At 68.3% G+C, this 56,858-nt stretch carries 55 protein-coding genes (1 of these 55 running past the window's edge); 38 read left to right on the top strand and 17 right to left on the bottom strand.

Features of this window, described 5'->3' with window-relative positions:
- Window positions 1–78 precede the first annotated feature (78 nt).
- From ABTY98_RS30690 to ABTY98_RS30705, 4 genes are all read right to left on the bottom strand, one after another.
- Complete coding sequence (locus ABTY98_RS30690; RefSeq protein ID WP_352224310.1) at window positions 79–426, bottom strand: hypothetical protein; 348 nt, start codon at window positions 424–426, stop codon at window positions 79–81.
- A 36-nt stretch (window positions 427–462) separates the two neighbouring features.
- Window positions 463–1,944: a DUF6571 family protein gene (locus tag ABTY98_RS30695; protein WP_352224311.1), complete on the bottom strand. Its 1,482-nt coding sequence runs from the start codon at window positions 1,942–1,944 to the stop codon at window positions 463–465.
- Between the two features lie 695 nt (window positions 1,945–2,639).
- Window positions 2,640–2,852, bottom strand: coding sequence for a hypothetical protein (locus tag ABTY98_RS30700; RefSeq protein ID WP_352224312.1), 213 nt, complete (start codon window positions 2,850–2,852; stop codon window positions 2,640–2,642).
- 361 nt (window positions 2,853–3,213) lie between these two features.
- Window positions 3,214–3,960 carry a hypothetical protein gene (locus ABTY98_RS30705; protein WP_352224313.1) on the bottom strand — a complete coding sequence of 249 codons (747 nt, stop codon included), beginning with the start codon at window positions 3,958–3,960 and terminating at the stop codon, window positions 3,214–3,216.
- 274 nt (window positions 3,961–4,234) lie between these two features.
- On the opposite strand from ABTY98_RS30705, the gene ABTY98_RS30710 reads away from it, so the two are divergent.
- The 4 genes from ABTY98_RS30710 to ABTY98_RS30725 all read left to right on the top strand — a co-directional run bounded on the left by ABTY98_RS30710 (window position 4,235) and on the right by ABTY98_RS30725 (window position 7,589).
- Window positions 4,235–4,897, top strand: coding sequence for a hypothetical protein (locus ABTY98_RS30710; RefSeq protein ID WP_352224314.1), 663 nt, complete (start codon window positions 4,235–4,237; stop codon window positions 4,895–4,897).
- An 8-nt stretch (window positions 4,898–4,905) separates the two neighbouring features.
- Window positions 4,906–5,925 (top strand): hypothetical protein, encoded by a 1,020-nt coding sequence (locus tag ABTY98_RS30715; RefSeq protein WP_352224315.1) that lies wholly within the window; start codon window positions 4,906–4,908, stop codon window positions 5,923–5,925.
- Window positions 5,926–6,285: 360 nt separating this feature from the next.
- The gene (locus tag ABTY98_RS30720) at window positions 6,286–6,513 is read left to right on the top strand and encodes a GntR family transcriptional regulator (protein WP_352224316.1); all 228 of its coding nucleotides are present in this window, start codon (window positions 6,286–6,288) and stop codon (window positions 6,511–6,513) included.
- Between the two features lie 425 nt (window positions 6,514–6,938).
- Complete coding sequence (locus ABTY98_RS30725; RefSeq protein WP_352224317.1) at window positions 6,939–7,589, top strand: flagellar basal body-associated FliL family protein; 651 nt, start codon at window positions 6,939–6,941, stop codon at window positions 7,587–7,589.
- Window positions 7,590–7,592: 3 nt separating this feature from the next.
- Here the strand turns inward: ABTY98_RS30725 and ABTY98_RS30730 are convergent, their stop codons facing one another.
- From ABTY98_RS30730 to ABTY98_RS30755, 6 genes are all read right to left on the bottom strand, one after another.
- Window positions 7,593–9,704 carry a hypothetical protein gene (locus ABTY98_RS30730; RefSeq protein ID WP_352224318.1) on the bottom strand — a complete coding sequence of 704 codons (2,112 nt, stop codon included), beginning with the start codon at window positions 9,702–9,704 and terminating at the stop codon, window positions 7,593–7,595.
- A 48-nt stretch (window positions 9,705–9,752) separates the two neighbouring features.
- Window positions 9,753–10,043: a hypothetical protein gene (locus ABTY98_RS30735; RefSeq protein ID WP_352224319.1), complete on the bottom strand. Its 291-nt coding sequence runs from the start codon at window positions 10,041–10,043 to the stop codon at window positions 9,753–9,755.
- 437 nt (window positions 10,044–10,480) lie between these two features.
- Window positions 10,481–10,861, bottom strand: coding sequence for a hypothetical protein (locus tag ABTY98_RS30740; RefSeq protein WP_352224320.1), 381 nt, complete (start codon window positions 10,859–10,861; stop codon window positions 10,481–10,483).
- Window positions 10,862–10,960: 99 nt separating this feature from the next.
- Window positions 10,961–12,046, bottom strand: a complete 1,086-nt coding sequence (locus ABTY98_RS30745) for a hypothetical protein (protein ID WP_352224321.1) — start codon at window positions 12,044–12,046, stop codon at window positions 10,961–10,963.
- Window positions 11,992–12,642, bottom strand: coding sequence for a hypothetical protein (locus ABTY98_RS30750; RefSeq protein ID WP_352224322.1), 651 nt, complete (start codon window positions 12,640–12,642; stop codon window positions 11,992–11,994). The genes ABTY98_RS30745 and ABTY98_RS30750 overlap by 55 nt, the downstream gene beginning before the upstream one ends.
- A gap of 241 nt (window positions 12,643–12,883) precedes the next feature.
- Window positions 12,884–13,543: a hypothetical protein gene (locus tag ABTY98_RS30755; RefSeq protein WP_352224323.1), complete on the bottom strand. Its 660-nt coding sequence runs from the start codon at window positions 13,541–13,543 to the stop codon at window positions 12,884–12,886.
- A gap of 536 nt (window positions 13,544–14,079) precedes the next feature.
- Between ABTY98_RS30755 and ABTY98_RS30760 the strand changes: the two genes are divergently transcribed.
- The 9 genes from ABTY98_RS30760 to ABTY98_RS30800 are packed head-to-tail and all read left to right on the top strand — an operon-like array spanning window position 14,080 to window position 20,563.
- Complete coding sequence (locus ABTY98_RS30760) at window positions 14,080–14,799, top strand: hypothetical protein (protein WP_352224324.1); 720 nt, start codon at window positions 14,080–14,082, stop codon at window positions 14,797–14,799.
- A 17-nt stretch (window positions 14,800–14,816) separates the two neighbouring features.
- Window positions 14,817–15,656, top strand: a complete 840-nt coding sequence (locus ABTY98_RS30765; protein WP_352224325.1) for a hypothetical protein — start codon at window positions 14,817–14,819, stop codon at window positions 15,654–15,656.
- Window positions 15,653–16,960, top strand: a complete 1,308-nt coding sequence (locus tag ABTY98_RS30770) for a TadA family conjugal transfer-associated ATPase (RefSeq protein ID WP_352224326.1) — start codon at window positions 15,653–15,655, stop codon at window positions 16,958–16,960. Before ABTY98_RS30765 ends, ABTY98_RS30770 begins: the two co-directional genes overlap by 4 nt.
- A 6-nt stretch (window positions 16,961–16,966) precedes the next feature.
- Entirely contained in the window at window positions 16,967–17,974 is a 1,008-nt protein-coding gene (locus ABTY98_RS30775; RefSeq protein ID WP_352224327.1) for a type II secretion system F family protein, read from the top strand.
- On the top strand, window positions 17,971–18,891 hold the full coding sequence (locus ABTY98_RS30780; protein WP_352224328.1) for a type II secretion system F family protein: 921 nt from the start codon (window positions 17,971–17,973) through the stop codon (window positions 18,889–18,891). The genes ABTY98_RS30775 and ABTY98_RS30780 overlap by 4 nt, the downstream gene beginning before the upstream one ends.
- A 43-nt stretch (window positions 18,892–18,934) precedes the next feature.
- Window positions 18,935–19,186: a hypothetical protein gene (locus tag ABTY98_RS30785; protein WP_352224329.1), complete on the top strand. Its 252-nt coding sequence runs from the start codon at window positions 18,935–18,937 to the stop codon at window positions 19,184–19,186.
- Between the two features lie 40 nt (window positions 19,187–19,226).
- On the top strand, window positions 19,227–19,676 hold the full coding sequence (locus ABTY98_RS30790) for a TadE family protein (protein ID WP_352224330.1): 450 nt from the start codon (window positions 19,227–19,229) through the stop codon (window positions 19,674–19,676).
- A complete protein-coding gene (locus ABTY98_RS30795; protein WP_502994399.1) occupies window positions 19,677–20,105 on the top strand; it encodes a TadE/TadG family type IV pilus assembly protein in 429 nt (142 codons plus the stop codon).
- Window positions 20,102–20,563: a TadE/TadG family type IV pilus assembly protein gene (locus ABTY98_RS30800; protein ID WP_352224332.1), complete on the top strand. Its 462-nt coding sequence runs from the start codon at window positions 20,102–20,104 to the stop codon at window positions 20,561–20,563. Before ABTY98_RS30795 ends, ABTY98_RS30800 begins: the two co-directional genes overlap by 4 nt.
- Before the next feature lie 3 nt (window positions 20,564–20,566).
- On the opposite strand, the gene ABTY98_RS30805 is transcribed toward ABTY98_RS30800, so the two are convergent.
- Complete coding sequence (locus ABTY98_RS30805) at window positions 20,567–22,072, bottom strand: sigma-70 family RNA polymerase sigma factor (RefSeq protein ID WP_352224333.1); 1,506 nt, start codon at window positions 22,070–22,072, stop codon at window positions 20,567–20,569.
- Window positions 22,073–22,266: 194 nt separating this feature from the next.
- On the opposite strand from ABTY98_RS30805, the gene ABTY98_RS30810 reads away from it, so the two are divergent.
- The 5 genes from ABTY98_RS30810 (at window position 22,267) to ABTY98_RS30830 (ending at window position 28,464) form a co-directional block, all read left to right on the top strand.
- On the top strand, window positions 22,267–22,617 hold the full coding sequence (locus ABTY98_RS30810; protein ID WP_352224334.1) for an SsgA family sporulation/cell division regulator: 351 nt from the start codon (window positions 22,267–22,269) through the stop codon (window positions 22,615–22,617).
- Window positions 22,618–22,857: 240 nt separating this feature from the next.
- Window positions 22,858–25,842, top strand: coding sequence for a BTAD domain-containing putative transcriptional regulator (locus ABTY98_RS30815; RefSeq protein WP_352224335.1), 2,985 nt, complete (start codon window positions 22,858–22,860; stop codon window positions 25,840–25,842).
- Window positions 25,839–26,738, top strand: a complete 900-nt coding sequence (locus tag ABTY98_RS30820; RefSeq protein WP_352224336.1) for a prepilin peptidase — start codon at window positions 25,839–25,841, stop codon at window positions 26,736–26,738. The genes ABTY98_RS30815 and ABTY98_RS30820 overlap by 4 nt, the downstream gene beginning before the upstream one ends.
- 72 nt (window positions 26,739–26,810) lie before the next feature.
- Window positions 26,811–28,010: a cyclic dehypoxanthinyl futalosine synthase gene (gene mqnC / locus ABTY98_RS30825; RefSeq protein ID WP_352224337.1), complete on the top strand. Its 1,200-nt coding sequence runs from the start codon at window positions 26,811–26,813 to the stop codon at window positions 28,008–28,010.
- A gap of 7 nt (window positions 28,011–28,017) precedes the next feature.
- A complete protein-coding gene (locus ABTY98_RS30830) occupies window positions 28,018–28,464 on the top strand; it encodes an imidazolonepropionase-like domain-containing protein (protein ID WP_352224338.1) in 447 nt (148 codons plus the stop codon).
- 19 nt (window positions 28,465–28,483) lie between these two features.
- Here the strand turns inward: ABTY98_RS30830 and ABTY98_RS30835 are convergent, their stop codons facing one another.
- Window positions 28,484–29,521, bottom strand: coding sequence for a chitinase (locus ABTY98_RS30835; RefSeq protein ID WP_352224339.1), 1,038 nt, complete (start codon window positions 29,519–29,521; stop codon window positions 28,484–28,486).
- Between the two features lie 390 nt (window positions 29,522–29,911).
- Between ABTY98_RS30835 and ABTY98_RS30840 the strand changes: the two genes are divergently transcribed.
- The 4 genes from ABTY98_RS30840 to ABTY98_RS30855 are packed head-to-tail and all read left to right on the top strand — an operon-like array spanning window position 29,912 to window position 34,743.
- A complete protein-coding gene (locus ABTY98_RS30840) occupies window positions 29,912–30,253 on the top strand; it encodes a hypothetical protein (protein ID WP_352224340.1) in 342 nt (113 codons plus the stop codon).
- A gap of 22 nt (window positions 30,254–30,275) precedes the next feature.
- Window positions 30,276–32,717 carry a bifunctional polysaccharide deacetylase/glycosyltransferase family 2 protein gene (locus ABTY98_RS30845; RefSeq protein ID WP_352224341.1) on the top strand — a complete coding sequence of 814 codons (2,442 nt, stop codon included), beginning with the start codon at window positions 30,276–30,278 and terminating at the stop codon, window positions 32,715–32,717.
- Window positions 32,717–34,024: an acyltransferase family protein gene (locus ABTY98_RS30850; protein WP_352224342.1), complete on the top strand. Its 1,308-nt coding sequence runs from the start codon at window positions 32,717–32,719 to the stop codon at window positions 34,022–34,024. Before ABTY98_RS30845 ends, ABTY98_RS30850 begins: the two co-directional genes overlap by 1 nt.
- A 23-nt stretch (window positions 34,025–34,047) precedes the next feature.
- Window positions 34,048–34,743 carry a demethylmenaquinone methyltransferase gene (locus ABTY98_RS30855; RefSeq protein WP_352224343.1) on the top strand — a complete coding sequence of 232 codons (696 nt, stop codon included), beginning with the start codon at window positions 34,048–34,050 and terminating at the stop codon, window positions 34,741–34,743.
- 15 nt (window positions 34,744–34,758) lie between these two features.
- Here ABTY98_RS30855 and ABTY98_RS30860 read toward each other — a convergent pair whose 3' ends face one another.
- On the bottom strand, window positions 34,759–35,067 hold the full coding sequence (locus ABTY98_RS30860; RefSeq protein ID WP_352224344.1) for a PASTA domain-containing protein: 309 nt from the start codon (window positions 35,065–35,067) through the stop codon (window positions 34,759–34,761).
- Between the two features lie 110 nt (window positions 35,068–35,177).
- Window positions 35,178–35,714 (bottom strand): GNAT family N-acetyltransferase, encoded by a 537-nt coding sequence (locus tag ABTY98_RS30865; RefSeq protein WP_352224345.1) that lies wholly within the window; start codon window positions 35,712–35,714, stop codon window positions 35,178–35,180.
- Window positions 35,715–35,762: 48 nt separating this feature from the next.
- On the opposite strand from ABTY98_RS30865, the gene ABTY98_RS30870 reads away from it, so the two are divergent.
- Complete coding sequence (locus ABTY98_RS30870) at window positions 35,763–37,097, top strand: geranylgeranyl reductase family protein (RefSeq protein ID WP_352224346.1); 1,335 nt, start codon at window positions 35,763–35,765, stop codon at window positions 37,095–37,097.
- A 6-nt stretch (window positions 37,098–37,103) separates the two neighbouring features.
- On the opposite strand, the gene def is transcribed toward ABTY98_RS30870, so the two are convergent.
- Together def and ABTY98_RS30880 are read right to left on the bottom strand one after the other, a co-directional pair.
- Window positions 37,104–37,730 carry a peptide deformylase gene (gene def, locus ABTY98_RS30875; protein WP_352224347.1) on the bottom strand — a complete coding sequence of 209 codons (627 nt, stop codon included), beginning with the start codon at window positions 37,728–37,730 and terminating at the stop codon, window positions 37,104–37,106.
- 214 nt (window positions 37,731–37,944) lie between these two features.
- Window positions 37,945–38,751, bottom strand: coding sequence for a C40 family peptidase (locus ABTY98_RS30880; protein ID WP_352224348.1), 807 nt, complete (start codon window positions 38,749–38,751; stop codon window positions 37,945–37,947).
- Between the two features lie 755 nt (window positions 38,752–39,506).
- On the opposite strand from ABTY98_RS30880, the gene ABTY98_RS30885 reads away from it, so the two are divergent.
- The 14 genes from ABTY98_RS30885 to nuoN are packed head-to-tail and all read left to right on the top strand — an operon-like array spanning window position 39,507 to window position 55,530.
- Window positions 39,507–39,866 (top strand): NADH-quinone oxidoreductase subunit A, encoded by a 360-nt coding sequence (locus tag ABTY98_RS30885; protein ID WP_007383963.1) that lies wholly within the window; start codon window positions 39,507–39,509, stop codon window positions 39,864–39,866.
- A gap of 14 nt (window positions 39,867–39,880) precedes the next feature.
- Window positions 39,881–40,435 carry a NuoB/complex I 20 kDa subunit family protein gene (locus tag ABTY98_RS30890; RefSeq protein ID WP_351740869.1) on the top strand — a complete coding sequence of 185 codons (555 nt, stop codon included), beginning with the start codon at window positions 39,881–39,883 and terminating at the stop codon, window positions 40,433–40,435.
- Window positions 40,432–41,175 carry an NADH-quinone oxidoreductase subunit C gene (locus tag ABTY98_RS30895; RefSeq protein ID WP_352224349.1) on the top strand — a complete coding sequence of 248 codons (744 nt, stop codon included), beginning with the start codon at window positions 40,432–40,434 and terminating at the stop codon, window positions 41,173–41,175. Before ABTY98_RS30890 ends, ABTY98_RS30895 begins: the two co-directional genes overlap by 4 nt.
- Window positions 41,172–42,512 carry an NADH-quinone oxidoreductase subunit D gene (locus ABTY98_RS30900; RefSeq protein ID WP_352224350.1) on the top strand — a complete coding sequence of 447 codons (1,341 nt, stop codon included), beginning with the start codon at window positions 41,172–41,174 and terminating at the stop codon, window positions 42,510–42,512. Before ABTY98_RS30895 ends, ABTY98_RS30900 begins: the two co-directional genes overlap by 4 nt.
- Window positions 42,509–43,378, top strand: coding sequence for an NADH-quinone oxidoreductase subunit NuoE (gene nuoE, locus ABTY98_RS30905; protein ID WP_352224351.1), 870 nt, complete (start codon window positions 42,509–42,511; stop codon window positions 43,376–43,378). The genes ABTY98_RS30900 and nuoE overlap by 4 nt, the downstream gene beginning before the upstream one ends.
- Window positions 43,378–44,724, top strand: a complete 1,347-nt coding sequence (gene nuoF / locus ABTY98_RS30910; RefSeq protein ID WP_471501116.1) for an NADH-quinone oxidoreductase subunit NuoF — start codon at window positions 43,378–43,380, stop codon at window positions 44,722–44,724. The genes nuoE and nuoF overlap by 1 nt, the downstream gene beginning before the upstream one ends.
- Window positions 44,721–47,222 (top strand): NADH-quinone oxidoreductase subunit G, encoded by a 2,502-nt coding sequence (locus ABTY98_RS30915; RefSeq protein ID WP_352224353.1) that lies wholly within the window; start codon window positions 44,721–44,723, stop codon window positions 47,220–47,222. Before nuoF ends, ABTY98_RS30915 begins: the two co-directional genes overlap by 4 nt.
- On the top strand, window positions 47,219–48,586 hold the full coding sequence (gene nuoH, locus ABTY98_RS30920) for an NADH-quinone oxidoreductase subunit NuoH (RefSeq protein WP_352224354.1): 1,368 nt from the start codon (window positions 47,219–47,221) through the stop codon (window positions 48,584–48,586). The genes ABTY98_RS30915 and nuoH overlap by 4 nt, the downstream gene beginning before the upstream one ends.
- The gene (gene nuoI, locus ABTY98_RS30925; protein ID WP_352224355.1) at window positions 48,579–49,208 is read left to right on the top strand and encodes an NADH-quinone oxidoreductase subunit NuoI; all 630 of its coding nucleotides are present in this window, start codon (window positions 48,579–48,581) and stop codon (window positions 49,206–49,208) included. The genes nuoH and nuoI overlap by 8 nt, the downstream gene beginning before the upstream one ends.
- Window positions 49,208–50,050, top strand: coding sequence for an NADH-quinone oxidoreductase subunit J (locus tag ABTY98_RS30930; RefSeq protein WP_352224427.1), 843 nt, complete (start codon window positions 49,208–49,210; stop codon window positions 50,048–50,050). The genes nuoI and ABTY98_RS30930 overlap by 1 nt, the downstream gene beginning before the upstream one ends.
- Entirely contained in the window at window positions 50,047–50,346 is a 300-nt protein-coding gene (nuoK, locus tag ABTY98_RS30935) for an NADH-quinone oxidoreductase subunit NuoK (RefSeq protein ID WP_046726439.1), read from the top strand. Before ABTY98_RS30930 ends, nuoK begins: the two co-directional genes overlap by 4 nt.
- A gap of 14 nt (window positions 50,347–50,360) precedes the next feature.
- Window positions 50,361–52,307 carry an NADH-quinone oxidoreductase subunit L gene (nuoL, locus tag ABTY98_RS30940; RefSeq protein WP_352224356.1) on the top strand — a complete coding sequence of 649 codons (1,947 nt, stop codon included), beginning with the start codon at window positions 50,361–50,363 and terminating at the stop codon, window positions 52,305–52,307.
- Window positions 52,308–52,312: 5 nt separating this feature from the next.
- Window positions 52,313–53,884, top strand: coding sequence for an NADH-quinone oxidoreductase subunit M (locus tag ABTY98_RS30945; protein WP_352224357.1), 1,572 nt, complete (start codon window positions 52,313–52,315; stop codon window positions 53,882–53,884).
- The gene (gene nuoN / locus ABTY98_RS30950; protein ID WP_352224358.1) at window positions 53,881–55,530 is read left to right on the top strand and encodes an NADH-quinone oxidoreductase subunit NuoN; all 1,650 of its coding nucleotides are present in this window, start codon (window positions 53,881–53,883) and stop codon (window positions 55,528–55,530) included. Before ABTY98_RS30945 ends, nuoN begins: the two co-directional genes overlap by 4 nt.
- 115 nt (window positions 55,531–55,645) lie before the next feature.
- On the opposite strand, the gene ABTY98_RS30955 is transcribed toward nuoN, so the two are convergent.
- Window positions 55,646–56,167, bottom strand: coding sequence for a hypothetical protein (locus ABTY98_RS30955; protein WP_352224359.1), 522 nt, complete (start codon window positions 56,165–56,167; stop codon window positions 55,646–55,648).
- A gap of 339 nt (window positions 56,168–56,506) precedes the next feature.
- Between ABTY98_RS30955 and recQ the strand changes: the two genes are divergently transcribed.
- Window positions 56,507–56,858 carry the 5' portion of a DNA helicase RecQ gene (recQ, locus tag ABTY98_RS30960; protein WP_502994403.1) on the top strand. Its footprint extends 1,691 nt past the window's final position, so 352 of the gene's 2,043 nt are visible here — the first part of the coding sequence; the start codon lies at window positions 56,507–56,509; its stop codon lies beyond the right edge, outside the window.

Consider the following 56,858-nt stretch of genomic DNA (forward strand, 5'->3'; position numbering starts at 1 on the left):
CTGCACTGCGTCCGCCCCGCCCGAACCGGGATGTCCCCTCCAAGGACGGGCCAGCACGGCACTCCGGACGAAACGCGATCATGCAACGGCCCCTGGTCTGGCGGAGCCCATGGTGGCCTGAAGATAGAAGAGCGCCTTGTCGCCATTTCCTTTTACTGCGCACACACTTCTGAACTCCCAGGCTTGATTTGGCCTCCACGTCTCGGTGAAGTGATATTCAGAAGCATCGGGCAGTATCGAGTTGAAGATCTTAGCGGTCTCCTGCCGGTTGGGAACATGCAGACAGACGTCGTCGGCCTGGATGCTTCCGCGTTTTTCGAAGGCCCCGAGAAGGTGGGCCACGAGCACAGACCCGGCTGCAGCGACGATAGCCGCGCCGTAGATGTACGGGTTTCGTAGAAGTCTGCGTTTATTCGGTTCCGTCAAGGTCGATCCTTCAGTCGCTGTTTAGCGGGGCGGGGGCTACATGTCGGCGTTGCTGTTGTCGATCAGCGCATCGGCATCACTGAACCCCAGACCTGCCTTGTCGCCGGACCTGGATGCGGCCGCGTCGTCACCGATGGTGGCTTTCACGGACTTCTCCGTCGTCAGAGATGCTGAGTTCTGAAGTTGATCCATGCGTCGTACGTTGTGGTAGACCTGCTCCTTTTCCTGCGACCCGTCGCCGTCGAATCCGTCGAGAATGCCATTGAAGATCTCGCCCGCAGCTGTGTTGGCCAAGCCTCCTGCATAGACCCCCGCTGTGCCTGTGAACAGTGCCGTCGCAACGGACACGGTGCTGCCGACCAAAGAACCCCCCCATAGGGTCGCCTTATCCTTCCATGCGCTGTCTCGTGCATTGGCGTCAGTGTTGTCCTTGTCGGCCTGGAACTTCTGGCCGTTGGCGATGACGCCCTGAAACAGGCCGGTCTGGTAGGCGAGTTTGTCGATGGTGGCATCTGTCGACTGCGGATAGGTACCGGGGTTTTTCGCCTGTGATTCCATCAGTGCGGCAGCGTATACGTGCTGGGAGACGTTGAGCCGGTCGTAGCCTTCCTTGTTACGAGACACCGCGTAGAGGAACCGCGTTGCGTCGTACATCCGGATATGGGCCGCCACCCCAGAAGTCGGATAGAGCTTGTCCTTGTACATAGGATCTGAATCCAGGCTGCGTTGCAGATCTGGCATGTACTCGGCCGAGATGTTCGCGAAGCTGTCCGACAGAAACGCATGGTCGAGGAGGCGGTCCCGGTCTTCCGATACCGACTTCAACAAGGCGCTGAACAACTCAGCCTGTTTGTCGGAGTGCTTGATGTCCTCGGCCGTGGCCGGTTCGCCGGGGCGATGGCCGGTGGTGGCTGCCTCCAGGGCCTGGCCCATCGAATTGAGGCCGGTCACCCTTTCCTTGGCCGGCTTGCTGTCGTCCGGCCACTTGCGGTCCTCGAAGAGGTACTTGAAGTTCGTCTCCGTCTTGCCGTCGTCGCCCTTCTGCTGCGCCGTGAAGAACTCGGTAGCCGCGGCAGGGCTGTTGGCGAGCGCCTTCAGGTAGCCGGTGAGCGGGTCGTTGCCCTCGTCGTTGCCGAGGTGGTTGACCGTGCTCGTGGTGCCCCAGCCGGATGCGTAGGGCTGGTCGGCGCCGTCCAGGATCCGCTTGTCCTCTTTGACGAGTGCCGCTCCGTAGTTCACGAGGAACTTGTCGTCGTAGTCGCCGTACCGCATGAGGTTGCTCATGACGATGAAGCCCTCGGGCCCGCCTGAGTCGCCGTGCGGGGCGGGGCCAGGGTCCCGGATCGGTTTGTCACCGATCGCGACCATGTCCTTCTTCCGCTTCTGCATCGCCGGCGAATCGGAGTTGGTGGCCGCCGCCACGGTGAGACTCAGGTTCTTCTGCATCTTGTCAAGGTCGCCGGCACGCGCGAAGTCGGAGGTCTCGCCGTATCCGGCAGGCCTGTCGAGGTTGCTCATCTCGTCCCAGAGCTGCAGCGTCTTCCGCGCTCCGAGAGCCCCTACGACCTTCTCCGCGAAGGGGTATTCGTCGTAGTTCTGGGCGAAGAGTCGACGAGGCCCAGGTGAGCCGCGCCGCCAACGCCGCGGCGGCCAAGGCCGCCAAGCGCGCCACGGAGCTGGCGAAGAAGGACCCCGAGACCGCCAGGGCGAGGTCCACCGCATCGGCTTCTCCGGTCACCACGCCGAAGCTGCTCGTTCCCTTGCTGGCGATGTTCTTCCCGCGGGTGATGGACACCAGGACTCCAGGGCGGGCCAGAGTCCCACCTTTTTCGAGTCTGGCTGCAATGTATTCGTACGACCGTTCCAGGTGGGTGATCCGCAGAGCACGTGCCGAGTTTCGGATCCCTTTGCTGTTGAAGTCGAGTTGGACGGATTGCCCGTCGACGGTGAGACGCGCGTTTCGGAGGGTGGGGCGACCTGGACCGACCGTTTGATAATGAACCTCGGGCATGTGGTCGCCGTAGACTCGCACTTCGAGCTGCCTGCTTCCCGCCTTCACGCGTGACTTTTTGGTGCTTGCCGCGACGACTACCTCGCCAAAGGCTCCGACCAGACCCTTGCGGCCGTACTGCTGGTTCTCGTAAAAGGGCCTCAACTCGAACTGATATTCGGTCATGATCTACCTTCGTGGGGGTTTGTGCCGTTCATGTCGTTCAAAACCAGTTCATTGGGTTGGCTGCCTTCGCGACGGCTCGTGCGTCCTTCGTAAGCCCTTCTCCGACCTTCGTGGCCTTGTCGCCGGCCCACTCCGCCGCCTTGCCCGCGCCAGCCTTGATGTCGTCCCAGTGCTCGACGACCTTCGCTCCTCCGTAGACCAGTCCCGTTCCGATGGCCAGGCCCACGGTGACCGGGTTCGGAGCGACCATCGCTGCTGTCAAGGACGCGTTGAAGCCGAGTTCTGCGACGTCCGCGACGTATCCGGCGCCCTTCTTCTTGAACGCCTCCCGAGGGTTTCCTTGTGCCCAGACGTTGGCGGCACTGATGCCCGTGGCAATGAGACTCCCGCCGATACCCGCATAGCGGATGAACCCCCCTGCTCTGGCCGCTGTTCCGAGCCCTTTGAGGAAAGGAGAGACCGTCTTTCCCGCCGCGATGACAGCGGGCCTGGCATTATTGAGTTATTGGAGGTACGAGGCCGAGCGGAAGACCTTCAAGAGGCTCGCTTGTCCGGCCCGGCTCACCAGTGCTCCGGAGTGAGTGGCCCCGCCGTAGCGGACGGCCAGCGCATCAGACCCCACAAAGAAGTCGATGCCTTTGGCCACAAGGGGGGAGCGCAGTACCGGCAGTTCGCGGAATCCGTCCCAGGCCTGGCCGAGCAGCGCCGCCCGTCGCGTTGCGTTGCGCCGCTGTGAATGGGATCCGACTGGCGTTCTGGTACAGAGTGCTACGGGCGAAGACGTTGGCCAGTTGACTCGGGAGCCAACTGCCCGGCGCGCTGAGGGAGCGCAGTTCACCGGCAGGGATCCGACGAAGACCGGCAGCGGCCCAACTGCGGGCACCACCTCCACGCTCCCACCAGGTGGAACCCACGGCCTCCCGAAGCAGCCCGATGTACCAGGAGTTCTTGAACAGCACATGGCTCATGCCGGTGCCCACTATCGCGGTGGTACCGGCGACCTTGACAAGGCCTGTGACGTCACTGACGTCGTTGAGGAACTCTTCGATGTCGTTTTCGGGGATTTCGCTGAGACCAGGAACCTTGGCCAGATAATGCGCCTCGATACGCGCCAGCCAATCGCTGTATGTCTCCCGGTCGCCACGTTCGAAAAGCTGATCCTCTCGAGCCACTGCCGCTCGCTTGCGGAGATCCGGCGCGGTCTTGCCGGCCCACGTGCGCATTGGCTTGAGGCGGGTGACCTTGTCGGACACGTCGAGGGCGGCGGCCCGGCTGAAGGTCTCATCGAGCCTGTCCACCAACCCGCCCTTGCCGTCCAAGAGCCTGGCGAGTTGGTCGAGGTCGTCGGGGTTGAGCATCCGCACGTGGTTCCCCCCCAGTGTGGCAAGGACTGCGTCACGATCGTCGACGATAGCCGAGCGGCTGAGGGTGGCTGAGTGCGGAGGGGCTGCTGCCCAGCGCCCGACGTTTCCGAGACCGGCGACTGCTCATTCCGTCACTTCCGCAAGTGTGAAGGCGCCTTCACGGACTTCACGGAGTCGCCTCAGTCTCTGGAGGGGCTTGGCCCCGCATCCGCCCCTTGTGGGATCATCCCCAGGCAGGACGACTAACTACCTCTGAGGACAAGCATCCATGCTGACCACGCGACGGAAGGCCGCCGGGGCCGGCGTTCTTGCCGCCCTCGTCATCACTGTGACCGGTTGCAGCAGCGACTCCGGCGACAGCTCGGCGAACGACAAGATCAAGGGGGCAGACAGCAGCAAGTCGGCTTCCGCGTCGCCGTCTGCTTCCGCGTCGGCCGACAAGAACGCGCCGAGCTTTGACTTCCCGTCGGATATCACCGTGGCCGTCGACCGGGAGTCGACAGGGAATGGCACCAAGGACGCGATTCTGCGGGACGTGGCGTACTCGACCCAGGCCAATATCGAGGCCTTTGGCAAGGGCGACGGCAAGACCGCCAATATGAGCCGCTACTTCGGCGGGGCAGCCTTCACCTATTGGTCTCAGCGCGTCGCAACTCTCAAGAAGGACGGACTCACGCTCACAGGCCACTACCGGTACTACGACTTCGAGGTTACCGACGTCGCGAACGGCAAGACGGCGGCCGCCCGCTACTGCGAGGACCAGAGCAAGGCGTACGGCAAGGAGATCAAGACGAACAAGGTCCTGCGCACCAAGGCGAGCGACAAGGACTTCGTCCTGTACACCCTTCAAGCCGCGCGGGACTCGGCCGGTGACTGGCAGGTCACGCAGCAGAACTGGAAGAAGGGGGACGCGGCGTGCGTCCAAGGCTAGGGTCCAGCGTGGTTCGGGCCGGCGTCCGGATGGCCGTGGCCGCGGGCCTCGTTGTGGCGCTGGGGACAGGATTCCCGGCCTACGCCAGTGACCCCAAGACGGGCGATGACACGGGTACCGGCGGGCAGCCTCCCGCCGATTCAGGCACCGACTCCGGTGGCAGCTCCGGAACCGGAACCATCGGCGCCCACATCCAGGTCCACCAGAGCAAGGCCGGGAGCTCCGGCAGCTCCACCTCGAAGGCCACGTCCTCGAACGCCAACTGGAAGCCCCCGGTCTGCTGGTACGAGCCCATGTACACGCCCGAGGAGTACGAGGAGTTCATCAAGTCCGCGTACAAGGGCGCGCAAGAACCCGCGGCGAGCTATGCCAAGAAGCGGGAGGAGGAGAACTACCACAAGGGCGACAAGGGTCTGTGGTGGCAGGTGCAGTTCCGTAACGACGCTTACAACGAGGCCTGCCCCGTCACACCCGACAACTGGGAGATCTGGGTCCCGCCGGCCCAGCCGAAGCAGGACCCGCATCAGCTGACCCCCGAGACGCTCTCGGAACTGGCCTACAACTCCACCAAGTTGCCCACTCCGCCCGTTGTGCTGAGCCCGAAGGGCGATCAGCTCGTCGTGAACCTCGGTACGCGGGTGAAGCTCGACAGTGACTTCGACCGCGTCTGGACGACCGCCGACATCAACTACAAGGGCGTCCAGATGGCCGCGACCACCGTCGCGACCCCCGTGGCGCTCAGGCTGGATGCCGGTACTTCGGACGCCGACCCGCAGACCTGTACGTACGACCTGGTCAAGGGAGACAAGGGGTACACGGTCGACAGTAAGGACGCGGGCTGCAACGTGACCTACCTCAGGTCGTCGGGAAGCGGTACCTATCCGTTGAAGGCGTCCATCACCTGGAAGGTGACCTGGACGGACTCCGCCGACCCCGACGGACCGGCGCAACTGCCGGGACTGCCGGACGGGTTGTCCACGTTCGAGGAGAACGTGGCGGTCCACGAGATCCAGTCGGTGAACCGGTAGCAGTCGGGAGTGGCTTTCTCGGGTGTGGCGTCCGCTGAATCGGGCTCACGGCGTGGCGGGCAGTGCTGGCGATACGGCGGCTCGGTCACGGTCTGGCACCCTTCGCGATCCTTCACGGTGGTGCACCCGTCACCCGGCCGGGTGATACTACTGAGAGCGATCCTCCAGCAACCGCCGCAGTACCGGCGACAGTTCCGTCCCTCGTCGTCTCGGCGGGCGTCCCCGGTGGCCATGCCCCGGGACGGTTGCCTCCGTCGCGGGGGTCTGTCGCGAGAACCGTAAGGGAATCTAGATACCTGTCTACTCATATGAGGTGAGAGGGGCCTCGAACCCATGCTGGTTCGTACATACAGTCCGCTCGTGTTCGAATTCGATCCGACCAGGCCCAAGTGGCAGCAGATCGCCGAGGTCGTCCGAGAGCGGATTGCCAGCGGCGAGTACCCCGTGCGTGGACTGATCTCGGAGGTGAAACTGGAGCAGGAGTTCGGCGTCGCACGAGAGACCGTCCGTAAGGCCACTGCTGCTCTGCGGCAGGAAGGACTCCTCATCACTACCCGAGGTATGGGCTCCTTCGTTGCCGAGCGCTGAAATCCGCCAAACCCTTAGGGGTGGGCAAGGAGTTGTCTCGTCGTCCGAGTTCGTGACTCGCCGCCGCGGGACTCGACTGGGGCTGCTCCGGGCGGAACTCGCGCGGCGGGTGGGTATGGCCTAGATCTCGAACATCGAGGGGGGCGATTCCGTCCCGACGTCGCCACCGCTGACCGAGGCCGGTGGAGGCACTCGCCGCGTCGCTGACGACCTGGAGAGCGACGGCTCGTCGTTCGAGCTTCGTATGGTTGGGCGGTTGTGCTTGCCGTGCGTGGACGGGGTTGGGTGGTGGGCTCTGTTAGGTCTGATTCGCACTGGTGTCGTTGCGGGAAGCGGCGCTGGTGCGCAGAAGGTTCGCTGTCGGGTTGCCCGGGGGCGTTATGGTCAACTCGCTGCGGCCTGCCCCTACCACCAGAGGAACTCTCATGACCGACTCCTCGTTCAGCGACGACGCCCAGGCGGCCTCTTCTCCTGCTCAATCAGTGTCGGATGCCGGTCATCAACCGAGTCGAAGGTGGCTGATCGTCGGGGGTGTGGTGATCGTCGCCGCCCTGCTCGTTGGTGGAGGGACGTGGTTGGCGACGAGGGGGAGTGGCGATGAGTCTGGGCAGGATGCTCCGACGGTGCCGTCCGCGTTCGCGGGGTATACGGAGGCGAAGCCTAGCGATACTGAATGGACTGAAATCGGCTCAGACTCGATTAATACTGACATCGCCAAGGGGCGGGTCAACCTGACTTATCGAGCACCGGGCGGGAAGGCGTTGATAATCCGCGCCCAATACTGGCCGAATGCCACCCTCAAACCGGTGACGCCTGGCGAAGAACTCCGCTCGATCTACAATTCGACGATCGATCAGCGGCGCGTGAAGACGTATTCGGCGGGTGCTGTGGGCGGAAAGATTCGATGCGCGGACATCACTATCGGCGCGGTCGAGTTCACCACGTGCGGCTGGCATAACAATACGACTGACGTCGCCTTGGCTCCTATGCTCAACCATCGCGAAATCGTATCTGCTGAAGCGCCCGCCTATCTCCGAACCTTCATCAACGCCCTGAAACTTGCTCCGTCGAAGTGAGTATCATTCTGGGATGTTCTGGAAATCCTGAGATGCCTGGAAGCCGTCGCGCTGCACTTTGGTGACCACGGCGTAGTCTTGAAGCCACCGTGAGTACGCGTTCAGTTGCTGCGGGCTCATCTTGTTCGGGTCCATCACTTGCCCCGTAGAGGTCAGGAAGTTGGCGGCAGGGCTCTTGATGTAGTTCTTCGGGTCGCCTGTGTACGTCGTGCGGTCCTTGCCGTGCGGTCCAACAGTGACCGGTTTGGTAAGGGTGGGGTCGAACCCGGGCTTCACACCGCTGCCCGGGTCCCCGGCAAGCTGATTGTTCGCGAGCCTCTGGTAAGCATCGCGCCACGACGTGTCCAACTCGGCTTCTGACAGGCTCTTGTACTTGTCCGCAAGCCCGCCCGGCGCCTCCTCGGGTTTGACGCTCCACTGTTCAGCCAGCCAGTCCGTGAGCAGGCCCTGCGCGGAGTCGCCGAGCCCAGTGAGCTGTCCCTTGCCCATGTCGGCGATGGCGGTGGTGCCGCCCGTCGCCGCTGCCTTCGCCCCGTCGGCCGCTGTCTCGATCAGCTTCTTTCGGAACTCGTTCACGCTGTCCGCCCACGCCTCGGCCTCGTCCTCCATAGACTTTTTCGCGTAGGTGAACGCGGTGCCGTACGCCTTCATCATCAGGCCGCGTTTCATGGCCAGGTACTCGATCGCGTGGTCGTTCGAACGGTCTGTGCGCACGCGCTGGAAGTCGATCTGCTTACGGTACGTGTCGAAGAGTGCACTCAACTCGCCCGCCGCCTTCGGGTCCCGAGCCGCCTCGTTCATCAGCGCCTGCCACATGGGTGTACCCGCCTCCAGGCCGAAGCGGGACGGGTCCTGGCTGTTGAGGAACGCCTTCTCGTCCCACTTGGATGCTTCTTCCGCGAAGCCGCCCGTGGTCGCATCGCCCATCCAGAATTTGTCGGCGACCGGGGAGGTGATTCCGTTCTCCAGGTCCTTCCAGTACGAAGTGACCAGTTGTGAGTAGAAGTAATCCACCCCCTCGATGGGGTGGAGGTCCTTCTCGTCGCCGTTCATGTGCTTGTAGTTGTCGAACATGAGGTGCGCGGTCAGCTTCTCCGCGAGGGCCTCATTCGTCGGGCGCAGGTCGATGGTCGCCGAGTGCAGCACCTTGACCAGGGCGGCCGAGCGGGACTTGTCCCATGAACCGGCAGGGTTGTAGAGCATGTTCTGGATGGTGTCGTAGTCATGGCTCATCCATTCGCCGGATGCCTCGGGGTTGGCGGCGATGGCGTTGAACAACTGGGCGTAGTGGTCGCCCTCCCAGGGGTTCTTCCCGCTGCCGTTCATCCACTCGTTCTCGAAGGTCTTCTGGTCCTTCGAGCAGACCCGGTCGCCGAGTGCAACCAGGAAGTCCTTGTCGTATGTCCCGCCGGCGAGAAGGGGCATCAGCCGGTCGGGGCGGAAGCCGCGCTGCGGGTCCATGGCGAACTTGTCGAACCACTTGCTCCAGGCGTCCTGCTTCTCCTTGGCGGTCTGGCCCTCAAAGGCCACCTGCGTGAAGGTGCCGAGCGTCCGGGCGACGAGATTCCGGTCGTGGGTCAGCGCGTCCGGGTGCTTGTCGTAGTAGTCGTCGTAGGGATCGTCGGCCATCTCGTTGGACAGCCAGACCAGCTTGTCCGGGCCGAGGGTGCTGTAGAAGGCCTTCACGAAGTCACCGTCGTCGGCGTTCGCTTCCAGGGCGGCGAAGAGTTCCGCCGAGTTGCTGCCGCTGAAGTTCTTCTTGAACCGCTGCGCCAGGGCTTTGCCGTTGCGTTCGGCGGCGGCCTTCTGACCGACCATGCCCTCGTCGATCGTCACCATCACCGTGCCCTTGGGGGCGTTCGGATACGGCTTCCCGCCGTTGCCGTCTCCGGTGACGGCCAAGGCGAGGTGGTAGCGGCGGGTCAGCAGCGGCACCTGGTCGTCCAGCCAGCCGCAGATGCCGAGAAGCTGGGTCAAAGGCTGTGTGTCGATGCCGTGCCGTTCGAAGCTCGACTTGATCCAGGACACGCTTTGGCGCATCCGCTCTTTATCCGACTTGACCGAGTCGATCATGCCGTTCAGCGCCTTGGAGTCGATCCCCGAGAACTCGCCCATGCTTCTCTCCCCGTTGGTGGTGCGTGTGCTGTCACCGCATGACCGGCATCAGTAGCCCTGCAGATCCATGCGCATCATCTTGGCCTCGCCCGGAGTCACCTTCTCCGGGCACTTGGCGATCTCCGCATCCACCGCAGGAATGAGTTTCTCCGCCAGGAGCTTCATGCGCGATCGCCGACCCTCGAGATCCTTGGCCCAGTCACTGGCTGCCTTGCCGACCCAGACCTTCTTGCTGCCCATGTCCTTGGCCGCGGTCTCGAGCTGCTTCTTCAGCATCTCAGTCTCGGCCTTGAGATTGTTCTTGAGGCTCTTCAAGGAGGCCAGATACGGGTTCTCCACTGTCGCCTGGGTACTTGGTTCTCCCACGGCGGTCCCTCCCGAAGTCGCTGCTGTGCAGGCCGGGTTGCATGATGTCACGCAGGAACCGGACCGGGCATGCGGCCCTGGTGGAATCGGTGCAACGCCGCAGCCCCTTCCCTCCTGGATGCGCGCGTGCTGATCGCAGCGTCGAAGCCCACGATGATCCAGCCGTCTGGTGCGGCCGTCGACCGTGAACCACGGGGGCTCCCGGACCACAGGTCGAGCAGAGGGAACATGTGCCCGGCGTACCCGCCGCCGCACCTTTGCGATCCGTGGCAGGGCTGTGTCGTCCAGTCCCACCCGCCACCGAGCGGTCGTGCTGGACGGGACCAGCCCGGCGAATCCCCTCCTCAGCCCCCGCATGAGCCCGCGGTGGTCGACGCTCAGCCTCTTTTGCGGCTCGCATGGCTGCCCCCTCAGTTCTGAGCTCGTCGCAGTACCTCGTCGTGGCGGCGCAGTCGGACGCTGACCGTTCCGGCGGTCAACAGTGCGGCGCCTATGGCTGAGAGAGGTACGGAGACCACCAGGGCGGCCAGCGGTTTCGGCCAGTCCCGGTCTGACGCGCATTGCAGCGCTTTTTCGTGCGCAGACTCGGAATCCTCGAAGTAGATGTCCCTGGGTTCGGAGTTGACAGGTGCGGGGCAGTTCACTGCGTTGTAGGTGGAGACGTACGGCGTGAGCACCTGCCATGCGGCATAGACCCAGAACAGAAATGCGCAGACCAGAATTCCGATACCCCAACCCTGAAGCCGGCCTGCCCGTATCTGGAACTGTTGTTCGATTACTAGCGGGTGCACTTGAGTCTCCTCATGTTGACCTTGAGTGGCCCTGAGGCTCTACGGACCACCGTTCGGGCTCACGTACAAGAGCGCGAATGTTGCCTGACGCGGCAATAGTCAGCGGTTCACGGCCTGGACTTCCTGGACCTTGATGTCCTGGGTCGTTCCGAAGGTACCGTCTGGCAGGTCGCCGCCCGCGCCCCCTGTTCCCGACCAACTGATCTGCCAGGTGGTGGTCGCCTTCAGGTGGTATGTGCCATCGCCGGAGGAGCGTAGGTACTTGATGCCGCAGGATGGGGTCTCATCAGCCCTGCCCTTGGCGTATGGCTCACCGATCGAGCCGTCGGAGTTCATTGTGCACATGCCGGAAGCTGGATAGGTTTCGGCGTTACTGGTGCCTGGCTCGAGTTTCAGGGAGATGGGCTTGGCTGTAGTCGTCGCCTGGATATTGAGGCCGCCGGCATTGAGTGACGCGGTGACCGAGGCCTCCTTGAACTCGGCCTTGTCCAGCCAGGCCCATGTGGCGAGGTTGACCTTGGTGATGTCCGCTGGGGCGAGAGTCACCTTGGTGTCGGGGAGCTGAATCGCGTCGTAGGCGGCTTCGGCCAGAATCTTCGGGGTGACGGCCTGAGGGACTCCGGGGTCGTCGCTGTTCGCGACCCAGAACGGGAGGTCGCTGCATTCCCAGCTGGCGGGGTCGTCCAGACGGTCGGGATTCTGGACCGCGACCCACCAGTTTCCCTCGTCGGCCTTGTCCTCATTGTAGTTCTTGTACTTGCCGTCCTTGTAGATGCCGCGGAACTGGCCAACCGCGGCCTTGGCGTAATTGGCCTGGCCGGGAGTGTTGATCGTCTCGGTGTACATCTTCTCGACGTAGTCCCTGAACTCCGCGACCGAGCGGGGTTCGTACCAGCACGCGGGCGGAGTCCAGTCGGTCACGGGCTGCACGGCGGTACGACTGCCGCTGGATCGCACGGAACCGGAATAGGTCACCCTGGAAACGAGTGTGCCGGCGTCGGAGCTGCCGCTCTGCTTGGTGTTGCCCTGAGAGCCTTCGCTCGGCGGCCAGGTCGCGGACGCCGTTCCCGGGACGGTGAGAACAAGAACTCCTGAGAGCAGCCCCGCCACCGCGTATCGGCTGCAGGGTTTCACGGCGTGCACGACTTGCTGCCCCTCTCCGAAGTGAGCTTCGTCGTCTGCCATACGCCTTGCTTGTTCTTTTCGAGACGCGTCGTGTAGATGACATACGAATCGTCATTTACTGCGGTCTTGAGGACCTTGCTCGACTTGCGAACCTTTGCGAAGGCCTTGCTCTGGTCCTCGCAGTAAACGACTCCCGCCGATGCTGAATCGAAAACATCGATCTTGGCGTTGTAATAGCGGTTGATGCCGGTGATCGAGTAACCGTCCTTCGCGATGGACTCGACCCAGTCCTTGGCGTCTGCCAGCGCGCCACCGGTGTAATAGAAGCTGAGCGCGGGCGATGCGGGATCGCCCTGCGTGATGGCGTAGTTGGTCGCGTTGATCCGCTGCGCCACGTCCTCGAGGACCGAGTCCTTGGTCGTGTCGCCAGTCTTCCAGCTTTCGAAGGTGTCGGTCAGATCATTCGGCAGCGTGATCTTGGGCCTGTCGACCGTGCTGCTCGCACTCGGCGAAGCCGAAACCTTCGTGCCGCCGCTGTCGGCCCCGGTGATCTTGTCGTTGGATTTCGAACCCCCGTCCCCGCCGCCGCAAGCCGTCAGTAGCAGGGCTGCGGAGGCGGCGAGCACGCCAGTGGCGGGCAAGGTGCGGCGCTTCACTGTGGACTCCCCGTGAGTATGAAGTTCATCAAGGACGTAAACGCTATCCGCGGGGTTCACGGTTTCGCCAGCGTGAACCTGTGAGACATGAGGGGACCCGACCCAAGGCGCGCCAACCGCCCACCCGTTGTCCGGATTGTGCCCTCGTGCGCGGGATGGTGGCGCGAGACAGTCATCCCCGGCCAGAGCGGCCTTAGGGCGCCTGGGCCTGGCCGATCCGCCCACGGTGTGCCTCTCTCGGTCAGGCCGCCGTTGTCAGATGGCGTGCGAGGGCCTCGCCCTCCAGGGATGTCAGACGGCACCAGGAGCCGTCCGTGAAGGTGATCCTGAAGTCCCGCCTGCCCGAGGAGAACGGGCGCTGTTCGATCGCGGCGACCGTGCTCAGGTCCGTCTCCCAGAGGAGTTCCTCCCACGGGTCCCTTGGATCCTTCAGTCCGCCGAGGATCAGGAGACGGCGGTCGGTCAGGGCCAGTTCCGTCACGTCTGTGTCGGGGCGGCGGGTCGGGTCGAGTTCCCAGGGGAGGGTGCGGGCGATCGTGCCGGGGGCCGCCCACAGCACCGGGAAGTCGTTCTCCTCGTTCTCCGGGTCGTCGCTCTTGCCGATGCCATCGGGCTGGCCCGGGCTGCCGCCGAGGAGTGCGACGGCGAGGGTGAGCAGGACGACGAACACCGCCACCAGGCCGTCCCACACCACCCGGTCGAACCACGAGCGCCTGCGATACGACGGCCCCGTCGGCCACCCTGCCAACTCGCCCTGAATGTCCCGCCGTTCCTGGTCCCGGAACCAGCGTCGCCCCTCGACCCGTCCCGCGACCCCCGTCGCGAAGGACACCCGGCCGCGCGTCACGAGCTCCTCACCCTTGGGAGATTTCCAGTGATGGCGGTACGACGGCTCGATCACGGTCTGGCATCCTCACGGTCATTCCCGGCAGCGAACCCTTCACCCGGCCGGGTGATCCTACTCAGGCCGTTCCCCCAATAACCCCCGTAGCGCCGACGGCAGTTCCGGCAGCCGCAAACCGGCCGCCTGGCCCGTGCCGGGCAAAGAGCATGGCATGCCTCGGTCAAGCGACGTGAGTGATTCGTGCAGGCCTCATGGGTGCGCGGTGAGGGCCGCGGGCGGATACTGGGTGCGAAGAGGGTGTTCTGGATTCGCCGGCGCACAGTCCGGCCGCCGTCGGTGTCCCCGTGTTCCCAACAGCCGCACCTGTGCTCGCCGTTGCAGATCGCAATGACGATTGCGGTGAGGTCAAGGTGTCCGGGCGCGCCTTGAGGGGCTTATGTGCGGCTGATACGGTGCGATCGCTTGACACTCACCCCGTGGCCGAGTATTTGGCCGAGTCGGGGTGATTCGTGTGGAGTGTCCGCTTTCGAAGCGTTGACAGAGTTTCAGGGTTCTTGACAGACAAAGTCTTGGGTGTAACGGGGAGCGGTTGCGTGAAGATCCAAGAGCGTACGGGGGCGGGCGTCGGTCGTTCCGCCGGTCCGGCTCAGCCTTCGGTCGGTGACCGGCTTCCCACCGCGCCGCGTGAGCGCAAGCCCGCGCTGGCCGCACTCGCGGTGCTGCTGATCCTGCTGGGCGCACTGGGTGCGACGACGCTCGTGCTGCAGGCCGGCGACCGGGTCGAGGTCATCAAGATCACCCAGGAGATCCCCGCCGGGTCCTCGGTGACCACCAACAACGTGACCTCGGTGATGGTCGCGGCCGACGACAGCATCCACTACGTCAAGTGGTCCCAGCTGGACGGCCTGAAGAAGCTGAAGGCCATCAACACCATCCCGGCCGGGGTCGTCGCCGTCGGTGAGATGTTCGGCAGCGGCAGCTCGCTGGCCGCGGGGAAGTCCACCGTCGGGCTGTCCCTCAAGGAGGGCCAGTACCCGAACAACCTCCAGGTCGGCGACACGGTCGCCGCCTACCGCGTCGTCACCAACTCCTCCTCGTCGACCGGTGGATCCTCCTCGACCGGCAGCGGTGACTCCCTGATCGTGAGCCAGGCCAAGGTCACCTACGTCCCGCCGGACAAGAGCGGCGATCTGGTCAGCAGCACCAACCTCGCCATCACGCTCGCCGTCGACAACGACAAGGCCGCGGACCTGGCGCAGGCCGCTGCCAACAGCCAGGTCGCCCTGGTCCGCGTACCCGGCAACGGCAACTAGAAGGCGACGACCACCCCATGGCGCTCATCGGAATCGCCGCCGACAAGGGTTCCCCCGGCGTCACCACCGCGGCCGTCGCGCTGGCCGCGGTCTGGCCGCGCCGGGTCATGCTCGCCGAGGCCGACCCGGCCGGCGGCGACCTCGTCTACCGCAGTGCCGCCGCGCACGGCGGACCGCTCAACCCCAACACCGGCATGCTCTCCATAGCCGCCACCGCGCGACGGGGACTCGTGCCCGACCAACTCTGGGACCATGTACAGCCGTTGAGCGGGGGACTCGAAGTGCTTGTCGGGCTCGGTATCGCCGAGCACGCCGCCGGACTCGCGGGCCTCTGGCCCACCCTCGGGCACGCCTTCGCCTCCCTCGCCGACTCGCCGAACGCCCCCGCCGACGTCATCGCCGACTGCGGCCGGATCAGCGGCGACACCCCGGCTGTCGAACTCCTTCCGCACGCCGCGCTCGTGCTGCTCGTCTCGCGCACCGAGCCCGAGGCCCTCGCCCGGGTCCGGGACCGTGCTGCCGCGCTCGCCCAGAAGCTGCACGGGGGCCCGCGCGGTGCCGGCGCCCTCGCGACCCCGCTGATCGGGGTCGTTCTGATCGCCGACCCGTCCAGCTCCGGCAAGCTGGTCAACCAGGTCAACGACATGCTCGTACACGCCCAGACCGGCGCCCGGGTCGTCGGCACCATCGCCGACGACCCCGCCGGTGCCGACCAGCTGGCCGGCCGCAAGCGCGGGCGCCTCGACAAGTCGCTGCTCATCCGCTCGGCCCGCAAGGTCACCGCCGACCTCCACCAGCAGTACGGCGCCGCCTGGACCGTACCGACGCAGGCGCCCCATGCGGGGGCCGGCCGATGACCGCTGTCGACCACCAGTTGGTCAAGCGGTTCCGGCAGGACGCCGGCGACCGTATCGCCGAGCAGCGTCGGAAGGACCAGGCGGCCAACGTCACGCCGATGTCCACCGAGGACGAACGGCAGTACGCCCGCGCGGTCATAGCCCAGATCCTGGAGGAGTACGCCCGCGCGGAGATCAACGCCGGGCGCACCCCGCTGGACGCGGAGACCGAGGAGCAGTACGCGGCCGCGGTGCACGCGGCGCTCTTCGGGGTCGGCCGCCTTCAGCCGCTGCTCGACGATCCCGAGGTCGAGAACATCGACATCAACGGGTGCGACCAGGTCTTCGTGGGGTACAGCGACGGGCGGGAGGCCAAAGGGGAGCCCGTCGCCGAGACCGATGAAGAGCTCATCGAACTGATTCAGGTGCTCGGTGCCTACTCCGGGCTTTCGTCCCGGCCTTTCGACTCCGCCAATCCGCAGCTCGACCTGCGGCTGCCCGACGGGTCCCGCCTCTCGGCCGTCATGGACGTGGCCCGGCGGCCCGCGCTCTCCATCCGTCGCGCCCGCATGGGCAAGGTCTTCATCTCCGACCTCGTCGGGAACGGCACGCTGACGCCCGAGGTCGCCCACTTCATGGCCTGCGCCGTCCGCGCCCGCAAGAACATCATGATCGCGGGAGCCACCAACGCCGGCAAGACGACCCTGCTGCGCGCCCTCGCCAACGAGATCCCGCCGTACGAGCGGCTGATCACCGTCGAGCGCGCGCTGGAGCTCGGCCTGGACACCTTTCCCGATCTGCACCCGAACGTCGTCGCCTTCGAGGAGCGGCTGCCCAACTCGGAGGGACAGGGGGCCATTTCCATGGCCGAACTCGTCCGGCGGTCCCTCCGTATGAACCCCTCCCGGGTCATCGTCGGTGAGGTCCTCGGCGACGAGATCGTCACCATGCTCAACGCGATGTCGCAGGGTAACGACGGGTCCCTGTCGACCATCCACGCGAACAGCTCCAGCGAGGTCTTCAACCGTATTTCCACCTACGCCCTCCAGGCCTCCGAGCGGCTGCCCATCGAGGCCAGCCAGATGCTGATCGCGGGCGCGGTGAACTTCGTCGTCTTCATCCAGCGGCGCAACGACTACCAGACCGGCGGCCGCCTCCAGCGCATGGTCACCTCGGTCCGTGAGGTCAACGGTGTCGACGGCCGGGTGCTGTCCAGCGAGGTGTTCGCGGAGGCCCACGACGGCCGGGTAGTACCGCATGCGCCCATAGCCTGCCTGGAGGACCTGATGGCCTACGGCTACCAGCCGCACGGGGCCTGGGGGTGACGTGACATGAACCTGGACTCCCTGGGCTCCATGGGTGGGCTCTTCTCCACCTCGGTGCTGTACGCCCTCGGCTGCGGTGTCGCCGTCGGCGGCGGACTCGCGCTGCTGGTCCTGGCGATCCGTGGCCTGCCCGCCAAGCCCGACCACGAGAAGCAGAAGGCCAACGAGCGGGCCGCCGAACTGATCCGGTTCGCCGGTCAGCGCGGTTCGCTCGCCGCCATCATCGGGCTCGCCGTGCTGCTGCTGACCCGCTGGGCGGTGGCCGGCGTCGCCGCCGGTGTCCTCGTCTTCTTCTGGGACAAGCTGTTCGGCGGCGCCGCCGAGGAGCGGGCCGCGATGAAGCGGGTGGAAGCGCTCGCCTCCTGGACCGAGTCGCTGCGCGACACGATCGCCGGCGCGGTCGGTCTGGAGCAGGCCATCCCGGCCTCGGCCCGCGCCGCCGCGCCCATCCTCCGGCCCCATCTCGACGCGCTCGTCGACCGGTTGCGCGCCCGTACGCCGCTCCCCGACGCGCTCCAGCACCTCGCCGACGAGATCGACGACGCCTCCGCGGACATCATCGTGGCGGCGCTCATCCTCAACGCCCGCCTCCGCGGCCCGGGTCTGCGCCAGGTCCTCGGCGCACTCGCCAAGTCGGCGCGCGAGGAAGTCGACATGCGCCAGCGCGTGATGGCCCAACGGGCGTCCACGCGGCGCTCGGTGCAGATCGTCATCGCCGTGTCGGTCGCGTTCGTCCTCGGCCTCGCCGTCTTCAACCGCGACTTCGTCTCGCCGTACGGCACCGCCGTCGGCCAGCTGGTCCTGGCGCTGGTCTGCGGGCTGTTCGCGCTCGGCTTCTGGTGGCTGCGCAAGCTGTCCACCATCGAGACCCCGGAACGGTTCCTGGTCCGCGACCAGAACTCCGTCCAGTTCGTACGACCGCCCCGCACCGCGCCCGGCCAGCCCGGACAGGCCGGTCCGCCCGGTTCGCCTGGTCAGCAGCAGCTGCCCACCGAGGAAGGAGTACGCCGATGAACCTCACGATGCCGATCCTCGTCGGCGTGACCCTCGGACTGGGCGTCTACGCCCTGATCCGCGCCCTGATGCCGTCCAAGCGCAGCGCCGTCGCCCAGGTCGCCCGGATCGACGCGATGCGGGCGCGCGGCGCGGCCTACGAGTCGGCACGGCAGACCCAGGACAGCGGCCGGTTCGGCTCGCTGCGCGCCGAAGTCGGCGAGCGGGTCGCCGAGTTCTACCGGCAGCAGGGCTGGGAACAGCGCTCGCTCCGTGCCGACCTCGCCGTCCTGGACCGCGGCTGGGAGAAGTTCCTGGCGACCAAGGTGCTGCTCGCGGCCGCCGGCCTGATCTTCGGCCCGTTCCTGTTCGCCGTCGTCTACACCATGGGCTTCGGCCACAGCCCGGTCATCCCGGTCTGGCTGGCCCTGGCCTGCTCGGCCCTGTTCTTCTTCCTGCCCGACCTGGAGGTACGACGGGACGCGGCCGACAAACGCCGGGACCTCAGGCGGGTCATCGGGGCGTACCTCGACCTGGTGTCGATGAGCCTCGCCGGCGGCCGTGGTCTGCCCGAGGCCCTGATGGCGGCCGCGGAGATCTCCGACGGCTGGGCCAACCAGCGCATCCGCAACGCCCTCGCCGACGCCCGGATCACCGGCGTCAGCCAGTGGCAGGCGCTGGGCTCGCTCGGCGAGGAGCTGGGTGTCGAGGAGCTGAAGGACCTGTCGGCCTCGCTGGCGCTCGTCGCCGACGACGGCGCCAAGGTCCGCGAGTCCCTCGCCTCCCGCGCCGAGACCATGCGCCACCGCGAACTCGCCGAGATCGAGGGCAGCGCGGGCGAGAAGTCCCAGTCGATGCTCGTCGCGCAGCTGCTGCTGTGCGCCGGCTTCCTGGTTTTCCTGATCTTCCCGGCGGCGATGCGGGTGTTCCAGGTCTGATATCCCTCCACAACCGCGAACTGTTTCGAGAGGACAACACATCATGAACGGACGGAACTTCAGCACCGGGATCCCGGCGGTGGACTTCCTGGTCACCTTCCTCCAGGGCCGGGTGCAGCGCGCCCGCTCCGGCGAACTCGACCGCGGTGCCTCCGCCGTCGAGTGGGTCATCATCTCCGCGGTCGTCGTGGCGATCGTCGGCGTGGTGGCCGCCATCATCAACGCCGCGCTGAGCGACGGCGCCAACAAGGTCGGCGACTGCATCAAGGGCGCCAGCGCGAGCAAGACCTGCTGAGCGGACGCACGACGACGGGGGCGACGGGGTGACGGGGAGGATGTCTGTGGGCGTGAGCAGAGGTCTGCGCGGCTGGATACGCCGCCGGGCGGCCGCCGCGCGTGGTGACTCGGGCATGACGGCGATCGAGTTCGTGTTCCTCACCCCCGTCCTCTTCTTCATGATCTTCGCGACCGTGCAGTTCGCGCTGTACTTCTTCGCCGACCACGTGGCCCAGGCGGCGGCCCAGGCCGGCGCCCGCAAGGCCCGTGCCACCGCCGACGCGGAGCCCGGCGCCTGGCGCGGCGAGGCCCAGGACGTGGTCGACTCCTACATCAGCCAACTCGGGCCGCAGCTGGTCCTGTCGCCCGACGTGAAGATGCTCCAGCCGGAGCAGAACACGGTCGGCGTCGAGATCTCGGCCCGCATCCCGACGGTGTTCCCCGGCCTGGACCTGACGGTGCACGCGCAGTCGTCGGGGCCGGTCGAGCGGTTCGTGGAGGACAACTAGATGTCCGAGCACCACGAAGCAGCTCCCGGGAGAGCCGTGGACGACCGAGGCTTGTCGACCATCGAGGTCGTCATCCTCGCCCCGGTCATGATCCTGTTCATCCTCGTCCTGGTCGCCTTCGGCCAACTCGTCGACGGGCGCGGCGCGATCGACGGCGCCGCCCGCGACGCGGCCCGCGCCGGCTCCATCCAGAAGGACCACGCCACGGCCATGTCGGAAGCCCGCAAGGCCGCCGAGGCCGACCTGTCGGACGTCTGCTCCGGACCGGTCTCCGTCGTACAGACCAGCGCCGGCTTCGCGCCCGACAGCATCTTCACCGTCGAGGTGAGCTGCCAGGTCCGGGGCCTGGCCATGCTCGGCCTGGACATCCCGACGACCCTCTCCGCGAGCTTCTCCTCGCCGCTGGACCCGTTCCGGAGGTCGGCGTGAGCGTTGCCCTGCTGCGCAACTGGTGGGCCGCGCGTCGGCTCCGCCTCGACGACCGGGGTTCGGGCGCCGGCGCGGTCATCATCTTCGCCCTGGTCTTCCTCTCCCTCTCCGCCTTCGTCATCGACGGCGGCCTGTCCATCTCCAAGCGGGAGCGTGCCGCCGACATCGCGGAACAGGCGGCCCGTTACGCGGCGCAGGACATCGACAAGGAAGCGCTGTACAAGAACCAGGGCACCGCGCCGATCAACTACCAGGACTGCGACGCCCGCGTGAAGACCTTCGCCCACGAGATGGACATGTCCACCGCCGACATCGCGGGCACGCACTGCATCGCCGCCGACGCCCAACAGGTCCAAGTAGAGGTCCAGTTGACCTACGAACCGGTCTTCACGGGCATGTTCTACGGCGGCGCCATCGTGGTGCACGGCGAGGCGACGGCCGAGAACGAGGTCGGCTGAGGGTCACCGGGCGGACGGTTGCTGCTGTTCCGGGACTTGGCCGTGGCCGTGTCCATGGCCGTGGCTGCCGCCGTGCGGGGGTGTGCAGTCGTCGTCGGCGGGCGGGGTGGACGGTTCGGGGTCGGCCGGTGCCGGGTCGGGGTTCCCGACGGGCGGGTGGTCCACCGGAGACGGGTCGGCCGGGCCGGTCGGTTCGGCGGGCGGAGCGGGATCTCCCGGCGCCGCCGGGGGAGTCGGCTCGGTCGGTTCCGCCGGGGGAGCGGGGGCCCGGTCCGCGGGCTCGGACGGCTTCGGCTTCGGCGACGGCGTCGGCTCGGTCGTCGCGGGCGGCGTGGTGTCGCCGCCGTCCCCCTCACCTCCCGGCGTCTTCCCGCCCGGGTCCGGCGCGGGCCGAGCGCTGTCCGACGGCCGGGATACGACCGTACGCGCCTGGTCGGTTGTATCCCCGGTCGTCCCTTCGCCGCCGTCCCCGCCCTCGGCGGTCGTCGCGGGATCCGTGACGGGCGCGCTCGTCGGTGCCACCGGGGCCTCGGCCACCGGCACTTGGGTCACCGGCGCGTCGGCGACCGGTGTGCGCTGGTTCGGCACGGAGGAGGACTGGCCCGGGCCGAGTATGAGCACCAGCGCCGCCGCACCGGCCACCATCGCGCCCGCCGCGACCGCCACCGGCGCCTTCGTACCGCCGATCGTCGTGGCCTGCCGTACACCGTGCAGCAGCCCGCTCCCGTGCGCGCTCGCGGCGGTGCCGGAGGTGAGGGCGAGCAGGAACCTGCCGGCCGTACCCCCGACCGCGAACACCAGCAGAGCCGGGCCGACGAGGGCGGGGAGGCGGTCGTTGGCGCTCATCAGGGCGGCGAGGCGGGCGCGGCAGTCGCCGCAGGTGTCCACGTGGGCGAGCAGCCGGCCGGACTGCCGTTCCGTCGCGGTGCCCCGCACGTACGCCGGCATGCGGCTCCAGTGGACCTGGCAGGCGGGGTCGTCCGGGGCGCCGGTCTGGGTGCGCAGGAAGGCCTGCCGCATGCCTTCGCGGGCCCGGTGCAGCAGAACGGCGGTGGCGCCCTCCTTGGTGCCCAGTTGCGGCCCGATCTGCGCCAGCGGCTGCCCCTCCGCCTCGGCCAGCCACAGGGCCTTGACCCAGCGTTCGGGCAACTGGGCCAGCACACGCACGAGCAGATCGACGGAGGAGACGTGCTCGGCCGGGTCGTCGCCGTGCCGGCCGGCCTCGGCCTGCTCGTCCTCGTGCGGATCCCGGGGCGTCTCGCGTACGGCTCCGCCGGCGGCGTAGGCGAGGTGCCGGACGGTCGTCATCAGATACGCCGACACGTTGTCGATCTCGTGCCCCTCGGCCAGCCGCCGCCACACCCGGAAGTGGGCCTCGGCGACGAGGTCCTCGGCGACCCAGGCGTTCCTGGTGAGGGAGCGGGCGTACGCGACGAGACGCGGCTGCTGTTCCTCGTAGATCCGGGCGTAGGCGGTGGCGCTGATCACTGCAGAGGAACCGTCGTGCATGGCGGAACGCTCCAGTTGCCGGCGTGAGGCGGGGTAAGGGTTTGTCACTGTAGATGCCAGAACTTTCAAGCAAAGTTTCCAGCCCATCGGAAAGTGACACATGTCACTCAACTCGCTTGCGTTTCCCGCGTAATCAGACGGGCTGCGGGGGCTCTCACAGATACGACGACCGACACCGGATCCGGAGAAGCCCTGTGCCCATCACGCTCGAACAGCCCACCGGCGCCCGCCTGCTCACCGCCGACCAGCAGGAGGTGGCGGTCCCCGCGACCCTCCGCTACAGCTCGGCCGACCCGCAGGCCGTGCACTTCGTATTCCCGCCGTGGATCTCCCTGGACGGCGAGGAGGTCACCTGGAGCTTCGCCCGCGCCCTGCTGGAGGAGGGCCTGGAGACGCCCGCCGCCCTCGGCAACGTGCACGTACGCCCGTACGGCCCCTCCCGTACGGTCGTCGAACTCCGCGCGGAGGAGGGCGTGGCGGCGATCGCCTTCCCCACGTCCGCCCTCACCCGCTTCCTGCTGTCGTCGCTCCGGGTCGGCGGTTGACGGACCGGACTTCGTGGACGGTCGGTTGTGTGGGGCATATGGAGGGGCGGTGTGTGCAGCGGGTGGCGGTAACTCCGGTGAACCGGGCCTCGTTTGACGAAAAGGGAGAAAACGGGCGACGGTTCGCCGTTCTCCCCTTCGACGCTGTCGGTGCCAGTCAATAGGATCGTCAAGGGGACCTCGACAGGCTCGATGCGCCCCCGGCCCACTCCTTCCACACACGACCCCAGGACACCCGCCATGGCGCGACGCAGCACATCAAGCTCGACGGGAAGACCGACGGGGAACCCGTCGGGTCCGCGGAACCGGACCCCGCAGCCGGTGCGGGTGCGGCGGCGTTCGTTCGGGGACCTCGTCAAGGCGTTCCTCGCCTTCGTGGTGCTGCTCGTGCTCGTCGTCGGCGTCCCCGGCGCCCTCGCCATGACCGTCGGCTGGCCCCTGCCGCACAGCGCGCCGACGATGGACTGGCTGTCGCAGCCGATCGGCGTCGACACGTTCCTGAACACCCTGACGGTCATCGTGTGGTTGGCCTGGGCCCAGTTCACGGCGTGCGTGCTCGTGGAGGTCAAGGCCGCCGTCTCCGGCGTCGGCCTGCCCAGCCGCGTTCCCGGTGCCGGCCCCAGCCAGTTGCTCGCCCGGCAGCTCGTCGCCGCCCTGCTGCTGGTCGGCGCCACCGCCGCCAGCCTCACCCCGGGCCTCTCGCAGCTCGGCCACAGCATGGAGGGCAACCAGAAGGGCACGGTGGCCGCCGCCCAGGCGGCCCCCGGCCTCCTCGCCCAGCAGCAGGAGCAGGCGAAGACCACCGCCGCCGCCCTCGCCGAGCAGGCCAGCCACGCCGCGGCCCAGGCCGCGCACGGCTCCACCGCCGCGCACGGCGCGACGAAGTACTACCGGATCCAGCCGCCCGAGGGCCGCCACCACGACTCCCTCTGGGAGATAGCGCAGCGCCACCTCGGCGACGGCCGCCGGTACAAGGAGATCTACGAGCTCAACAAGGACCGCATCCAGCCCGACGGCTCCCGGCTCTCCGAGGCCAGCCTCATCCGGCCCGGCTGGATCATGGAGATGCCCGGCGACGCCCACGGCGGCGAACTCGTCGAGAACCCCGACGCGCATGTCTCGCCGGACGTCCAGCAGCAGATCGGCGACTACGCCAGGACCGGCGACCACGCCCAGCAGCAGCAACAGCACCAGCAGCAGGGCGGGCAGCACGCGGGCGAGGACGGGGCGACCGCGCAGATCACCGTGCCCAGCCAGCGTCAGGCCGGCGACGCCGGCGCGCCCACCCATGCGCACGACACCTCCGGCCACACGTCCTTCGGGTCTTCTTTCGGGTCTTCCTTCGGGCTGTCCGAAGCGCTGCTCGGTGCCCCCCTCCTCGCCGCCGGGCTGCTCGCCGCCCTCGGCCGACGGCGTCGGCAGGCCCTGTGGCAGTCGGCGCTCGGCGCCGTCGGCGGCCGGCGCGGCATGGAGCCGCCGACCCCGACCGGCGACGCCCAGGACGTGCAGGACGCGCTCCTGGTCGGCGCGGACCCGGAGGGCGTACGACTGCTCGACCGGTCCCTGCGCGGACTCGCCGCCGCCCTCACCGCCGAGTCCCGCTCGCTGCCGGTGGTCTACGCGGTCTGGCTCAGCCACGGCGATCTGCATCTGCAACTCGCCCAGCCCGCGGGCAAACCCCCCGCGCCCTGGCAGCTCGGCCAGGACCAGACGTTCTGGACGCTGTCCCGCGCGGACGCCCAGCGCTACGAGGACACCGACACCGCGGCGCCGTACCCCGGCCTGGTCAGCCTCGGCACCATGGACGACTCGCGGCTGCTGCTCAACCTGGAGGCGGTCCCCGGCATCGTCTCGCTGAGCGGCCGGGAGGCCGACCGGGCCGCCGTGTTCGCCTCGGTCGCCGCCGAACTCGCCACCAACGGCTGGTCGGACCGTATGACCATCACCCTGGTCGGCTTCGGTGCGGACCTCACCCCGCTCGCCCCCAACCGGCTGCGCCATCTCGACGACGTGGACGCGCTGTTCGAGACGATGGAGGCGGAGACCCGGCAGCGGCGCGGCGCGCTGGGTGCCGCCGGGCACGACTCGGTCCTCACCGGCCGCACCGGCCCGGCCCAGCACACCCGCTGGGCGCCGAACCTGGTGCTGCTGGCCGCCCAGCCGTCCGCCGAGGACGCGGTGCGGCTCGCCGAACTCGCGGCCGACGCCGCCCGGCTGGGCATCGGCTACCTGGTCGGCACCGAGAACAGCGACCTGCCCGGGGCCGCCTGGGCGATGGAGATCACCCCGGACGGCAGGCTCCTCGCGCCGCTCCTCGGCCTCGAACTGGACGCCCAGCTGCTGCCCGCGGTGCAGCAGCGCGCGGTCGTCGAGCTGTTCGTCGAGGCCGACCCCGAGCGCGACCCGGACGGGCCGACCAACGCCCCGCCGTTCCTCGTCGACATCAGCGAGCAGGGGCGGCCCGCGGTGTACGCGCGGCTGGTCGGGCCCTACGAGATCATGGGGCTCGACACCCCGGACGGGAACCGCAGCGCGCTCCTCCACGAGGCCCTGGCGCTCCTCCTGCTGCACCGCGAGGGCGTGCACCCGCGCGTGCTGTCCTCCGCGTTGTGGCCGCGCGGGGTGACGGAGGACGTCCGCGACGCGCTCCTCGAGCGGCTGCGGGCCTGGCTGGGCACCGACCCGGACGGCAGCCCGCGGCTGCGCGCCGACGACACCGGCCGCCTCGTGCTCGCCAAGTCGGTCGTCTCCGACCTCGACGTGCTGCGTTCGCTCTACTACGAGGCCACCCAGGGCAAGGGCGCGGAGAGCCGCGCGGTCCGCGGCCGTCTCCTCACCGACGCGCTGGTGCTCGTCCGCGGCCCGTTGCTCGCCGACCGCGCGGAGGGCCGTTACCGCTGGCTCACCCACGAGATCATCGACGCCCAGCTCCCGCTGCTGGTCGCCGACATCGGCCTCGCCCTGTCCGCGTTCCATCTGGAGAAGGACCGCGCGGAGAAGGCGATCGAGGCGCTCGGCGCGGCGCTGAGGACCGCTTCGGCCGACGAGCGCCTGTGGAACGAGCTGCTGCGCGCCACCCACGCCACCGGCGACCCGGACCGCGTCCGTGCCCTCGCCGCCGACCTCATCGCCCGCAGCGGGGCGCGCGGCCTGCCCCCGCGCACCGAGGCCCTCCTCGACGAACTCCTGCCGACCTGGCGCGACGGCGCCGCCGCGACAGGATGACCGCCCTGGACCTCGCCCTTCCGGCCGCCGCCGCCCTCTGGGGCGCGGCGACCGGCACCGTGCTGCCCCGCGCCGCGTACCGCTTCTCGGCACCGCCGGAGGAGGAGTGGCACACAACCTGCCCCGCGGGCCACCCGGTCAAGGGCTGGCTGGGCCGGGGGCGGTGCACGGAGTGCGCGACAGCCGAGGGGTCGCGGGACTCCGCCCTCGCCCCGACGCCCGGGCGTGAGCCCGCCCCGACGTCCGACCAGCGTCCCACGCCCGCCGGCCAACCCGCCGCGCCCCTGCCCGCGCCCGGTGATCAGCGCGCGCGCCCACTCCACTTCCACCCCCCATCCCGCCCCCGTGCCGCCTACGGTCCGCGCACCACCCCCCTGGCCCTCGCCACCGCCCTGGTCTGTGTGGCCCTGGCCCTCGCCACCGGTACCCGGCCCGAGCTGGCCGTCTGGTTGCTGCTCGCGCCGGTGGGCGTGCTGCTCGCGGCCGTCGACTTCCGGGTTCAGCGTCTCCCGGACCCCCTCACCCTCCCCCTCGCGGCCGCTGCCCTCGTCCTCCTCGGCGGCGCCGCCCTGCTCCCCGAGCACGCCGGTGACTGGCTCACCTCCCTCTACGCGGCCCTCGCCCTCGGCGGCGCCTACTTCGTCCTCTTCCTCATCAACCCCGGCGGCATGGGCTTCGGCGACGTGAAGCTGGCGCTCGGCATGGGCGCCGTACTCGGCTGGTACGGCTGGCCCACCGTGCTGCTCGGCACCTTCGCCGGTTTCCTGTTCGGCGCGCTGTACGGCGGTGCGCTCGTCGTCGTACGGCGGGCCGGGCGCAAGACGGCGATCCCGTTCGGGCCGTTCCTGATCGCGGGCGCGTTCGCGGGGCTGCTGATCGGCGCGTACACGGCCTGAGGTCGGACCGCTCGAAGGCCTGGCGTAGGCTGGCCGGGTCTGTCCACAACCCTTGACGAAAGGGACGCCCTGGTGACCGAGAAGGCCGACCTCCAGTCTGTCCTCGACCGTGCCGCCGCCGGTGGGCGGATCACCCCGGAAGAGGCGCTCGACCTCTACCGCGACGCCCCCCTGCACGCGCTGGGCGCCGCCGCCGACGCCGTACGCCGCCGCCGGTACGCGGGTACCGAGCACATCGCGACGTACATCATCGAGCGGAACATCAACTACACGAACGTGTGCGTCACGGCGTGCAAGTTCTGCGCCTTCTACGCGGCCCCCAAGGACACGGCGAAGGGCTGGACCCGCGACCTCGACGACATCCTGCGCCGCTGCGCGGAGACGATCGAGCTGGGCGGCACCCAGATCATGTTCCAGGGCGGCCACCACCCCGACTTCGGCGTCGAGTACTACGAGCAGAACTTCAGGGCGATCAAGGACGCGTTCCCGCAGCTGGTCATCCACAGCCTGGGGGCGTCCGAGGTCGAGCACATGGCCCGGATCTCCGGCGTCTCGGTCGAAGAGGCCATCACCCGCATCCACGAGGCCGGCCTCGACTCCTTCGCGGGCGCCGGCGCGGAACTCCTCCCCGCGCGCCCCCGCAAGGCCATCGCGCCCCTCAAGGAGAGCGGCGAGCGCTGGCTGGAGATCATGGAAGCGGCGCACAAGCTGGGCGTGGAGTCCACGTCCACGATGCTCATGGGCACCGGCGAGACCAACGCCGAGCGCATCGAGCACCTGCGGATGATCCGTGACGTCCAGGACCGTACGGGCGGCTTCCGGGCCTTCATCCCGTACACCTACCAGCCCGAGAACAACCACCTGAAGGGCCGCACGCAGGCGACCCTCTTCGAGTACCTGCGGATGATCGCGATCGCGCGGCTCTTCCTCGACAACGTCGCCCACATCCAGGGCTCCTGGCTGACGACCGGCAAGGAGGTCGGCCAGCTCTCGCTCCACTACGGCGCCGACGACCTCGGCTCGATCATGCTGGAGGAGAACGTCGTCTCGTCGGCCGGCGCCAAGCACCGCTCCAACCGCATGGAGATCATCGACCTGATCCGCAAGGCGGGCCGCGTCCCGGCGCAGCGCTCGACGACGTACGAGCACCTCGTGGTCCACGACGACCCGGCGAACGACCCGGTGGACGAGCGGGTGATGTCCCACATCTCGTCAACGGCGATCGAGGGCGGGACGGCGCACCCGGAGCTGAAGCTCCTCACCTCCAACTGACCGGACCGTGGAGACGATTCACGCCGCGGACCGGGTCTTCGTCGCCTGGGACTCCGAACCGATCGAGAACGGCGCCGTGGTCGTCGTACAGGACCGGATCGGCGCGGTGGGGCCGTACGAGGAGCTCCGCGAGCGGTTCCCGCGGGCACGGGTACGCAGGTGGCCGGGCGCCCTCGGCCCGGCCCGAGTCCACGAGGGCCCGCTCCCCGATGCCCCGTCCGCACGCGAACGCGTCCACGCCGTCATGAAGTCGGGCGCGACGGCCGTCGTCGAGGAGTACGCCGATTCCCCCGAACTCCGGGCGGCGGCCGAGCGAAACGACGTCGCCGTACTCCCCGGCACGCGCCTGGCACGGCTCAGCGAGACAGCCAGAGCCGACCTGGCCGTGTTCGACGAGACGGGGGCGTGCATCGCGACCGTCTGCGCCGGGCGTCTCGTCCACAGACGGCGCTAGCAGCGCCCTCGAAGAAGCGTCACCCGGCGAACGCCTCCCCGAACGCTCCCGAACTCTGGGTCACCCCACTGCAGTTGGTCGCGGCGTCGTCGTCCCCCGAACTCCCGCTCTCACACTGCTGGTCCCGGAACGTCGACCACATCGAGACCCAGGCGATCCCCTTCTCCTCCGCGAAGCCGCGCACATCGGCGGTGTCCGACAGCGTGAACGTCTCCCCGTCCACGTCGTTCACCCCGATCATCGAGGTCAGCGCCATCCCGCCCCACGCCGCCGCGTCCGAGAGACCGAACACCTTCTTCAGCTGGGTGTGCGCGGCCTTCGCCGAGGTGACCGCGTAGTCGCCCATGTCCCCGTCGTACGACTCGCCGTAGTTCATGGTCATGATGTCGACCGCCGAGACCTGTACGTCGTACTTGTTCGCGGACTCCAGCAGCGCGAGGCCGTCGGAGTCGAGCCCCGACGGCATCACGGGCAGGGTGAAGGATACCTCCAGGTCCGGCCGTTCCTTCTGGAGCCGGGCGATCGCCTGGGACCGCAGGGCGACCGAGTCGGCGTCGGCCAGTGTGTCGCCCTCGATGTCGAAGTCGGCCTGGGTGGAGCCCGCGGCGTCCAGCGCGGCACCGTACGCCGCGGCGAGCTTCGACGCGCTGGAACACGTCGTCGCCAGCTCCTTCCCCGAGGCCCCGCCGAAGGACACCCGGACCGAGGCGCCGTCCTGCGTCAGCTTGGAGATACGGGACTTCACGGCCGAACTGCCGATCGCCGTCGTCCCGTTCCACTTCGGCGTGCAAGTGCTGCCGCCGGAGATCACGAAGGCCAGGTTGTATGTCGACGGTGAGCCCGCGTCGTCCGTGTCGGCGGCCTCCGTCGCGCTGACGTAGGGCGCGTAGGACGTACTCGACGTACCTGATGTGACTGACGTACCTGACGTGCCCGATGTGCCTTTCGACGGTGCGGGCGCCGCGTCCGACGTGCCGGCGGAGCCCGAGGAACACCCCGTCACTGCCATGGCAAACAGGCAGGTAAGCCCAGCAGCCGGCCTCAGGAAACCCCGCATTAAGATGCACCAGCTCTCGTGATTTGTGTCTCAGGGTCGAAACAAACCCTGATTCCAAAGGAAAACGTCTCACACGTACATGGTGTTCAACTGTTCGACCTATACACAGAAAACTCATGGAAGAAAAGGTGTGAATCGGGCGAATAGGACGACGCAAAAGGTGTATTGAGCTAGTTTCCCGTCCCGGGTAGCCCCCGCAGGTGTTCAGGCAATCTCTCAGTGAAAAGACAGGCCAAGGCGTTTCTCATGGGCGCCTCACAAGAACCCCGAAGGCGATCACATAAAGGCTCCCTAATATCCGCTGATATGCAATCCGAGCCTGCCATCGAAAGCCGCGCTGCGGCGCGCGGTCGCCGCCGCAAACAAGGCAACGGGTCTGCCGAGGGGCCCGTGTTCGTCGACTCCTCCGGACGCCGGTCCAAGCTGCTGCGCCGCGTCGGCCTTCTCCTCGGCGTCGTCTGCCTCGCCTACACGGGCGTGCTCGGCGCCGCCTTCATGGGCTGGGGTACCTCGCTCACCCCGGACTCGCTGCTCCCCGACTTCGCACGCGCGAGCAACGCCCCCGGTGGCGAGCGCCCGCAGGGCGGCATCGGCCGGCAGGCCGGTCTGCCCAGCGGCCGCCCCTCGGCGCCGCCCTCGACCGCCGCCACCCCGTCCGTAGCCGCACCCGTAGCGGCCTCCGCATCCGAATCCGCATCCGCATCCGCGTCCGCCTCCGCCACCGCCAACTGACCGGAACGCAGGCCCTTTTCCCATGACTACACCGACGTCCTCACGCGGCCGCAGGCGCGCCCCCTCCCGCATCGAGCGGGCGGCAGGCAGGGCCGCGGCGCTGCAGAAACCACGTGTCATCCTCGCCCTGCTGCTCCTGCTGGCGCTGACCTGCGTGATGCTGCTCGACGGCTATCTGCGCGCAGAGGTCGGCGGCGACCAGCGGGTCCGCACCGGCGCCAGCTCCAGCAAGGTGCCGGACAAGGTCCTCGACGGCGGCCCGATCATCACCTTCCGGGGCGGCCGGGCGACCACCGTCTCGGTCCCCTCCAAGACCATCGCGCTCACCTTCGACGACGGCCCGAACCCCACCTACACCCCACAGGTCCTCGAGATCCTTCAGCAGTACGACATCCCGGCCACGTTCTTCCTGGTCGGCTCGATGGTGTCGCGCTACCCGAGCATCGTGAAGACCATGGTCGAGCAGGGCAACGAGGTGGGCATCCACACCTTCACGCACGTCGACCTGTCGTACCAGAGCGATGCCCGGATCAACCGCGAGATGCAGCAGACCCAGCTCGCGCTCGCCGGCGCGGCCGGGATCACGACGACCCTCTTCCGCGCGCCGTACTCCTCGGAGACGGACGCCATCGACAACTACAGCTGGCCCGTCTACCAGAAGCTCGGCAAGGAGGGCTACACCAGCGTCTTCGTCGACACCGACAGCGACGACTGGAAGAAGCCGGGCGTCTCCAAGATCATCAGCTGGGCCACGCCGAAGAAGAACAAGGGCGCGGCGGTCCTCTTCCATGACGCCGGCGGCGAGCGCTCGCAGACGATCAGGGCGCTGCCGGAGTACATCAAGAAGATGAAGGCGAAGGGCTACACCTTCACCACCATCAGCGGTGTCATCCAGGAGCAGGGCACGGGCAACGGGCAGTCCGCCACGACGGCCGGCGGCATCAGCGGCACCGCCGGCACGTCCGCCACGGGAGTCGCCGAGGCCGGCGCCCTCACCGGCACGGGAACGGGCACCGGCACCGGCACCCCGCCCGGCGGAACCGGAACCGGAACCGGAACCGGGACCGGGACCGCGCCGAACGGCGAGAGCACTCCGAACACCGGCACCGCCAAGAGCAACAGCAACACCGACCGCAACCCCCTCACCACCGGCCTCCAGGCCGCCCACCGCACGGCCACCGGCATGACCCTCTACGAGGGCAAGGCGCTCCTCGTGGCGGTCGCGGTCGCCGAGTGGGCCCTGCCGGTGCTGTCGGTCCTGCTCCTCGTCGTCGGTGTCGCGGTCATGGGCCGCTTCGGCATGATGCTGCTGATCGCCCGCCGCCACTACCGGCTGCGCAACAAACGCCGGTTCAGTTGGGGGCCGACGGTCACCGGACCGGTGAGCGTGATCGTCCCGGCGTACAACGAGAAGGAGTGCATCGCCAACACCCTGGAGTCGCTGGCGCAGAGCACCCATCCGATCGAGGTGATCGTCGTCGACGACGGCTCCACGGACGGCACTTCGGAGATCGCCCGCGCCGCCGCCGACAAGCTGGGCATGACCAACGTCCGGGTCATCCGCCAGGAGAACGCCGGCAAACCGGCCGCCCTCAACAACGGTGTTCGCAGCGCCGGTTACGACATCGTGGTGATGATGGACGGCGACACGGTCTTCGAACCGGAGACCGTACGACACCTGGTGCAGCCCTTCGCCGACCCCGAGGTCGGCGCGGTCGCCGGCAACGCCAAGGTCGGCAACCGCAACACGATCATCGGCGCCTGGCAGCACATCGAGTACGTGATGGGCTTCAACCTCGACCGCCGTATGTACGACCTGCTGCGCTGCATGCCGACGATTCCCGGCGCGATCGGCGCGTTCCGCCGTGAAGCGGTGCTCCAGGTCGGCGGGATGAGCGAGGACACCCTCGCCGAGGACACCGACATCACCATCGCCATGCACCGCGCGGGCTGGCGGGTCGTCTACCAGGAGCACGCCAAGGCCTGGACGGAGGCGCCCGGTTCGCTCAAACAGCTGTGGTCCCAGCGCTACCGCTGGTCGTACGGCACCATGCAGGCCCTGTGGAAGCACCGCAAGTCCCTGACGGACAAGGGCCCGTCGGGCCGCTTCGGCCGGGTGGGCATGCCGCTGGTGGTGCTCTTCCAGATCGTCACGCCCGTCTTCGCCCCGCTGATCGACGTCTTCACGGCCTACTCCATGATCTTCGTCGACTTCGATGCGGCCCTGCTGGCCTGGCTGGCGGTCCTCGGCATCCAACTCGGCTGCGCCGCCTATGCGTTCCGCCTGGACAAGGAGCGGTACCGCTACCTCCTGATGATGCCGCTCCAGCAACTGGCCTACCGCCAGATGATGTACCTGGTCCTCATTCACTCCTGCATCACCGCCCTCACCGGCGGCCGCCTGCGCTGGCAGAAACTCAAGCGCACGGGCGAGGTAGGCACCCCGGCGGGGGTGAGCAGCTGATGACCTGGGACCAGCAGCAGAACCCGTACCAGCAGGGATACGGCCACGACTACGACCCGTACGGCGGTCAGCAGCAGTACGGTCAGCAGCAGTACGGCCGGCCGCAGTACGCGCAGCAGCCGTACCCACAGCAACAGCAGTACGTCGATTACGGGCCCACCCCGGTAGCGGAGCAGACGGCCCCGCTACCGGCGGTGGAACCGCAGGAACCGGAGCCCGAGCCGCAGTCTCCTGTCGAGGAACCGGCACCCGCTTCCGATCCGCGGCCCAAGCCACGGGGCAGGGACCGCTACTTCGACACCCTCCGCGCGGTCGCCCTGATCCGTGTCGTCACCTATCACACCTTCGGCTGGGCCTGGTGCGGCATGGTGTTCCCCTCCATGGGCATCATGTTCGGCCTGGCCGGCACGCTGATGGCGAAGTCGCTGGAGCGCCCGGCGCTGAAGGTGGTCAAGAGCCGCCTGCGCCGTCTGCTCCCGCCGTTCTGGTTCTGGGGCTTCTTCGTCGTCCTCGCGATGCTGATCCACGACTGGATGCCGGGCTGGCAGATCGTCTACTGGGTGGTGCCGCTCGGCGACCCGCCGGGCAACGCCTGGGGCGAACAGGCCTGGGAGATCCTCTGGTACCTGCGCACGTACCTCTGGTTCGTCCTCCTCTCGCCGGCCCTGCTGTGGATCTTCCGCAAGGCGCCCGTCCCGGTCCTCGTCCTCTCGCTCGTCCCGATCCTGAGCCTGAACTTCGTCTGGTCGGGCCCGGACAACCGCCTCGGCAGCGCCCTGTGGGACCTGTCGACGTACCTCTTCTGCTGGATCCTCGGCTTCGCCCACCGCGACGGCGTGCTCCAGCGGATGAAACCGGCCCTGGTGGTCGTCGTCTCGCTCGCCGCGATCGGGTACGGCGGCTGGTACGCCTTCTCGCACCAGGCCGGCTTCGGGACCTACGACCTGGACGAGAACCCCCTCGCGCAGGCCTTCTGGTCGGCCGGGTTCGTGCTGCTGCTGATGTGGGCCAAGGCGTACTTCAGGATCGACTTCGCCTGGCTGACTCGCTTCCGGCGGCTGGACCGGACGGTCACCGTCTTCAACGCCCGCGCGGTGACGATCTACCTCTGGCACGAGATCGCACTGATCCTGGCGGTTCCGCTGATCGACCGGATGTGGAACGTGCCCGCGTTCGAGAAGTGGCTTCCGCTGGACAGCCAGTGGTTCATGTTCGGCGTCGGCTGGATCCTGATCGCGGTGTTCATCCTGCTGTGCGGCTGGGTGGAGGACGTGGCGGCGAAGAAGAAGCCCAGGCTTCTGCCGTGACGGCGGGCTGCAAGAATGGCGAGGTGACCCGCGCCTCCCTGAACAAGCAGCCGCACGAAGTCGCCTCGATGTTCGACGACGTGGCGGAACGGTACGACCTGACCAACGACGTGCTGTCGCTCGGCCAGGACCGGCACTGGCGGAAGGAGGTCGCCCGGGCGGTCGACGCGCGGCCCGCGCAGAAGATCCTCGACCTGGCGGCCGGCACGGGCACCTCCTCCCAGCCGTTCGCCCGGGCCGGCGCCTATGTCGTGCCCTGCGACTTCTCCCTCGGGATGCTCCAGGTCGGCAAGCGGCGCACCGACTGGATGCCCTTCACCGCCGGGGACGCCACCCGGCTGCCGTTCAAGGACGACACCTTCGACGCCGTGACGATCTCCTTCGGCCTGCGCAACGTCCAGGACACCGACGCGGCCCTGCGGGAGATGTACCGGGTGACACGGCCCGGCGGCCGGGTGGTGATCTGCGAGTTCTCGCACCCCACCTGGGCGCCCTTCCGGACCGTCTACACCGAGTACCTGATGCGCGCGCTGCCCCCGGTGGCCCGCGCGGTCTCCTCCAACCCGGACGCCTACGTCTATCTCGCCGAGTCCATCCGCGCCTGGCCCGACCAGCCCGCGCTGGCCGGACGGCTGCGCGAGGCGGGCTGGTCGAAGGTGGCCTGGCGCAACCTCACCGGCGGGGTCGTCGCCCTGCACCGGGGCTTCAAGGAGGCCTGAACACCGTCCCGGGCGTCACCCGCCGATCACCTCGAAGGTGTCACCGGGCCGGTCCAGCTCCCGTTGCAGCCCGCCCGTCGGTGGCCGTGGGATGCGTGGCTCGCGCACGCCTCCGCCGCCCTCGCCCTCACCGAAGTCGAACCACACGTACACCATCGAGTCCCGCGGCACTTCGGCACCGGGCTGCGGGAACTGGCGTACGACGTAGTCGACGACCGTGAGATGGAAGTCCGGCCGGTCCGGCGCGTTGAGGAACAGTCCCCGCGCCTGGGCGGTCTCGCGCGCGTCCACGGCCATCAGCCCTACCAGCCGTGGCACGCGCACTTCGGGTGTTTTGGGTGTTATATGCACAGATGTCACCCCCAGCGGTACTGGAAGGGTAACCCCCGGCGTATGGCGCCCGGAAGCGCAAAGTGTCTTTCTGTAACAGATCGTTACTCTGAGTTATCACTCGCATGGCTGGCCTGCAGGTCGAGCCGGAAGCAGAGCGCGTCCTCCTGGAACCGCGGATGCGGGAACGTCTCCGCGAGTTCCATCCCGAGGCGGCGGGTGACCGAGACCGACCGCTCGTTCCCCGGCCGCACCATCGCCACCACCTTCGGCACGCCCGCCGCTCGCAGCCGCTCCAGCGTCATCAGCGCCGCCGCCGTCGCGTATCCCTGGCCCCAGTACTCCCTGCCGAGCCGCCAGCCGATCTCGATCTCGCCCCTGGGCCCCCACTCCTGCGGCCACGGCTGGGCGCCGGTGAAGCCGATGACCCGACCGGACTCGTCGGCCATCGTCCACAGGCAGAACCCGAGCTCCGCGTCGTGCCGGCGCTGCCGGGCGGTGAGCTCCTCGTAGACGGACAGCTCCGCGGACCTGCCGCCGTGGAACTCCATGACGTCCGGGTCGTCGAAGACCCGGTACCAGACGAACGCGTCCTCGTGCGTGGGCACACGAAGCCGTACCGCGGGGAGAGCTCGGTTCACAGGGGCAGCCCTTCAGCCGGGTGATCAGTACCGCTGAATAGACTGCCCATGTCCAGTGCCGGTCGGCACGCAGATTTCGAGCCTTGGGGAGCCCCCGCCGTGACCGAGCCCCTCTCCGAAAACACCGCCGATGTCATCGTCGTCGGCGCGGGGCCAGCCGGCTCCACGACGGCGTACCACCTCGCCAAGTCCGGTCTCGACGTACTCCTGCTGGAGAAGACCGAGTTCCCGCGCGAGAAGGTGTGCGGCGACGGCCTCACCCCGCGCGCGGTGAAGCAGCTGGTCGCCATGGGCATCGACATCTCCGAGGAGGCCGGCTGGCTGCGCAACAAGGGCCTGCGCATCGTCGGCGGCGGCACCCGCCTCCAGCTGGACTGGCCGGATCTCGCCTCCTTCCCCGACTACGGCCTGGTCCGCAAACGCGACGACTTCGACGAACAGCTCGCCCGCCAGGCGCAGAAGGCGGGCGCCCGCCTCTTCGAGCGCTGCAACGTCGGCGCCCCGATCATCGACGACCGCACCGGCCGGATCACCGGCGTGCACGCCAAGCTGGGCGAGGAGAAGCGCGAAGTCACCTTCCACGCGCCGCTCGTCGTGGCCGCCGACGGCAACTCCACCCGCCTCTCCCTGGCGATGGGTCTGCACCGCCGCGAGGACCGCCCGATGGGCGTGGCCGTCCGGACCTACTTCACCTCCCCTCGCCACGAGGACGACTACCTGGAGTCCTGGCTGGAGCTCTGGGACCGCCGCGGCGCCCAGGACCGCCTGCTGCCCGGCTACGGCTGGATCTTCGGCATGGGCGACGGCACCTCCAACGTCGGTCTGGGCGTCCTGAACACCTCCGACTCCTTCAAGGAACTGGACTGGCGTGAGGTCCTCAAGGCCTGGTGCGCCTCCATGCCCGCGGACTGGGGCTACACCCCGGAGAACATGACCGGCCCGATCCGCGGCGCCGCCCTCCCCATGGCCTTCAACCGTCAGCCCCACTACACGCGCGGCCTGCTCCTCGTCGGCGACGCCGGCGGCCTGGTGAACCCCTTCAACGGCGAGGGCATCGCCTACGCCATGGAGTCCGGCCAGATCGCCGCCGACGTCATCGTCCAGGCGCACGCGCGGGCCACGCCCGCCCAGCGCGAGACGGCCCTGCAGCGCTACCCGCGCGTCCTCAAGGACACCTACGGCGGCTACTACACGCTGGGCCGTGCCTTCGTGAAGCTCATCGGCAACCCGAAGGTCATGCAGATCGCGGCCCAGCGCGGCCTGACCCATCCGCTGCTGATGAAGTTCACCCTGAAGCTCCTGGCGAACCTCACGGACCCGACCGGCGGTGACGCGATGGACCGCATCATCAACGGCCTGAGCAAGGTGGCCCCGAAGGCGTGAGCGCCGCTACGAGGTGAGCGCCTCGGCGTTGGCGGCTCTGCGGGCGTAGACCTCCTCCCGCCGGGCCGCCACCTGCCGCAGTGCCTCCTTGCGCTCCCGCCCGGAGAGCCGGTCGAGATACACGCGTCCGTTCACATGGTCGGTCTCGTGCGCGAGGCAGCGGGCGAAATACCCTGTTCCCTCAAGGGTGAGCGGATTGCCTTCCTTGTCCTGCCCGTGGACGACCGCCCGGTCAGGGCGCGGTACCTCCATGACGGCACCCGGCACCGACAGGCAGCCCTCACTGTCGTCGAGCAGCCGCCGCCCGGCCGGGCCCTGCATCTCCAGCACGGGGTTGACGATGTGCCCGACATGTCGGACACCGTCGTCGTCGGGGCAGTCGTACACGAACAGCCGCAGATCGACCCCGACTTGGTTGGCCGCGAGGCCGGCTCCTTCGGCGACGTACATCGTGAGGAACATGTCGTCGATGAGTGCGGCGAGGTCGGGCCCGAACTCCGTGACGTCCCGGCACGGCTTGTGCAGGACCTCCTCACCGGTCTCGGTGATCCGGCGCACCGAACCGCGCCGGGCCTCGGGGGCGTGACGGGGGTAGTGGTCCACGGGGTTTCCCTGGACGAAGACGCGTGGCATCGCGATGTCCCCTTCTCGGGTCTCGGACCGCTCCGTGCGAGCGGCATGCATCGAGGATCCCAGGAGTCGCCGGATCGCGGGCAGGCCTGTGGATAACCTCGGCGGCCGTCGCGTGAGGATATGCCGGAAGGGCCGCTGCCCCCGAGCGGCTGCGGCCCTACCGTGCTTGTGCGATGCCCGAGTTGCCTCGGGTTGTCCCGGGTTGCCCTCGTTGTCAGAGCACCCGCACCGCGCCGGTCGGCGGGTCGTACGACAGCGGGTGCTCTCCGACGCCGCTGGAGGGGTTCTGCGCGCCGACGAACATGCCGTCACCGACGTACACGGCCACGTGGTACGCGCTGCCGGAGCTGCCCCAGTAGAGGATGTCGCCGGGCTCCAGGTCGCTCAGCGAGACCTGGGTGCCCTGCGTCGACTGGTCCTGCGAGACGCGCGGCAGGCTGACGCCGACCGACTTGAAGGCGGCCTGGACGAGACCCGAGCAGTCCCACGAGTTGGGGCCCGTGCCGCCGGAGACGTAGGCGTCACCGATCTGTGCCTTCACGAAGGCGACCACTGCGGCGGCCGAACCGGTCGCCGTGGAGGTGCTCGTGGAGACGCTGGAGCTGGTGGAGGTGGCGCTGAGCGTGGTCCGCTCGGCGCTGCGCGAGGCGGCGCGCTCAGCGGCCTCCTTGCGCGCCTCCTCGGCCTTCTTCTTGGCCTCGGCCTTCTTCTTCGCCTCGGCGAGGTCCGACTTGGCCTGCTTCGCGGCCTTTGCGGCGGCCGCGTCGCGCTCGGCCTGGAGCGCGTAGTTCGCCGCGGCCTGCTGGGTGGCGTCGGCGGACTGGGCCACCTGGGTGGCCAGATCGGCCGTCAGGGTGGGCAGTTCGAGCGTCTGCGTCACGGGTTCGGCGGCACTCGCCGAGGCCGCGCCCGCCGCTGCCATGCCGAGGACGCCACTGGCAACTCCGGCGCGCACGGCGATGCTTGTCGTCGCGCTGCGGCGGGGTTTCCGGTGGCTGCGTATGTGAGCGGTGTGGGACATGGGAACAACCGGTACCAGGGGCTCCTTCATATCTTCAAGAAACGTGTGGTGCGCCACAGTTGTTCAATCAGGGCCGAGAATCCCTCGCGTGTCATTCCTTATTGACGCCGTAACGGACATTGCGGGCGCCCGTGATCGCGCCTGTGATCACGTTCTTTCGTCATAACGTCCGAATTGCCCCACGCCTACCATCGGTTGAGATGATTGGCCAAGCCCGGTTCTCAGAGGTCTCTCATCGATGTGGCGGAGGTCACGGAACGGTTACCGGGAGGGGTGCGTCTCGTGTGCGTGTCGAGCCCGCCCGAGTTCGTGAACGTGTGCACGCGTCCACATCGCCCCCGCCCCTCCCTCTGATGTGTGAATGCCGTCCACTATCAAGGCGGTCAGTCCATCGCGAATTTGCATGCAGGGGAACTCTCTTGATATAGAGACGCCCACTCTGGACCCCCTCCCGCCTGCACCGACGGTCGAAATTGTCACCTCTGGTGATCAGCTGAACGCTTCAGGTATGAAGATCACCACTCGTCCGACTTCATGATCGATCGTCAGGTGGTGGAGATCACAAAGCTTGTGTAATACCCCGTGTCGCAGATCACAGAGCGACGGGCATAAGATGCGAGGCAGCTGGGCTTGTGACCTGCTTCACATGTTCGCGATCTTCGCCCGGGACGCGCGGGGTTCGTGTGACGGATGGGGCAAGTGGGAGCCCGGCCGAACCGCCACCAGTCAGTGCCGACTGAGAGGAGCGAGGAGCGGTGAACGCGTATGCGCCCATCCTCGTACTGGGAGCCCTCGGGGCAGGCTTTGCGATCTTCTCCGTGGTCATGGCCACGCTGATCGGTCCGAAGCGGTACAACCGCGCCAAACTCGAAGCCTACGAGTGCGGAATCGAGCCGACCCCCACGCCGGCCGGCGGCGGGCGTTTCCCGATCAAGTACTACCTGACGGCGATGCTCTTCATCGTCTTCGACATCGAGATCGTCTTCCTCTACCCCTGGGCCGTCACCTTCGACGCCCTGGGTGTTTTCGGGCTCGTGGAGATGCTGCTCTTCGTGCTCACCGTCTTCGTCGCCTACGCGTACGTCTGGCGGCGCGGCGGCCTGGAATGGGACTGAGGGGCTTTTAAGTCATGGGACTCGAAGAAAAGCTGCCGAGCGGTTTCCTGCTGACCACCGTCGAGCAGGCCGCGGGCTGGGTGCGCAAGGCGTCCGTCTTCCCCGCCACCTTCGGCCTCGCCTGCTGCGCCTTCGAAATGATGACGGCGGGAGCGGGCCGGTACGACCTCGCACGGTTCGGCATGGAGGTCTTCCGCGGCTCACCGCGCCAGGCCGACCTGATGATCGTCGCCGGCCGGGTCAGCCAGAAGATGGCGCCCGTCCTGCGGCAGGTCTACGACCAGATGCCCAACCCCAAGTGGGTGATCTCCATGGGCGTCTGCGCCTCCTCGGGCGGCATGTTCAACAACTACGCCATCGTCCAGGGCGTCGACCACATCGTCCCGGTCGACATCTACCTGCCCGGCTGCCCGCCCCGCCCCGAGATGCTGATGGACGCGATCCTCAAGCTCCACCAGAAGATCCAGAGCTCCAAGCTCGGCGTCAACGCGAAGGAAGCGGCCCGCGAGGCGGAGGAGGCGGCGCTCAAGGCCCTGCCCACGATCGAGATGAAGGGGCTGCTGCGGTGAGCGACGCGAACGGCCACAATGGGGTCAACCCCGAGAAGGACCTGGCCGCCGACAACCTCCCCGGCCAGCGCGGCCAGGGCGGCGAGGAGATCCGCGTCCAGCGCGGCATGTTCGGCGCCGACAACGGCGGCGACACATCCGGCTACGGCGGTCTGGTCCGCTCGGTCCGGCTCCCGGGACCGGCGACCCGCCCGTACGGCGGCTGGTTCGACGAGGTCGCCGACGAGCTGGAGGGCGCCCTGGAGGAGCAGGGGCTGCTGCCCGGCAACGCCATCGAGAAGACGGTCGTCGACCGCGGCGAACTCACCTTCCACATCGAACGCGAGCACCTGCTGCGCGTCGCCCGCACCCTGCGCGACGACCCCGCGCTCCGTTTCGAGCTGTGCACCGGTGTCAGCGGTGTCCACTACCTGCACGACAAGGGCCGCGAGCTGCACGCCGTCTACCACCTGCGCTCGATCACCCACAACCGGCTGATCCGCCTCGAGGTCAGCGCCCCGGACGCCGACCCGAACATCCCGTCCCTGGTCTCCGTGTATCCGACCAACGACTGGCACGAACGGGAGACCTACGACTTCTTCGGGATCGTCTTCGACGGTCACCCGGCCCTGACCCGGATCCTCATGCCGGACGACTGGCAGGGCCATCCGCAGCGCAAGGACTACCCCCTCGGCGGCATCCCCGTCGAGTACAAGGGCGCCCAGATCCCGGCTCCGGACCAGCGGAGGTCGTACTCGTGAGCACACAGTCAGCATCCGCCGCGTCGGCCGCCTCGGCGCGCGAGACCACCGAGGGCACCGTATACACGGTCACCGGTGGCGACTGGGACGAGATCGTCCAGTCCGCGGCCCGCGCCGACGACGAACGCATCGTCGTCAACATGGGTCCTCAGCACCCCTCCACCCATGGGGTGCTCCGGCTGATCCTGGAGATCGACGGCGAGACCGTCACCGAGACCCGCTGCGGCGTCGGCTATCTGCACACCGGCATCGAGAAGAACCTCGAGTACCGCACCTGGACGCAGGGCTCCGCCTTCGTCACGCGCATGGACTACCTGACGTCCTTCTTCAACGAGACCGCCTATTGTCTCGCCGTCGAGAATCTCCTCGGCATCGAGGACCAGGTCCCCGACCGCGCCACGATCATCCGGGTGCTCCTGATGGAGCTGAACCGGATGTCCTCGCACCTGGTCGCCATCGCCACCGGCGGCATGGAGCTGGGCGCCACCACGATCATGATCTACGGATTCCGTGATCGTGAAATGATTCTCGACCTCTTCGAACTGATCACCGGTCTGCGGATGAACCACGCGTACGTCCGCCCCGGCGGACTCGCCCAGGACCTGCCGCCCGGCGCGGTGGACCAGATCCGCGAGTTCATCAAGAAGATGCGGAAGAACCTCCCCGAGTACGACAAGCTCGCCACCGGGAACCCCGTCTTCAAGGGCCGTATGCAGGGCATCGGCTACCTCGACCTGGCCGGCTGCATGGCCCTCGGCGCCACCGGCCCCATCCTGCGCGCCACCGGCCTGCCGCACGACCTGCGCAAGTCCCAGCCCTACTGCGGCTACGAGAACTACGACTTCGATGTCGCCGTCGCCGAGACCTGCGACGCCTACGGCCGCTTCCTGATCCGCCTGGAGGAGATGCGCCAGTCGCTCAGGATCGTCGAGCAGTGCCTGGACCGGCTCCAGCCCGGACCGGTCATGGTCGCCGACAAGAAGATCGCCTGGCCCGCCCAGCTCGCCCTGGGACCGGACGGACTCGGCAACTCCCTCGACCACATCAAGAAGATCATGGGCACCTCCATGGAGGCCCTGATCCACCACTTCAAGCTGGTCACCGAGGGCTTCCGGGTCCCGCCCGGACAGGTCTACACGGCCATCGAGTCACCCAAGGGCGAACTCGGGGCGCACGTCGTCTCCGACGGCGGCACCCGCCCCTACCGGGTCCACTTCCGTGACCCGTCCTTCGCCAACCTGCAGGCCATCGCGGCGATGTGTGAGGGCGGCCAGGTGGCCGACGTCATCGTCGTCATCGCGTCCATCGACCCGGTACTGGGAGGCGTCGACCGGTGAACACCTCTTCTTCGGAGCGGGGCGTCAGCCTGGGCATGCCCGAGCTGCCCGCGCCCGCCTATCCGGACGACGTCCGGGCCCGACTGGAGACGGACGCGCGCGACATCGTCGCGCGCTACCCCGACTCCCGGTCCGCCCTGCTGCCGTTGCTGCATCTCGTGCAGTCGGAGGAGGGACACGTCACGCGCACCGGGATGCAGTTCTGCGCCGACGTGCTGGAGCTGACCACGGCGGAGGTCACCGCGGTCGCCACCTTCTACACCATGTACCGGCGTAAGCCCTCCGGCGACTACCAGGTGGGCGTCTGCACCAACACACTGTGCGCGGTGATGGGCGGCGACGCCATCTTCGAGACCCTCCAGGAGCACCTGGGCATCGGCAACGGCGAGACCACCGACGACGGCAGGGTCACCCTGGAGCACATCGAGTGCAACGCGGCCTGCGACTTCGCGCCGGTCGTGATGGTCAACTGGGAGTTCTTCGACAACCAGACCCCGGCGAGCGCCAGGCGCCTGGCCGACGACCTGCGCGCGGGCCGGGACGTCGAGCCCACGCGCGGGGCCCGGCTGTGCACCTTCAAGGAGACCGCGCGGATCCTGGCCGGCTTCCCCGACGAGCGGCCTGGGGCCGTCGAGGAGAGCGGGAGCGCGGGACCCGCGTCGCTGGTGGGCCTCCACCTGGCAAGGGGAGAGGCCGCCCCCGCGCGCGTGGTCCATCCGCGCGGCGGTCCGCAGGAGGAGACGCAGGACCGGACGGTGCACGAGCCGTCGCCGGCCGAGCACCTCAGTTCCCATGACGCGCCGCAGGAGACCTCGGCCTCCGACCCGTCGCACCCGGCAGGGCCTGTCGCCGAGGAGGGGGAGTGATGACGGTGGTACCCGATCTCAAGGACACCAGCCCCGAGAAGCTGCTCGCACCCGTGCTGTCGGCCTTCTGGGACGAGGACCGGTCCTGGACGCTGGACGTCTACCGAAGGCACGAAGGATACGAGGGGCTCCGCAAGGCGCTCGCCATGTCACCGGACGACCTGATCGCCTACGTGAAGGAGTCCGGGCTGCGCGGCCGTGGCGGCGCGGGATTCCCGACCGGGATGAAGTGGCAGTTCATTCCACAGGGAGACGGCAAACCGCACTATCTAGTTGTCAACGCCGACGAATCGGAGCCCGGGACCTGCAAGGACATCCCGCTCCTGTTCGCGAACCCGCACAGCCTCATCGAGGGCATCGTGATCGCGTGCTATGCCATCCGGTCGTCGCATGCCTTCATCTATCTGCGTGGTGAAGTCGTCCCCGTCCTGCGGCGGTTGCACGAGGCCGTGCGCGAGGCCTACGCGGCCGGCTACCTCGGCGAGAACATCCTCGGCAGCGGTCTCGACCTGAACCTCACCGTGCACGCCGGTGCCGGCGCGTACATCTGCGGTGAGGAGACCGCACTGCTCGACTCGCTCGAAGGCCGCCGTGGTCAACCGCGGCTGCGTCCCCCCTTCCCTGCTGTCGAAGGGCTCTATGCCTGCCCGACTGTTGTGAACAACGTCGAGTCCATCGCCTCGGTTCCCGCCATCCTGCAAAACGGCAAGGAATGGTTCAGGTCGATGGGGAGTGAGAAGTCGCCCGGCTTCACGCTCTACTCCCTGAGCGGCCATGTCGCCAGCCCCGGCCAGTACGAGGCACCGCTCGGCATCACCCTGCGCCAACTCCTCGACATGAGCGGCGGCATGCGCACCGGCCACCGCCTGAAGTTCTGGACACCGGGCGGCTCCTCGACGCCCATGTTCACCGACGAGCACCTCGACGTCCCTCTCGACTACGAAGGAGTGGGGGCCGCCGGTTCCATGCTCGGCACCAAGGCCCTCCAGTGCTTCGACGAGACCACCTGCGTCGTGCGTGCCGTCACCCGCTGGACCGAGTTCTACGCACACGAGTCCTGCGGCAAGTGCACCCCGTGCCGCGAAGGCACCTACTGGCTGGTGCAGTTGCTGCGCGACATCGAGGCCGGCAAGGGCGTGATGTCCGACCTCGACAAGCTGAACGACATCGCCGACAACATCAACGGCAAGTCCTTCTGCGCCCTCGGCGACGGCGCCGCATCACCGATCTTCTCCTCGCTGAAGTACTTCCGCGAGGAGTACGAACAGCACATCACGGGCCGGGGCTGCCCCTTCGACCCGGCCAAGTCGACGGCCTGGGCGGACCGCCCGGAGGTGAACGCATGACCGTGACCACGAGTTCCCCCTCCTCGGGGGGAACGGCGGTCCCTCCGCAGGACCTCGTCACGCTGACGATCGACGGCGTCGAGATCAGCGTGCCCAAGGGCACCCTGGTCATCCGCGCCGCCGAACAACTCGGCATCGAGATCCCGCGCTTCTGCGACCACCCCCTGCTGGACCCGGCCGGCGCCTGCCGCCAGTGCATCGTCGAGGTCGAGGGCCAGCGCAAGCCCATGGCGTCCTGCACGATCACCTGTACCGACGGCATGGTGGTGAAGACCCATCTCACCTCCCCGGTCGCCGAGAAGGCCCAGCACGGGGTGATGGAGCTGCTGCTCATCAACCACCCGCTGGACTGCCCGGTCTGTGACAAGGGCGGCGAGTGCCCGCTGCAGAACCAGGCGATGTCCCACGGCAACGCCGAGTCCCGCTTCCACGGCAAGAAGCGCACCTACGAGAAGCCCGTCCCGATCTCCACCCAGGTGCTCCTCGACCGCGAGCGCTGCGTGCTGTGCGCCCGCTGCACCCGGTTCTCCAACCAGGTCGCCGGCGACCCGATGATCGAGCTCCTGGAACGCGGCGCGCTGCAGCAGGTCGGCATCGGCGAGGGCGACCCGTTCGAGTCGTACTTCTCCGGCAACACCATCCAGATCTGCCCGGTGGGCGCACTGACCTCGGCGGCGTATCGCTTCCGCTCCCGCCCCTTCGACCTGATCTCCTCGCCGTCCGTGTGCGAGCACTGTGCGGGCGGCTGCGCCACCCGCACCGACCACCGGCGCGGCAAGGTCATGCGGCGGCTCGCCGCCAACGACCCCGAGGTCAACGAGGAGTGGATCTGCGACAAGGGACGCTTCGCGTTCCGCTACGCACAGCAGAAGGACCGCCTGGAGACCCCGCTGGTCCGCAACGGCCAGGGCGTACTCGAACCCGCCTCCTGGCCGGAGGCGCTCGACGCGGCCGCCAAGGGACTGGCCGCCGCCCGCTCCCGGGCCGGCGTCCTCACCGGCGGCAGGCTCACCGTCGAGGACGCCTACGCCTACAGCAAGTTCGCGCGCGTGGCGCTCGACACCAACGACATCGACTTCCGCGCGCGCGTGCACAGCAGCGAGGAGGCCGACTTCCTGGCAGCCCGGATCGCCGGCCGCGGCCGCGACCTCGACGGTACGGGCGTCACCTACACCTCGCTGGAGCAGGCACCCGCGGTCCTGCTGGTCGGTTTCGAGTCGGAGGAGGAGGCGCCCGGCGTCTTCCTGCGGCTGCGCAAGGCCTGGCGCAAGCACAAGCAGAAGGTGTTCTCGCTCGCCACGCACGCCACGCGCGGCCTGGAGAAGACCGGCGGCACGCTTCTGCCGGCCGCACCCGGCACCGAGACCGAATGGCTGGACGCGCTCGCGAGCGGCGTCGGCCTGGAGGAGCCCGGTACACAGGCCGCCGAGGCACTGCGCAGCGAGGGCGCGGTGATCGTCGTAGGTGAACGGCTGGCGTCGGTCGTCGGCGGTCTGACCGCCGCCGTACGGGCCGCCACCGCCACCGGCGCACAGCTGGTGTGGATCCCGCGCCGGGCCGGGGAGCGCGGCGCGATCGAGGCGGGCGCGCTGCCGTCGCTGCTGCCGGGCGGCCGCCCGGCCACCGACCCACGCGCGCGTGACGAGGTCGCTGCCGCCTGGGGTGTGTCCGAACTCCCGCTCGGCTACGGCCGCGACACCGGCCAGATCGTCGAGGCCGCCGCCCGCGGTGAACTCTCCGCCCTGCTGGTCGCCGGCGTCGAGGTCACCGACCTGCCCGACCCGGCACGCGCGCGTGCGGCACTCGAAGCCGTCGGCTTCCTGGTCTCGCTGGAGCTGCGGCCCAGCGAGGTCACCGAGCGCGCCGACGTGGTCCTCCCGGTCGCCGCCGTCGCCGAGAAGGCCGGCACCTTCCTCAACTGGGAGGGCCGGGTGCGGTTCTTCGAGGCCGCGCTCAAGCCCGAGCAGCTGACCCGGCGGCTCGCGCCCACCGACGCGCGCGTGCTGCAGATGCTCGCCGACGCCATGGACGTCCACCTCGGCCTGCCCGACCTGCGCACCACGCGCGCGGAACTCGACCGGCTCGGCGCCTGGGACGGCCCGAAGGCCTCCGAACCGCTGGAGACGGCGGGACCGCTGCCACGGCCGGCGGCCGGGGAGGCCGTGCTCGCCGGCCACCGGCTCCTCCTCGACCTAGGCGTCCTCCAGGAAGGCGACGAGGCCCTCGCCGGCACCCGGCACGCCGCCCACGCACGCCTGTCCGCCGCGACCGCCGCCGAGGCCGGCATCGACAACGGCGACCTCGTCGCCGTCACCTCGGGCGCCGGCACCGTCGAACTCCCGCTCAAGATCACCGAGATGCCCGACCGCGTGGTCTGGCTCCCGCTGAACTCCGCGGGCGGCGGCGTCGCCTCCGACACCGGGGCGCTGCCCGGCGCCCTGGTCCGTATCGGCCCGGCGGCCACCGCCGGTGAGGCCCCCAAGGAGGTGGAGGCATGAACCCGTACCTCGCTGCTGAAGACCTCTCCATGTTCGGCCGCGACCCCTGGTGGCTGGTCGTCATCAAGGCGGTCTTCTGCTTCGCCTTCCTGATGGTGACCGTGCTGATCTCCATCGTCATGGAGCGCAAGGTCATCGCCTGGATGCAGCTGCGCATCGGCCCCAACCGGCACGGCCCCTGGGGCATGCTCCAGTCGCTCGCCGACGGCGTGAAGCTGATGCTCAAGGAAGACGTCATCGTCAAACGCGCGGACAAGGCCGTCTACATCCTCGCGCCGATCGTCGCGGCCATCCCGGCGTTCATGGCCATCGCGGTCATCCCGTTCGGCCCGGCCGACAACGAGGTCTCCGTCTTCGGCCACCGCACCACGATGCAGCTCACCGACCTGCCGATCGCGATGCTCTACATCCTCGCGGTCGCCTCCGTCGGCATCTACGGCATCGTCCTCGCCGGCTGGAGCTCCGGATCCACCTACCCGCTCCTCGGCGGCCTGCGCTCCTGCGCCCAGATGATCTCCTACGAGATCGCCATGGGCGCCGCGTTCGCCTCGGTGTTCCTGTACTCGGGCTCCATGTCGACGTCCACGATCGTCGCCCAGCAGCACGACCGCTGGTACATCCTGCTGCTGCCGGTCTCGTTCATCCTCTACGTCGTCACCATGGTCGGCGAGACCAACCGCGCCCCCTTCGACATGCCGGAGTCCGAGGGCGACCTCGTCGGCGGCTTCAACACCGAGTACTCGTCGATCAAGTTCGCGATGTTCATGCTCGCCGAGTACGTCAACATGGTGACGGTCTCCGCCGTGTCGGCCACCCTGTTCCTGGGCGGCTGGCGCGCCCCCTGGCCGATCAGCACCGTCTGGGCGGGTGCCAACCACGGCTGGTGGCCGCTGCTCTGGTTCGTCGCCAAGGTCGTGCTGCTGCTGTTCGTCTTCGTCTGGCTGCGCGCCAGCCTCCCGCGCGTGCGCTACGACCAGCTGATGAAGCTCGGCTGGAAGGTCCTCATCCCGGTCTCGGTCGTCTGGCTGATGCTCGTCGCCACCGTACGGACCCTCCGCAACGAGAACTACGGCTTCGCCGACATCGCCCTCTACGTCGGCGGCGGAGTCCTCGCCCTGCTGCTCCTGTCCTTCGTCGTCGACATGTTCCGCGACAAGGGCGGCAAGGAGGCCGCGCAGCCCACCGCGGAACCGGTCGCGTTCGACCCGATGGCAGGCGGATTCCCCGTACCGCCGCTGCCCGGACAGGAGCTGCCGCCGGTGCCCCGGCGCAGCCCGCGCCGGGAACGGGAGCTGATTGTCAGTGGCGGACCGGACACTGACAGTGACGGACCTACGGATGGAAAGGAGGCGTCCGATGGCTGAGGAGCCCAAGGAGACCGAGCCCGGTTTCCTGAACCCCGTGGCCGGCTTCGGCGTGACCTTCAAGGCCATGTTCAAGAAGCGGCTGACCGAGCAGTACCCCGAGCAGAAGAAGACCACGGCCCCGCGGTTCCACGGACGGCACCAGCTCAACCGCCATCCGGACGGCCTGGAGAAGTGCGTCGGCTGCGAACTGTGCGCCTGGGCCTGCCCCGCCGACGCCATCTACGTCGAGGGCGCCGACAACACCGACGAGGAGCGCTACTCGCCGGGCGAGCGCTACGGCCGCGTCTACCAGATCAACTACGCCCGCTGCATCCTGTGCGGCCTGTGCATCGAGGCGTGCCCCACGCGCGCGCTCACGATGACCAACGAGTTCGAACTGGCCGACACCAGCCGCGCCAACCTCATCTACACCAAGGAACAGCTGCTCGCCGGCCTCGAGGACGGCATGGTCGACACCCCGCACGCGATCTTCCCCGGTACCGACGAACAGGACTACTACCGGGGCCTGGTGACCGAGGCCGCGCCCGGGACCGTACAGCAGGTGGCCGTCTCCAAGGGCGAGCCGCATCCGTCGGCCGGCCCTTCGGGCGCGGCCAAGGACGAGGAGGTGGACGCATGATGGGCCCACAGCTCGCCGCATACGCCACCTCCACCGGCGAGGCCTTCCAGTTCTGGGTCCTCGGCACCGTCGCCGTGATCGGCGCCCTGGGCACCGTCTTCATGAAGCGGGCCGTGCACAGCGCTCTCTGCCTCGCCGGCACCATGATCGTCCTGGCGGTGTTCTACCTCGCCAACGGCGCCTACTTCCTGGGCGTCGTGCAGATCGTCGTCTACACCGGCGCGATCATGATGCTGTTCCTCTTCGTGGTGATGCTGGTCGGCGTGACCGCCGCCGACTCCCTGACCGAGACCATCAAGGGCCAGCGCTGGCTGGCCCTTCTCTGCGGTGTCGGCTTCGGAGTCCTGCTGTTCGAGGGCATCGCCAACGCCTCCCTGAAGGACTTCGCCGGCACCGGCCAGGCCAACGCCAACGGCAATGTGGAGGGCCTCGCCGCCCTCATCTTCACCAAGTACGTCTTCGCGTTCGAAATCACCGGCGCCCTGCTCATCACCGCGGCCGTCGGCGCCATGGTGCTCACCCACCGCGAGCGCACCGAGCGCGCCAAGACCCAGCGCGAGCAGTCCGAACAGCGCGTCCGCGAGGGCAAGCACGTACCGCCGCTGCCGGCGCCCGGCGTCTACGCCCGGCACAACGCCGTCGACATCGCCGGTCTGCTGCCCGACGGCACCCCGTCCGAGCTCACGGTCAACAAGACGCTGCGCGACCGCGGCCAGATCCGTGACGTGTCCGCGGAGGCCCTCAACGATCTGCGGGCCCTGGAACAGCGCGCCGAGGAACGGCTGGAGCGGACCCCGATCGAGCCGGAGAACCTCAAGCGGCCCGAGGAGGCGTCGAAGTGAACCCGGTCTACTACCTCTATCTCGCCGCCCTGTTGTTCACGATCGGCGCCACCGGTGTGCTGATCAGACGGAACGCGATCGTCGTCTTCATGTGCATCGAGCTGATGCTCAACGCCTGCAACCTCGCGTTCGTCGTCTTCTCCCGGATGCACGGCAATCTCGACGGCCAGATCATCGCCTTCTTCACGATGGTCGTCGCCGCCGCGGAGGTCGTGGTCGGGCTCGCGATCATCGTGTCGCTGTTCCGTACCCGCCACTCGGCCTCGGTCGACGACGCCAGCCTGATGAAGCTGTAAGGGGTCGCTGAATCGTGGAGAACCTGATTGCGCTGCTGATCGCGGCGCCGCTGCTCGGAGCGGCCGTCCTCCTGGTCGGCGGCCGCCGCCTGGACGCCGTCGGCCACTGGATCGGCACACTCCTGTCGACGACCTCCTTCGTGTTCGGCGTGATCCTCTTCGCCGATCTGCTGGGCAAGGACCCCGAACACCGCACCCTGATGCAGCACCTGTTCAGCTGGGTGCCGGTGGCCGGTTTCCAGGCGGACGTCACCTTCCGCCTCGACCAGCTGTCGATGACGTTCGTCCTGCTGATCACCGGCGTCGGCTCGCTCATCCACCTGTACTCGGTCGGGTACATGGAGCACGACGAGCGCCGCCGCCGCTTCTTCGGCTACCTCAACCTGTTCCTCGCGGCGATGCTGCTGCTCGTCCTCGCCGACAACTACCTGCTGCTGTACGTCGGCTGGGAGGGCGTCGGCCTCGCCTCCTACCTGCTGATCGGCTTCTGGCAGCACAAGCCCAGCGCGGCCACCGCGGCGAAGAAGGCCTTCCTGGTCAACCGGGTCGGCGACATGGGCCTGTCGATCGCGATCATGCTGATGTTCACGACGTTCGGCACGTTCGCCTTCGGCCCCGTCCTCGACCACGCGACCGACGCCTCCGAGGGCAGGCTCACCGCGATCGGCCTGATGCTGCTGCTCGCCGCCTGCGGCAAGTCCGCCCAGGTACCGCTGCAGTCCTGGCTCGGGGACGCCATGGAGGGCCCGACCCCGGTCTCGGCCCTCATCCACGCGGCGACCATGGTGACCGCCGGCGTCTACCTGATCGTCCGCTCCGGAGCGATCTTCAACGCCGCCCCCGACGCCCAGTTGGTCGTCACCGTCGTAGGCGCCGTCACGCTCCTGTTCGGTGCGATCGTCGGTTGCGCGAAGGACGACATCAAGAAGGCCCTCGCCGGCTCGACCATGTCGCAGATCGGCTACATGGTGCTCGCCGCCGGCCTCGGCCCGATCGGCTACGTCTTCGCGATCATGCACCTGGTGACACACGGCTTCTTCAAGGCCGGGCTGTTCCTCGGCGCCGGTTCCGTCATGCACGGCATGAACGACGAGGTCGACATGCGCAAGTACGGCGGCCTGCGCAAGTACATGCCGATCACCTTCATCACCTTCGGCCTCGGCTACCTCGCGATCATCGGCTTCCCGGGCCTGTCCGGCTTCTTCTCCAAAGACAAGATCATCGAAGCGGCGTTCGCCAAGGGCGGCACCGAGGGCTGGGTCCTCGGCGCCTGCGCCCTCCTCGGCGCAGCCATCACCGCGTTCTACATGACACGCGTGATGCTGATGACGTTCTTCGGCGAGGAACGCTGGCGCAACCAGCCCACCCGGTCCCCGCAGGCGCCCAGCGCCGAGCCCGCCGCCGAACACCGCGGCGAGCACGCGGAACCGCACCCGCACGAGTCCCCGAAGGTCATGACGATTCCGATGATCGTCCTGGCGATCGGCTCGGTCTTCGGCGGCGCGTTCTTCAGCATCGGCGACCGCTTCCTGCACTGGCTGGAGCCGGTCACCGGCCACAGCGAGGGCAACTCCCCGCTCAGCGCGGCCACCGTCACCGGCGCCACCATGGTCTGCCTGATCATCGGCGTCGGCATCGCCTACCTGCAGTACGGCCGCCGCGCCGTCCCCGCCGTCGCCCCGCGCGGTTCGCTGCTCACCCGCGCGGCCCGCCGCGACCTCCTCCAGGACGACTTCAACCACGTCGTCCTGGTGCGCGGCGGCGAACACCTCACCCGCTCCCTCGTCTACGTCGACCACACCCTGGTCGACGGGGTCGTCAACGGCACGGCGGCGGGCTTCGGCGGGCTCTCCGGCCGGCTGCGCAAGCTCCAGAACGGCTACGCGCGCTCGTACGCGGTCTCGATGTTCGGCGGCGCAGCCCTCCTGGTCGCCGCGACCCTGCTGATGAGGGCGGTCTGATACCGATGTCCTTTCCTCTGCTGACAGCGACGGCGGCGCTCCCGGCCGTCGGGGCGGTCGCCACGGCCGCCGTACCGGCCGCCCAGCGCACCGCCGCCAAATGGCTCGCGCTGCTGGTCTCGCTCGGCACGCTCGTGCTGGCGATCGTCGTCCTGGTCCGCTTCGACCCGGGCGGCTCCCGCTACCAGCTCACCGAGTCCCACCCCTGGATCAAGGACTTCGGAGTCAGGTACGACCTCGGCGTCGACGGCATCGCGGTCGCCCTGATCGCGCTGACCGCGCTGCTGATCCCGTTCATCATCCTGGCGGGCTGGCACGACGCCGACCCGCTGGAGACCGGCAACAGGCGGTGGCGGCCGACACAGGGCTTCTTCGCCCTGATCCTGGCCGTCGAGGCGATGGTGATCATCTCCTTCGAGGCCACCGACGTCTTCCTCTTCTACATCTTCTTCGAAGCCATGCTGATCCCGATGTACTTCCTCATCGGCGGCTTCGGCGACCGCGCCCACGCGGGCTCCGACGAGAACGCGGCGGCCCAACGGTCGTACGCCGCCGTGAAGTTCCTCCTCTACAACCTGGTCGGCGGTCTGATCATGCTGGCCGCGGTCATCGGCCTCTACGTGGTCGCCGGGAACTTCTCCCTCGCGGAGATCGCACAGGCCCGCGCGAACGGCTCGCTGCACATGGCGACCAGCACCGAACGCTGGCTGTTCCTCGGCTTCTTCTTCGCGTTCGCGGTGAAGGCGCCGCTGTGGCCGCTGCACACCTGGCTGCCCAACGCCATGCAGGAGTCCACCGCCCCCGTCGCCGTCCTCATCACGGCGGTCGTCGACAAGGTAGGCACGTTCGCGATGCTCCGCTTCTGCCTCCAGCTGTTCCCGGAGGCCTCGAAGTGGGCGACACCCGTCATCCTCGTGCTCGCCGTGATCAGCATCATCTACGGCGCACTGCTCGCCGTCGGCCAGCGCGACATCAAGCGCCTGGTCGCCTACGCGTCCATCTCGCACTTCGGCTTCATCATCCTGGGCATCTTCGCGATGACCAGCCAGGGCCAGTCCGGCGCCACCCTCTACATGGTCAACCACGGCATCTCCACGGCGGCGCTGATGCTGGTCGCCGGCTTCCTGATCTCCCGGCGCGGCTCGCGGCTCATCGCCGACTACGGCGGTGTGCAGAAGGTCGCCCCGGTACTCGCCGGCACCTTCCTGATCGGCGGCCTGGCCACCCTGTCCCTGCCGGGTCTCGCACCGTTCGTGAGCGAGTTCCTGGTCCTGGTCGGCACGTTCACGCGCTACCCGGCCCTCGGCATCATCGCCACCTTCGGCATCGTCCTCGCCGCGCTCTACACCCTCGTCCTCTACCAGCGGACGATGACGGGCCCGGTGAAACCGGAGGTCTCCGCGATGCCCGACCTACGCGCGCGTGAACTCGTCGTCGTCACCCCGCTGATCGTCCTGCTGATCTTCCTGGGCGTCTATCCGAAGCCCGTCACGGACATCGTCAACCCGGCGGTCAAGCAGACCATGTCGGACGTACACAAGACCGATCCCAAGCCCGCAGTGGAGGCGGCCAAGTGAGCGCAGCAGCCGTCCACAGCCTGTGGACAACCGCGGCCGACCCGATCTCGAAGATCGACACGCCGAAGATCGAATACGGGCAACTGTCACCCACCCTGATCGTCCTCGGCGCGGCGATCGTCGGAGTGCTCGTCGAGGCGTTCGTCCCGCGCAAGTCCCGCTACTACGCGCAGGTCTTCGTCTCCGCCGTGGCGCTGTGCGCGGCCTTCGCGGCAGTCGTCGCACTGGCCGCGGACGGATACGGCACCACCAAGGCGCACATCGCCGCCATGGGCGCGATCGCCGTCGACGGACCGTCCCTGTTCCTGCAGGGAACGATCCTGCTGGCCGGCCTGCTCGGCCTGTTCACCTTCGCCGAACGCCGCCTCGACCCGGCCGCCCACGGCAACCGCGTCGACTCATTCGCCGCACAGGCCGCCTCCGTGCCCGGCAGCGACAGCGAGAAAGCCGCGGTGAAGGCGGGCTTCACCACCACCGAGGTCTTCCCACTGCTCCTCTTCGCCGTCGCCGGCATGCTGGTGTTCCCCTCGGCCAACGACCTGCTGACGCTCTTCGTGGCCCTGGAGGTCTTCTCCCTCCCGCTCTACCTGATGTGCGCCCTGGCCCGCCGCAAGCGCCTGATGTCCCAGGAAGCAGCGGTCAAGTACTTCCTGCTCGGCGCCTTCGCCTCCGCGTTCACCCTGTTCGGCATCGCCCTGCTGTACGGCTACGCCGGTTCGGTCTCGTACGCGACCATCGCCCAGGTCGTCGACGGCACCGTCACCAACATCGACCCCGCCCTCGCCGGCACCATGGGCAACGACGCGCTGCTCCTGATCGGCACCGCGATGGTCGTCATGGGCCTGCTCTTCAAGGTCGGCGCGATCCCCTTCCACATGTGGACCCCCGACGTCTACCAGGGCGCGCCCACCCCGGTGACCGGCTTCATGGCCGCGGCGACCAAGGTGGCAGCCTTCGGCGCACTGCTGCGACTTCTGTACGTCGTCCTGCCCGGCATGCGCTGGGACTGGCGGCCGGTCATGTGGGGCGTCGCGATCATCACCATGCTGGGCGGCGCGATCGTCGCGATCACCCAGACCGACATCAAGAGACTGCTCGCCTACTCGTCGATCGCCCACGCCGGATTCATCCTCGCGGGTGTCATCGCGACCTCGAAGGACGGCGTGTCGTCCGTCCTCTTCTACCTGGCCGGGTACTCCTTCGTGACCATCGGCGCCTTCGCCGTGGTCACCCTCGTGCGCGACGCCGGCGGCGAGGCCACCCACCTGTCCAAGTGGGCCGGCCTCGGCCGCCGCTCGCCGCTGGTCGCAGCCGTCTTCGCGGTGTTCCTGCTCGCCTTCGCAGGTATCCCGCTGACCTCCGGCTTCGCCGGGAAGTTCGCCGTGTTCAAGGCGGCGGCGGAAGGCGGGGCCGCCCCGCTGGTCGTCATCGGTGTGATCTCGTCGGCGATCGCCGCGTTCTTCTACATCCGCGTGATCGTGCTGATGTTCTTCAGCGAGCCCAGGCCCGACGGCCCCACGGTCGCCGTCCCGTCGCCGCTGACCATGGCGGCGATCGGCGTCGGCGTCGCGGTCACACTGGTGCTCGGTGTGGCACCGCAGTACTTCCTGGACCTGGCGAGCCAGGCCGGAGTGTTCGTGCGCTGACCGTTCCCGTACGGCCGTGGGCCCTGGTTCCTCACGAGGAACCAGGGCCCACGCGCGCGTGCGCAGCACGGGCTGCAGGGCTACGGGCACGGCACCGCGTCGGCTACGGCTACGGCTACGAGCACGTCACCATCGGGTTCCACGGCGCGAAAAGACCGCTCGGATTGTCCTTCCAGATCCAGGCGTGCAGCGTGTACACAGAACCCACGCCGTCCAGTTCCGCCGGCCCCTGGAACGTCTGCCCGAACAGCGTCGGCGCGGCGCTACCGGTGCCGGCGCGCACGATCCACTCCACCCCCACCAGGGCACGGCCGCCGTCGCTGTCGGTCTCGTAGAGAAGACCCGCGGGCTCGGCCGGGTCGAGGCTGCCGATGTTCGCAGCGTTGATGTAGTGGTAGCCCGAGCCTCCCTTGCCGGTCTGGGCGTCATGGGCGCAGCCGCCGGTGGGGGTGTACCCGTCCGTGATCGCGAACGGCTCGTACTGGTAGTCCGTCGTCGCCGTGTACGTCGGGGTCAGATCCGTCCATATGAACGGGTCGGCCACGGGGACGGGAGCCGCGTCGGCGGGAACCGCGGCCAGAGCGAACGGCACGGCCAACGCCAGAACGGCGCCGGCGGTGCGGGACCTGAGAGACATCCTGATGCTCCTTGGGGCGGAAGAGGCACGCGAGTGCGGTGCCTCCGTACAAGGCGGGCCTCCCCGGTCCCGCCCGTGCAGCATGGCCCGCGCCGCTTCCGGGCCGCCACGCGAAGACGGCCAAAGGGCTGAAGACGGCCAAAGGGCTGAAGACGGCCAAGGGGCTGAAGAAGGCCGAAGGGCTGAAGACGGCCGAAGGGCTGAGGACTCCGCCGGACAGGGGGGCTTCCGCCCCGCACACTCCTACGGACGGCGGGCCTGTGGATAACTCCGGCGCTGTCGGTCCATGCCCCTATCGTGGGGGCAGTGGTCGAGGGACGACGTACGGGGGACACGACGATGGGTGGGACGGGCGGAACCGACGAGATGCCAGGGACGACCGAGCCGCCGGGGACGCGGCAGCTGCCCGGACCGGCGGACAGCGAGGCACTGGCCACGCTGCACAGGGTTTTCGGGTACGACGCCTTCCGGGGCGAGCAGCAAGCGATCATCGACCATGTGGTCGCGGGCGGGGACGCCGTCGTCCTCATGCCCACCGGCGGCGGAAAATCACTGTGCTACCAGATCCCCGCCCTGGTCAGACCCGGTACGGGCATCGTGGTCTCACCGCTCATCGCACTCATGCAGGACCAGGTGGACGCCCTGCGCGCCCTTGGTGTGAACGCCGGGTTCGTCAACTCCACCCAGGACT

The sequence above is a fragment of the Streptomyces sp. NPDC096040 genome (genome assembly GCF_040303265.1).
GTDB lineage: Bacteria > Actinomycetota > Actinomycetes > Streptomycetales > Streptomycetaceae > Streptomyces.

What these genes read in the sequence shown, in the direction of transcription:
- ABTY98_RS30695 (WP_352224311.1), bottom strand. Translation starts at nt 1,944, where the DNA reads ATGAGCAACCTCGACAGGCCTGCCGGATACGGCGAGACCTCCGACTTC.
- ABTY98_RS30700 (WP_352224312.1), bottom strand. Translation starts at nt 2,852, where the DNA reads ATGGTCGCTCCGAACCCGGTCACCGTGGGCCTGGCCATCGGAACGGGA.
- ABTY98_RS30705 (WP_352224313.1), bottom strand. Translation starts at nt 3,960, where the DNA reads ATGCTCAACCCCGACGACCTCGACCAACTCGCCAGGCTCTTGGACGGC.
- ABTY98_RS30710 (WP_352224314.1), top strand. Translation starts at nt 4,235, where the DNA reads ATGCTGACCACGCGACGGAAGGCCGCCGGGGCCGGCGTTCTTGCCGCC.
- ABTY98_RS30725 (WP_352224317.1), top strand. Translation starts at nt 6,939, where the DNA reads ATGACCGACTCCTCGTTCAGCGACGACGCCCAGGCGGCCTCTTCTCCT.
- ABTY98_RS30730 (WP_352224318.1), bottom strand. Translation starts at nt 9,704, where the DNA reads ATGGGCGAGTTCTCGGGGATCGACTCCAAGGCGCTGAACGGCATGATC.
- ABTY98_RS30745 (WP_352224321.1), bottom strand. Translation starts at nt 12,046, where the DNA reads ATGGCAGACGACGAAGCTCACTTCGGAGAGGGGCAGCAAGTCGTGCAC.
- ABTY98_RS30765 (WP_352224325.1), top strand. Translation starts at nt 14,817, where the DNA reads ATGGCGCTCATCGGAATCGCCGCCGACAAGGGTTCCCCCGGCGTCACC.
- ABTY98_RS30770 (WP_352224326.1), top strand. Translation starts at nt 15,653, where the DNA reads ATGACCGCTGTCGACCACCAGTTGGTCAAGCGGTTCCGGCAGGACGCC.
- ABTY98_RS30775 (WP_352224327.1), top strand. Translation starts at nt 16,967, where the DNA reads ATGAACCTGGACTCCCTGGGCTCCATGGGTGGGCTCTTCTCCACCTCG.
- ABTY98_RS30780 (WP_352224328.1), top strand. Translation starts at nt 17,971, where the DNA reads ATGAACCTCACGATGCCGATCCTCGTCGGCGTGACCCTCGGACTGGGC.
- ABTY98_RS30785 (WP_352224329.1), top strand. Translation starts at nt 18,935, where the DNA reads ATGAACGGACGGAACTTCAGCACCGGGATCCCGGCGGTGGACTTCCTG.
- ABTY98_RS30790 (WP_352224330.1), top strand. Translation starts at nt 19,227, where the DNA reads ATGTCTGTGGGCGTGAGCAGAGGTCTGCGCGGCTGGATACGCCGCCGG.
- ABTY98_RS30795 (WP_502994399.1), top strand. Translation starts at nt 19,677, where the DNA reads ATGTCCGAGCACCACGAAGCAGCTCCCGGGAGAGCCGTGGACGACCGA.
- ABTY98_RS30805 (WP_352224333.1), bottom strand. Translation starts at nt 22,072, where the DNA reads ATGCACGACGGTTCCTCTGCAGTGATCAGCGCCACCGCCTACGCCCGG.
- ABTY98_RS30815 (WP_352224335.1), top strand. Translation starts at nt 22,858, where the DNA reads ATGGCGCGACGCAGCACATCAAGCTCGACGGGAAGACCGACGGGGAAC.
- ABTY98_RS30820 (WP_352224336.1), top strand. Translation starts at nt 25,839, where the DNA reads ATGACCGCCCTGGACCTCGCCCTTCCGGCCGCCGCCGCCCTCTGGGGC.
- ABTY98_RS30835 (WP_352224339.1), bottom strand. Translation starts at nt 29,521, where the DNA reads ATGCGGGGTTTCCTGAGGCCGGCTGCTGGGCTTACCTGCCTGTTTGCC.
- ABTY98_RS30845 (WP_352224341.1), top strand. Translation starts at nt 30,276, where the DNA reads ATGACTACACCGACGTCCTCACGCGGCCGCAGGCGCGCCCCCTCCCGC.
- ABTY98_RS30850 (WP_352224342.1), top strand. Translation starts at nt 32,717, where the DNA reads ATGACCTGGGACCAGCAGCAGAACCCGTACCAGCAGGGATACGGCCAC.
- ABTY98_RS30870 (WP_352224346.1), top strand. Translation starts at nt 35,763, where the DNA reads ATGTCCAGTGCCGGTCGGCACGCAGATTTCGAGCCTTGGGGAGCCCCC.
- def (WP_352224347.1), bottom strand. Translation starts at nt 37,730, where the DNA reads ATGCCACGCGTCTTCGTCCAGGGAAACCCCGTGGACCACTACCCCCGT.
- ABTY98_RS30880 (WP_352224348.1), bottom strand. Translation starts at nt 38,751, where the DNA reads ATGTCCCACACCGCTCACATACGCAGCCACCGGAAACCCCGCCGCAGC.
- ABTY98_RS30890 (WP_351740869.1), top strand. Translation starts at nt 39,881, where the DNA reads ATGGGACTCGAAGAAAAGCTGCCGAGCGGTTTCCTGCTGACCACCGTC.
- nuoF (WP_471501116.1), top strand. Translation starts at nt 43,378, where the DNA reads ATGACGGTGGTACCCGATCTCAAGGACACCAGCCCCGAGAAGCTGCTC.
- ABTY98_RS30915 (WP_352224353.1), top strand. Translation starts at nt 44,721, where the DNA reads ATGACCGTGACCACGAGTTCCCCCTCCTCGGGGGGAACGGCGGTCCCT.
- nuoH (WP_352224354.1), top strand. Translation starts at nt 47,219, where the DNA reads ATGAACCCGTACCTCGCTGCTGAAGACCTCTCCATGTTCGGCCGCGAC.
- nuoI (WP_352224355.1), top strand. Translation starts at nt 48,579, where the DNA reads ATGGCTGAGGAGCCCAAGGAGACCGAGCCCGGTTTCCTGAACCCCGTG.
- ABTY98_RS30930 (WP_352224427.1), top strand. Translation starts at nt 49,208, where the DNA reads ATGGGCCCACAGCTCGCCGCATACGCCACCTCCACCGGCGAGGCCTTC.
- ABTY98_RS30945 (WP_352224357.1), top strand. Translation starts at nt 52,313, where the DNA reads ATGTCCTTTCCTCTGCTGACAGCGACGGCGGCGCTCCCGGCCGTCGGG.
- ABTY98_RS30955 (WP_352224359.1), bottom strand. Translation starts at nt 56,167, where the DNA reads ATGTCTCTCAGGTCCCGCACCGCCGGCGCCGTTCTGGCGTTGGCCGTG.